The organism is Chitinophaga sp. ARDCPP14 (genome assembly GCF_051362515.1).
Classification (GTDB): domain Bacteria; phylum Bacteroidota; class Bacteroidia; order Chitinophagales; family Chitinophagaceae; genus Chitinophaga.
In genome coordinates, this window is sequence record NZ_JBKIXB010000009.1 from 1 (window position 1) to 57,671 (window position 57,671).

General features: G+C 45.4%; 36 protein-coding genes and 2 tRNA genes (1 of these 38 running past the window's edge). 28 read left to right on the plus strand and 10 right to left on the minus strand.

Annotation, left to right across the window (positions count from 1 at the left end; translation table 11 throughout):
• Positions 1 to 34: 34 nt before the first annotated feature.
• Both ACLHR0_RS22805 and ACLHR0_RS22810 read right to left on the minus strand, forming a co-directional pair.
• Complete coding sequence (locus ACLHR0_RS22805; RefSeq protein WP_370910167.1) at positions 35 to 781, minus strand: XRE family transcriptional regulator; 747 nt, start codon at positions 779 to 781, stop codon at positions 35 to 37.
• 58 nt (positions 782 to 839) lie between these two features.
• Entirely contained in the window at positions 840 to 1,985 is a 1,146-nt protein-coding gene (locus ACLHR0_RS22810) for a redoxin domain-containing protein (protein ID WP_436489779.1), read from the minus strand.
• A gap of 94 nt (positions 1,986 to 2,079) precedes the next feature.
• Between ACLHR0_RS22810 and ACLHR0_RS22815 the strand changes: the two genes are divergently transcribed.
• From ACLHR0_RS22815 to ACLHR0_RS22900, 18 genes are all read left to right on the plus strand, one after another.
• Positions 2,080 to 2,382: a hypothetical protein gene (locus ACLHR0_RS22815; protein ID WP_370910169.1), complete on the plus strand. Its 303-nt coding sequence runs from the start codon at positions 2,080 to 2,082 to the stop codon at positions 2,380 to 2,382.
• Positions 2,383 to 2,462: 80 nt separating this feature from the next.
• Positions 2,463 to 3,227 (plus strand): LuxR C-terminal-related transcriptional regulator, encoded by a 765-nt coding sequence (locus ACLHR0_RS22820; RefSeq protein ID WP_436489782.1) that lies wholly within the window; start codon positions 2,463 to 2,465, stop codon positions 3,225 to 3,227.
• A 277-nt stretch (positions 3,228 to 3,504) separates the two neighbouring features.
• A complete protein-coding gene (locus ACLHR0_RS22825; protein ID WP_436489783.1) occupies positions 3,505 to 4,125 on the plus strand; it encodes an RNA polymerase sigma-70 factor in 621 nt (206 codons plus the stop codon).
• A 279-nt stretch (positions 4,126 to 4,404) separates the two neighbouring features.
• On the plus strand, positions 4,405 to 5,418 hold the full coding sequence (locus ACLHR0_RS22830; RefSeq protein ID WP_436489785.1) for a FecR family protein: 1,014 nt from the start codon (positions 4,405 to 4,407) through the stop codon (positions 5,416 to 5,418).
• 50 nt (positions 5,419 to 5,468) lie between these two features.
• Entirely contained in the window at positions 5,469 to 8,975 is a 3,507-nt protein-coding gene (locus ACLHR0_RS22835) for a TonB-dependent receptor (protein WP_436489787.1), read from the plus strand.
• A 19-nt stretch (positions 8,976 to 8,994) separates the two neighbouring features.
• Positions 8,995 to 10,602: a RagB/SusD family nutrient uptake outer membrane protein gene (locus ACLHR0_RS22840; protein ID WP_436489789.1), complete on the plus strand. Its 1,608-nt coding sequence runs from the start codon at positions 8,995 to 8,997 to the stop codon at positions 10,600 to 10,602.
• Between the two features lie 27 nt (positions 10,603 to 10,629).
• Positions 10,630 to 11,754 carry a SusE domain-containing protein gene (locus ACLHR0_RS22845; protein WP_436489791.1) on the plus strand — a complete coding sequence of 375 codons (1,125 nt, stop codon included), beginning with the start codon at positions 10,630 to 10,632 and terminating at the stop codon, positions 11,752 to 11,754.
• An 8-nt stretch (positions 11,755 to 11,762) separates the two neighbouring features.
• Positions 11,763 to 12,908, plus strand: a complete 1,146-nt coding sequence (locus ACLHR0_RS22850; protein ID WP_436489792.1) for a glycoside hydrolase family 76 protein — start codon at positions 11,763 to 11,765, stop codon at positions 12,906 to 12,908.
• A 14-nt stretch (positions 12,909 to 12,922) separates the two neighbouring features.
• Positions 12,923 to 13,990 carry a glycoside hydrolase family 76 protein gene (locus ACLHR0_RS22855; RefSeq protein WP_436489794.1) on the plus strand — a complete coding sequence of 356 codons (1,068 nt, stop codon included), beginning with the start codon at positions 12,923 to 12,925 and terminating at the stop codon, positions 13,988 to 13,990.
• Between the two features lie 200 nt (positions 13,991 to 14,190).
• Positions 14,191 to 14,595, plus strand: a complete 405-nt coding sequence (locus ACLHR0_RS22860) for a carbohydrate-binding protein (RefSeq protein WP_370910178.1) — start codon at positions 14,191 to 14,193, stop codon at positions 14,593 to 14,595.
• Between the two features lie 75 nt (positions 14,596 to 14,670).
• Positions 14,671 to 14,754: transfer RNA gene (locus ACLHR0_RS22865), tRNA-Leu, on the plus strand.
• Positions 14,755 to 15,349: 595 nt separating this feature from the next.
• On the plus strand, positions 15,350 to 18,907 hold the full coding sequence (locus tag ACLHR0_RS22870) for a PKD domain-containing protein (RefSeq protein WP_436489796.1): 3,558 nt from the start codon (positions 15,350 to 15,352) through the stop codon (positions 18,905 to 18,907).
• A 250-nt stretch (positions 18,908 to 19,157) separates the two neighbouring features.
• Complete coding sequence (locus tag ACLHR0_RS22875; RefSeq protein ID WP_436489797.1) at positions 19,158 to 21,695, plus strand: hypothetical protein; 2,538 nt, start codon at positions 19,158 to 19,160, stop codon at positions 21,693 to 21,695.
• Positions 21,696 to 21,701: 6 nt separating this feature from the next.
• The gene (locus tag ACLHR0_RS22880) at positions 21,702 to 22,805 is read left to right on the plus strand and encodes a hypothetical protein (protein WP_436489799.1); all 1,104 of its coding nucleotides are present in this window, start codon (positions 21,702 to 21,704) and stop codon (positions 22,803 to 22,805) included.
• Between the two features lie 2 nt (positions 22,806 to 22,807).
• Complete coding sequence (locus ACLHR0_RS22885) at positions 22,808 to 23,329, plus strand: hypothetical protein (RefSeq protein WP_436489800.1); 522 nt, start codon at positions 22,808 to 22,810, stop codon at positions 23,327 to 23,329.
• Positions 23,326 to 29,847, plus strand: a complete 6,522-nt coding sequence (locus ACLHR0_RS22890) for a hypothetical protein (RefSeq protein WP_436489802.1) — start codon at positions 23,326 to 23,328, stop codon at positions 29,845 to 29,847. The genes ACLHR0_RS22885 and ACLHR0_RS22890 overlap by 4 nt, the downstream gene beginning before the upstream one ends.
• Before the next feature lie 18 nt (positions 29,848 to 29,865).
• Positions 29,866 to 30,660, plus strand: coding sequence for a hypothetical protein (locus tag ACLHR0_RS22895; protein ID WP_436489804.1), 795 nt, complete (start codon positions 29,866 to 29,868; stop codon positions 30,658 to 30,660).
• Between the two features lie 34 nt (positions 30,661 to 30,694).
• Positions 30,695 to 39,265: an RHS repeat domain-containing protein gene (locus ACLHR0_RS22900; protein ID WP_436489806.1), complete on the plus strand. Its 8,571-nt coding sequence runs from the start codon at positions 30,695 to 30,697 to the stop codon at positions 39,263 to 39,265.
• 57 nt (positions 39,266 to 39,322) lie between these two features.
• Here the strand turns inward: ACLHR0_RS22900 and ACLHR0_RS22905 are convergent, their stop codons facing one another.
• A complete protein-coding gene (locus ACLHR0_RS22905; RefSeq protein WP_436489807.1) occupies positions 39,323 to 39,868 on the minus strand; it encodes a hypothetical protein in 546 nt (181 codons plus the stop codon).
• A 6-nt stretch (positions 39,869 to 39,874) separates the two neighbouring features.
• Positions 39,875 to 40,240 carry a helix-turn-helix domain-containing protein gene (locus ACLHR0_RS22910; RefSeq protein ID WP_436489809.1) on the minus strand — a complete coding sequence of 122 codons (366 nt, stop codon included), beginning with the start codon at positions 40,238 to 40,240 and terminating at the stop codon, positions 39,875 to 39,877.
• A 188-nt stretch (positions 40,241 to 40,428) separates the two neighbouring features.
• Between ACLHR0_RS22910 and ACLHR0_RS22915 the strand changes: the two genes are divergently transcribed.
• The 4 genes from ACLHR0_RS22915 (at position 40,429) to ACLHR0_RS22930 (ending at position 45,240) form a co-directional block, all read left to right on the plus strand.
• Positions 40,429 to 40,689, plus strand: coding sequence for a SymE family type I addiction module toxin (locus tag ACLHR0_RS22915; protein ID WP_436489811.1), 261 nt, complete (start codon positions 40,429 to 40,431; stop codon positions 40,687 to 40,689).
• The gene (locus tag ACLHR0_RS22920) at positions 40,686 to 43,355 is read left to right on the plus strand and encodes a CHC2 zinc finger domain-containing protein (RefSeq protein ID WP_436489813.1); all 2,670 of its coding nucleotides are present in this window, start codon (positions 40,686 to 40,688) and stop codon (positions 43,353 to 43,355) included. The genes ACLHR0_RS22915 and ACLHR0_RS22920 overlap by 4 nt, the downstream gene beginning before the upstream one ends.
• Before the next feature lie 167 nt (positions 43,356 to 43,522).
• Positions 43,523 to 44,380 carry a tyrosine-type recombinase/integrase gene (locus ACLHR0_RS22925; RefSeq protein WP_436489815.1) on the plus strand — a complete coding sequence of 286 codons (858 nt, stop codon included), beginning with the start codon at positions 43,523 to 43,525 and terminating at the stop codon, positions 44,378 to 44,380.
• Entirely contained in the window at positions 44,377 to 45,240 is an 864-nt protein-coding gene (locus ACLHR0_RS22930) for a tyrosine-type recombinase/integrase (RefSeq protein WP_436489817.1), read from the plus strand. The genes ACLHR0_RS22925 and ACLHR0_RS22930 overlap by 4 nt, the downstream gene beginning before the upstream one ends.
• A 251-nt stretch (positions 45,241 to 45,491) precedes the next feature.
• Here ACLHR0_RS22930 and ACLHR0_RS22935 read toward each other — a convergent pair.
• Positions 45,492 to 45,568: transfer RNA gene (locus ACLHR0_RS22935), tRNA-Arg, on the minus strand.
• A gap of 1,115 nt (positions 45,569 to 46,683) precedes the next feature.
• On the opposite strand from ACLHR0_RS22935, the gene ACLHR0_RS22940 reads away from it, so the two are divergent.
• Positions 46,684 to 47,712, plus strand: a complete 1,029-nt coding sequence (locus ACLHR0_RS22940) for an RHS repeat-associated core domain-containing protein (RefSeq protein ID WP_436489818.1) — start codon at positions 46,684 to 46,686, stop codon at positions 47,710 to 47,712.
• Between the two features lies 1 nt (position 47,713).
• Entirely contained in the window at positions 47,714 to 48,115 is a 402-nt protein-coding gene (locus ACLHR0_RS22945) for a hypothetical protein (RefSeq protein WP_436489820.1), read from the plus strand.
• A gap of 135 nt (positions 48,116 to 48,250) precedes the next feature.
• Here ACLHR0_RS22945 and ACLHR0_RS22950 read toward each other — a convergent pair whose 3' ends face one another.
• Together ACLHR0_RS22950 and ACLHR0_RS22955 are read right to left on the minus strand one after the other, a co-directional pair.
• Positions 48,251 to 49,021: a hypothetical protein gene (locus ACLHR0_RS22950; protein WP_436489821.1), complete on the minus strand. Its 771-nt coding sequence runs from the start codon at positions 49,019 to 49,021 to the stop codon at positions 48,251 to 48,253.
• A gap of 55 nt (positions 49,022 to 49,076) precedes the next feature.
• Positions 49,077 to 49,916, minus strand: coding sequence for a DUF2490 domain-containing protein (locus tag ACLHR0_RS22955; protein WP_436489823.1), 840 nt, complete (start codon positions 49,914 to 49,916; stop codon positions 49,077 to 49,079).
• 312 nt (positions 49,917 to 50,228) lie between these two features.
• On the opposite strand from ACLHR0_RS22955, the gene ACLHR0_RS22960 reads away from it, so the two are divergent.
• The 3 genes from ACLHR0_RS22960 (at position 50,229) to ACLHR0_RS22970 (ending at position 54,445) form a co-directional block, all read left to right on the plus strand.
• Positions 50,229 to 51,464, plus strand: coding sequence for an eCIS core domain-containing protein (locus ACLHR0_RS22960; protein ID WP_436489824.1), 1,236 nt, complete (start codon positions 50,229 to 50,231; stop codon positions 51,462 to 51,464).
• Positions 51,465 to 51,602: 138 nt separating this feature from the next.
• Positions 51,603 to 53,324: a hypothetical protein gene (locus ACLHR0_RS22965; RefSeq protein ID WP_436489826.1), complete on the plus strand. Its 1,722-nt coding sequence runs from the start codon at positions 51,603 to 51,605 to the stop codon at positions 53,322 to 53,324.
• Positions 53,325 to 53,428: 104 nt separating this feature from the next.
• Positions 53,429 to 54,445, plus strand: a complete 1,017-nt coding sequence (locus tag ACLHR0_RS22970; RefSeq protein WP_436489827.1) for an efflux RND transporter permease subunit — start codon at positions 53,429 to 53,431, stop codon at positions 54,443 to 54,445.
• Here the strand turns inward: ACLHR0_RS22970 and ACLHR0_RS22975 are convergent, their stop codons facing one another.
• The 3 genes from ACLHR0_RS22975 to ACLHR0_RS22985 all read right to left on the minus strand — a co-directional run bounded on the left by ACLHR0_RS22975 (position 54,446) and on the right by ACLHR0_RS22985 (position 56,737).
• On the minus strand, positions 54,446 to 55,300 hold the full coding sequence (locus ACLHR0_RS22975; protein WP_436489829.1) for a helix-turn-helix domain-containing protein: 855 nt from the start codon (positions 55,298 to 55,300) through the stop codon (positions 54,446 to 54,448).
• Between the two features lie 30 nt (positions 55,301 to 55,330).
• Positions 55,331 to 56,320 (minus strand): amidohydrolase family protein, encoded by a 990-nt coding sequence (locus ACLHR0_RS22980; protein ID WP_436489831.1) that lies wholly within the window; start codon positions 56,318 to 56,320, stop codon positions 55,331 to 55,333.
• A gap of 99 nt (positions 56,321 to 56,419) precedes the next feature.
• Positions 56,420 to 56,737, minus strand: a complete 318-nt coding sequence (locus ACLHR0_RS22985; protein ID WP_429047478.1) for a hypothetical protein — start codon at positions 56,735 to 56,737, stop codon at positions 56,420 to 56,422.
• Between the two features lie 288 nt (positions 56,738 to 57,025).
• Here ACLHR0_RS22985 and ACLHR0_RS22990 point away from each other — a divergent pair, with 288 nt between their 5' ends.
• A protein-coding gene (locus ACLHR0_RS22990) for an ABC transporter permease (RefSeq protein WP_436489834.1) crosses the window boundary here: on the plus strand, positions 57,026 to 57,671 show its 5' portion. 1,739 nt of this gene lie beyond the right edge of the window; only the first 646 of its 2,385 coding nucleotides appear in the window; its start codon is at positions 57,026 to 57,028; the stop codon falls past the right edge of the window.

The window sequence follows — 57,671 nt, forward strand, 5'->3', positions numbered from 1 at the left end:
CGGGGACGCATGAAATTGTTATCGCCGGGTTGATTTAATTCAACTCCGGAAATTGTTTGCTCACATAACCGATGAAAGTCCATATTTCCAGTACCTCTTCAAGGGCTACGGTTACGGTTTCATACTGCGGGTTCAGTGAATGCAGTGATAACGTACCGTTTTGCTTAATGTGATTGCCTACCACTTTAAATACAATTTCTTCTTCGCCTCCCTTCAGCACGAGGATGCAGGCGGTATTATCTTTTAAATGGGACCAGTCCTGCAGGTATTGCGCAATAACATGGCTGCCATCCGGAATGGGTTCCATGGAGTCGCCGCTGATGGGAAACATGCGGATGGTTTTACCCCTGGGCAAACCGGGCAGGGTAAATTTGGGCAGTGCCGAAATAAACGCCGGGTCGCTGAAGCCGCTGCGGTAGCCTGCCCGGGCGCGTGCAGGAACAAACTCCATGTTTTCCTCATTGCTGTTGTCGACCGTAATCGGCAGGATACGTATATGCCTGCCTGTTAGGTCCACCTTTTTCCCGGCTTCCAGTTCCAGGAGTTGTTCTTCCGGGAGCTGCGACAGGTCGGTTTTCACCATGAGGTCCAGGTCTATTTTAAAATAGCCGGAGATCAGCGCCAGGTCGTCCATCCGGGGATTGCGTGTTTTCCCGCTTTCCTGTGCGGTGATCTTGTTCCGGTTCAGTCCAAGTAAATCAGATAGGTGCTGTTGGGAAATCTTCTTTCGTGTCCGTAATAATTTGAGATTAGCGGCCCAGAAAAGGGGCTGTTTGTCCATGTATTATATATTTACGATAACTTATATTTATAATTGACAAGGACAAATGTAGGGCTTTTTACTCATTCTGTTTATTCAGCAAACTGTTTAATTGCTGGTAGAGTGCTTCCCCGGTGAGGTCTTTATTGAAGATCATGCCGGTAGAATCTATGAGGAAGTTCTGTGGGATGGCTTTCACGCCATATACCCTGGCAGCGTGGTTTTTATCTATTTTAGGATCGGCGAGGTTGGTCCACACCATGCTGTCTTCTTTAATGGCTTCGAGCAAATATTTCCGGTCGGCCGGCGGATCGAGTGCCACGCTGATAATGGTAAAGTTTTTATCCTTGAACTGTTTATAGACTTCCTGGATCTTGCGGTGTTCGCGTCTGCAGGGTTCGCACCAGGAGGCCCAGAAATCCAGGAATACGGTTTTGCCTTTAAAGTCGGAGAGCTTTACCATTTTCCCATTCATGTCGGGTACTTCAAAGTCGGGTGCATCTGATCCTACTGTGAGGCTCCTGGCCCGGGCAATTTCTGCTGCAAAGGCTTTTCCTTCGGTGGTATTGCGTATTTCTTCGGAGAGTTTAAGGAAGATAGGTTCTATCAGGTCGGGGTTTACATCCAGGCCGGCCAGTTCTTCCAGTGCCATGAGGCTATAGAATGAGTTGGGATTTTCGGCAATGTATTTATGTTGAAGCAGTTTTTGTGCTTCGTAGGACACGCGGTACTGCAGGGCCATTTGCTGCTGGAATCCTTTGTCGTCTTTTTTACTGGCCGGCGCCCTGTTATATTCCTTTGAAAGCTGCCGGATGGATTTCAGAACAGATTTCATGGATTTATTAAAGTTGGCAGCTTCCTCGTTGATGGGGGAAGAGATGCGCGCTTTGCTTACATGTTCCCTGATCAACACTTTGGTGGTTCCCTTTTCCAGGAAAAAGATCCTGGTGTCCGCGTCCGGTGGAAGCTGCATGAAATCGATGCCGCCACCTTTGGTATGGAGGATGAGCATGGCACGAACGGGACCTTCCACGGAACCTTCAAAACGGAATTCACCATTTTGTACCACTGCCGAGTCAACTACCAGCACATCATTCACTACTTTGTTCAGGTACACTTTTGCGGGGCCGTTCTGTTTGGTAAGTTTGCCGTTCAGGACATATTTTGCGGGTTGGGCATTTATGAATGCGGGCAAACACAGTGCTATAAGTGTTATTTTTTTCATAAGATATGCTATCAGGAGCCTAAACTATCAACAAAATTTATTCATTTGCAATACAGGACTTTTGTTAATCCTGAATAACATACAATACAGCGTTATGGCAAATCAAAGTAAGTCGCCGCACATACTGAATACCTCTACTAACCTGCTGGGCTTTTGCCTGATCGTATTAACTTCCATTAAAGTGGCTCATTTCAATCATGCCACCATTATAGATGACTGCACCGGGATAGCGGCCATCCTGCTGATGGCGAGTTGCCTGTTGTCTTTTTTATCGTTGAAAAGCAACGAAGGGAGGACCAGTGAGCGGTTGGAACAGGTAGCTGATTATACCTTCCTGGTGGCATTAATATGCATAAGTATCACAATTGTTTTTGTATCTTTTAATCTGCTGAGCTAGTTGACGTTGCCGGAATGCCCGTCGATAGCCCTTTTTAGCAGGTTTGCTTACGGTTTTCATTGTAATATCTCCCTAGTACCATGACGATTCGCATATATGAAGAAACCAGGAAGGTCTGGAATATACTGGCTGAGCGCAATGATCCGCCGGATCTGGCGCTGGAGATGGAAGTCCATAAGAAAGTGCTTAGTTTTTTCCAGGTGGGAGCATGCTACTACTTTATATTTAATGCGGTAAGGGGAGAACTCGACTTCATGCATCCGGGTGTATACGACGTGCTGGGTTATAACGCGGATGAATGTACGATTACCGAGATGATGTCACGTATTCACCCGGAAGATGTGGCCAGTTTCCTGGAGTTTGAGCAGGCGGCGGTGGATTTCTTTTCCCGGCTGCCACCCGAAAAAGTATTGAAGTATAAAGTCCGTTACGATCTGCGTGTGCGGAAAGCCAACGGCGAATATGTGCGGTTGCTGCAGCAGTCCACCTGCATACAGCACGATGAAACCGGCGCCGTATTACGCAGTTTATGCGTGCATACGGATATTACCCACCTGAAACCCACCGGTCACCCGGTATTATCTTTTGTAGGGCTGGAGGGAGAACCATCTTTTACCAATGTGGAAATCCGGAAAACGCTCACACCCAGCCGGGAAGTGTTGACCAAAAGGGAAAAAGAGATCCTTCGTTTGGTGCTGGCCAGTATGCCCAGCCGGGAGATTGCTATCCATCTAAATATCAGTAAGCTTACGGTGGACAAGCACCGTAAAAACATGCTGAAGAAAACGGGGATCAAATCGGCTGCTGAACTGGTGGTAAAGGCGGTGAAGGAGGGGTGGGTTTAATGCAGCGGATTTTGTCTTTCTGCCTGATTACGCTGATTATAATGATTTTTATTTTTTGATTAAGGAAGGATGGAGGTAAGATCCGGAGAGACAGGGCAACGTGACTGATAGATATATGTAGATATATTATCATTTAAAATGGATAATTGTTTATATTGATCTTTTTTTATAACATTGTTATGTCAACCAAAAGTTTCACGATAACAACCAGAACAACAAGGAGAACCGCTGATTCTCGTTTTTTTTGTCCACTAAGCAAAAACGTTTTAGCATACACATGAAGATGGCTGAGATTAGTGAATGGCAGGTGCAGATAGCGCGTTATGATGATGAACAGGCATTTGCCCGTTTGTTCCGTCATCTGTACGACCGTTTATTGCATTTCTGTATCCGGTATGTGCATGTAAAGGAAGCAGCGGAGGAAATAGTGTCTGATGTTTTTGTTAAACTCTGGAACCGCCGTAAGGAAATAGAGCAGGTATCTAACCTGGAAGTATATCTTTTTGTGGCCGTAAAAAATCATTCGCTCAATTACCTGGAGCAGTATTCCCACCTGCGCATTGTACCGCTTTCCGGTTCCGATACGGCCGATCTGCGTAACAGCATCGACCTGGAACGCGACCTGGAATGGAAGGAGATGCGTTTTAAAATGGACCAGATCGTGTCCTCGCTGCCGGCCCAATGCCGCCGCATTTTCCAGCTGATCAAAGAAGACGGCTTCAAATACAAGGAAGTTGCCGAAATCCTCAATATCTCTCCCCGCACGGTGGAAACGCAGCTTTTCCGCGCCATGCGCCGCCTGAACGAAGGGCTGGGCGCCATCGGCAAAACGAAGGAAATGCTGCCGCCGCTGATCATGCTGCTCGCTATGTCTGCCCTGCTCGCCTTCGGCGAGTGAAATTGTCTTGGAGCAGGATTACACTGATTATACTGATTTTCTGGATTTTTTTTCTTTGGATTTTATTAATGATTAGGGGAGATATAAGCGGATAGCTTCGCTTATATCTCACCCACTAATTCTGTTAAAATCAAAAAAATCCAAAGAAACAAAATCCAGAAAATCAGTATAATCAGTGTAATCCTGAGTAAGACAACCTCCGCGGAAAATATTTTTTCCGCGCTTGTAAGTAGTTTTCCCTCCGCCACCTGTCCTTATACCTGAACACGATTCCATTTTATGATAAACGAAGAACATTTCGTCTTACTGGTTACCCGTAAACTGGCGGGAGCTGCAACGTCTGCGGAACTGGCGGAGCTGGACGCCCTGTTGGAACAGTACCCGGTATTGAAAGAAAAATATCATCACTTCCACCACTATTTTGAAGATCCGCGGCACCTGTCGGCCGAAAACACGGAACAGGCCCTGCAGCGAACGATGTCTAAAATAAAACAACAAACGACTAACATCCATCCGATGGAGCCTAAGAGATCCGGGAGATGGAAATGGGTAGCTGCTGTTGCTGCCACCATATTGTTACCGGTCGGCGTCCTCTGGTTTTTTAACGCTACACGTAAGATACCGGATGCCGGACGGGAACAATGGGTGAAACGCAGTAACGGCAAGGCTACCCGGTCGTTTATTGAACTGGCCGACGGCAGTAAGATCTGGCTGAATGCAGAAAGCGTGATCACTTACCCGGAAAAATTCCGCGGCGACAACCGCGAGATCTTCCTGGAAGGAGAGGCCTTTTTTGATGTAGCCACCAACGCCAAACGTCCTTTTATTGTACACCTGAAAAAAGGAACTATTAAAGTACTGGGTACCTCTTTTAATATCCGGGCCTATGAAAATGAACCGGTGCAAACCGCCGTGGTAACAGGAAAAGTAGCCTTCATTCCACGCTATGAAGGAACCAAAAAGATTAGTGATACCATCCTGGTAACACCTGATGTAAAGGTAACCTATACCGCCAGCAGCGGCACCCTGATCAAAGGCAATACCATCGGGTCGGAAGATAAAGCCTGGACAGAAGGACGGCTTATTTTCAGAAATGCCACCCTGGAAGAAATCGGCGCCAGCCTGCAACGCAATTTCAACAAGCGGGTAGAGTTTGAAGCCAACGCACCAAAACAGTACCGGTTAACCGGGGCTTTCCATAATAACTCCCTGGAAGATATTATGTACTACCTCAGTAAATCGAAAGCGTTCCACTACCGCATCACCGATTCAACATTAGTTATAGGAGAATAATCACATCAAGCCAACACCAATATTTATTCATTTTTAATCACCACTACGTTATGAGAAAGGTATTATACAAGCCTTCTTTTCGTCCGCCTTTCCTGTCGCTGATAATCTGCTTATCGCTGCTGAGCGTGCTGGATCTGCATGCGCAGGTAGCCTATGCGGCAGGGTTACGCCGGCAGGTGCAACATCAGCCGGTAAAGGAACGGGAAAGACCTCCCGCTATGAATCAGCTGATCAGCCTGCAGGTTGACAATGCCAGTCTCGCACTGGTACTGGAAAAGATTGAAGCACAAACCTCCCTGGTTTTTGTGTATTCCAACGATGATATTAAAGCAGCACAAAAAATATCCCTGAACGTAAAGGATAACAAACTGGATGATGTACTGCAGATGATCCTGTTGCCGCTGGAAATCAACTATGAATTCATCGCTAATAAAATTATCCTGAAGCGTAGTAATCTTACTGCTGATAATGATCAGCAGCAGGATATTACTATTACCGGTCGCGTAGTGGATAACAAAGGAGAAACCATTCCCGGCGCCAACGTTCGCGTAAAGGGAATGAGTGTGGGTACCGTTACCAATGTGGAAGGCAACTATACGCTGAAAATCCCTGCCAGCGCCGCTAACGGCACCCTGATATTTTCTTCCGTAGGATATGTAACTTCCGAAATAGCCATCAGCGGAAGAACCAGCATCATTGCCATGCTGAATGTAGATTCCAAAGACCTGGGAGAAATCGTGGTAACGGCTTATGGCCAGCAGAAGAAAACACAGGTAACCGCCGCCATCAGCACCATTAATTCAAAAGACATCACCAGCAGGCCGGCCGTGAATATGTTCCAGGCTTTGCAGGGACAGGCGCCCAACCTCATCATGCAGCAGAACACTGCCGAACCCGGGGCACCTATGACCATGAACATCCGCGGGGTAGGTAGCCTAACCGGCAATGCTCCGCTGGTCATCATTGATGGTGTGCAGGCAGGAGGCAATGGTTTGCAGAACCTGAACCCCTACGATGTGGAAACCATTTCTGTACTGAAAGATGCGGCATCGGCCGCCATTTACGGTTCACAGGCCGCCAACGGAGTGATCTATATTACCACGAAGAAAGGTAAGAAAGACGAACATCCTTCAGTTAGCTACAACGGTATGTATGGCTGGCAAATGCCCACCACACTGCCCCGGCAGATGGAAGCATGGCAGTACATGACCCTGAAAAATGAAGCCCTCGTGAACTCCGGCAAAACGCCGCAGTACACGCCGGGTGATATACAGTCGTGGCACAACCGTGGCTCCGAACCCGCCATGCTCACCGAAATGATCCGCAAATACACGCCGCAGCAAAGTCACAATTTAAGTTTAAACGGCGGCGGTAAAACCAGCAGTTACCTGTTATCGCTGGGTTACCTCGACCAGGGCAATATGCTCCAGAATAAATATGTGCCGCAGGACTTTTACTACAAGCGTTACAACGCCCGCCTCAACATGTCGGTAGATGTGAGCAAATACGTGAAAGTAAGCGGTAATGTAGCTTATACCCGCTCCACTTATCGCACACAGGTATCTGATATCGGCTTCCTGATGCGCGATGCGATGCGTGTACCGCGTACCACTGCCGTGAAAGATACGCTGGGTAACTGGGTGGTGCCACCACTGACCAGCAACAGCGTAATGGCTTTACTGGCACAGAGCGGATACAGACTGAGAACAGTAGATAACCTGATGGGAGGAATCGATGTAGTGATTACACCGGCAGATCATTTTAAGATCAACCTGAATGCGTCCGGTAATTATAACATTGATAATACCGTTACCCGTATTAATAAATTCACGTATGCACCTTATTATACTACCGCCACACCGCCATTGTATAATGAGATGCATAATTCCGAATACAAGGATCTGACGACAAACGTATATGGTACCGTAGAGTATGAGAATACCTTTGGCAAGCATTACGTAAAAGGACAGGTGGGTGTGCGCAGTGATGCGGTGAATGAAGGTTACGGCTTCCGGGCCGACCGTTTTGGTACTACCAACCTGGACAACGACTGGGCCATCGGTGGCGGCTATATCCCTAAACCGGATGGCACCTTCGATTACAGGGATATCGGCACCTATAACGATATGAGCAATCCTAACCTGTATGCGCTGAATTCTCTTTTCGGAAGATTTAACTACGTTTATAACGATAAATACCTGGCGGAAGTGACCTGGCGTTACGACGGTTCTTCCAAGCTGGCTCCGGGCCACCGCTGGCAGTTCTTCCCGGCATTTTCACTGGGATGGAGATTGACAGACGAAGCATTTATGGAAGAAGTAAAGGATAAGATCGGCAACTTTAAGCTGCGTTATTCCTGGGGACAGGTGGGTAACTCCAACATCGGCGGATTCAATTACCTGGCCAGGGTACGACTGACAGATGACCGCAATTCTCCGTATACCACCGGTAGTTATTCGTTTAATAACACGCCTGCTATTGGCGCTACTTTCTCTACTTACAACGACCTGTTGCAGTGGGAAATTTCTACCATGAGTAACTATGGTATCGATGCGGATTTCCTGAAGGGTGCTTTAACAGCGTCTTTCGATTATTTTAATAAGACAACAGACGGGATCTATCTTTTCCAGACGGTACCGGGAACCGCAGGTACTGCCGCTCCGCTGGAAAACGTGGGTAAGGTAAATAACAAAGGCTGGGAACTGGCCGTGAATTACAGGATGACCACCGGTAAATTCCACCACAACTTTGGTTTCAACCTCGCCGATAACCTGAACAAGGTGATTAAATTCGGCCAGGAATCTGTTCGTGGTTCCGATGTAACCTTTATCATTAAAGAAGGGTTTCCTATCGCTTCTTACTATGGTTATAAATCCGATGGGTTATACCAGAACCTGGACGATATAAAGAATGCACCTAAAGTACCATTTGCCTACAACCAGCAGGTGATGCCGGGAGATGTGAGATATATTGACCGTAATAAAGATGGGGTGATCGATGAAAACGACCGCTACATCTTTGGTAATCCTTTCCCGCGTTACACTTTTGGCTTTAACTACAGCGTAAGCTGGAAGAACTTCGATATGACCATGTTCTGGCAGGGTGTGGGCAAGCGTTCCCAGTTCCTGCGAGGCGATATCGTGGAGGCATTCCATAACAATGAAGACCACGCCATGGTGCAGCACCTCGACCGCTGGACGCCTACTAATCCGGGTGCTTCCTATCCACGGCTGACCATCGGTTCTGCTGATGCCAACAACTTCGCTTATTCCGATTACTGGCTGTTTGATACCAAATACCTGCGTCTGAAAAACTTCCAGCTGGGCTACAACCTGCCTGCAGCTTTAGTGAACAGGGCGCGTATCCAGGGTGTGCGGGTATACTTTACCAGCCAGAACCTGATAACGATTATGCCTAAACGCTTCCGTGAAATAGGCGTGGACCCTGAGTTTACGCAGTTTGATGATAAGTTGTCCATGTCTAATTACAACCCTATTGCAGGACGTAATTACCCGAATGCGGCCACTTTTGCTTTTGGTCTGGATGTTAAGTTTTGATGCCTAAACAATCAATTGTATGAAGAAATTAGTTTTATCAATATTAATGGCCGGCACTTTGTTCAGTTGCCGTAAACTGGATCAGCCGATCACCCGGGAGTTCACTGAAACTGCCTACTGGCGTGATTCACAGGATGCCCTCGATGCGTTGACCGCCTGTTATGAACATCTTTCAAAAGATGATTATTTCTTTGGAGATGAAGCGCTGAGTGATAATGCGTATAACAGCGGCGGTGGCATGATGAATGTAAATGCCATTTCCAACGGCGGTTATGATGGCGCCAACGGGCGTGTATCGGATACCTGGTCGTATTACTATACTACTATTCGCAGGTGCAATACCGTTACCACCAATATAGACCGGGTACCCAATATGGACCCAGCGCTGAAAGCCCGCATCCTGGCGGAAACCCGCTTTATCCGTGCGTATGCTTATTTTCAGCTCACCGCCTGGTATGGTGATGTGCCTTTCTATACGGACCTCATCACCATTGATGCTTCCCGTACCATTGCACGCACCGATAAGAACACCGTCCAGGAATTTATATTAGCAGAACTGGCGGATATCCAGAAAGACCTGCCTACTAACACGCAACAGGTGCAGAACGACCGTGGTCGCATTACCCGCGGTGCAGCCATCGCTATGAGCGCCCGTGTACACCTGTTCCGCAGCGAATGGGCAGCTGTGGTAGCAGATTGTGAGAAGCTGATCGGCAAAACAGACAATGGCGCCTATGCCTTGTTTGGCAACTACAGCGGCCTGTTTACCGTAGCCAATGAATATAACAGCGAGGTAATCCTGGACCTGCAATATGGTGGTGGCAGAACATACGACAAGCAACGTTCCTTCATGCCGCAAACCATTGCCGCGCTGAGAAGTGTGCTGGTGCCTACCCAGGACCTGGTAAATGATTATATCATGGCTAACGGCAAAGCCATTGGTGAAGCCGGTTCCGGTTATAATGAGAACACGCCGTATATCAACAGGGACCCACGCTTTGAGGCTACCATCCTGCATCATGGCTCTAAGGTGATTGATTTCGCAAGAGCGGAGCAAACCATTCTTACGCAGCCGGGTTCTGTGCCTGCTACCAATACGGTAGACGACCAGGGCGCTTCTCCCACCGGTTATTATTTCTACAAGTATTATGACCGCGCCGCTACCAATTATGCTTCCGGGTTGAACCTGATCATGATCCGTTATGCCGATGTACTGCTGATGTATGCAGAAGCAAAAAATGAGTTGGGGCAGATGAATGCGGCCGTATGGAATCAAACGATTCAGCCTATCCGTGTGCGTGCCGGCTTTAACGATGCAGGCGCCACGCAGTTTAATGCAGCGCTTAACCAGGATCAGCAGCGTGTGGTGATCCGCCGGGAAAGAAGAGCTGAGCTGGCGTTCGAGGGACTGCGTATTTACGATGTTCGTCGCTGGAAAATTGCGGAGGTAGTGATGAACAGGCCAGTGAGAGGCATCAAAGTAACTTCCGGTGCATTCAACAAAGATCCGAACGGCTACATCATAGTGGAAAACAGGTTGTTTACAAATCCCAAACACTACCTGTGGCCGGTGCCAACCGTAGAACGCGATCAGAATAAAAATCTTTCACAAAATCAAGACTGGTAATATCCTTCCACCTAAAACTGTAATAACATGCAAAAATATCTGATCATCATACTGAGTGTTTTATTCTTTAGTTGCAAGAAAGACGATTATTCACTCAACACCAATATGCAGCCGGTGCCAAAGCTCACCGCGCCGCTGGACAATAAATACATCAAGCTGCAGCCTACTACCAGCGCTACGGTGAGCTTTGAATGGGACCAGGCCCGCGCCGAAGATGGTTCCCTGGTGCAATATGAAGTAGCCTTTGACAAAGCCGGTGGCGATTTCTCTGCCCCTGTGGCAAAGTTTTCTTCTGATGGTGGCGGTGTGCAGAACAAACTGACTTTGTCGCATAAAGACCTGAACAGCGTGGCGGGTAAAGCGGGCATTGCTTCCCTGGCCACCGGAAAACTGATATGGACGGTGCTGGCATCCAAAGGATATAATATCCAGAAGGCTGCCGAAACAAAAACCATTGAAGTAGAAAGACCTAATGGTTTTGCCGAGATCCCTACAGATGTGTACCTCACCGGTGAAGCTACCGAAGTGGGCGCTGACCTGTCGAAAGCCCTGAAGCTGAAATCCACTGCTCCGGGGGTATATGAAATTTATACATCTCTCAAAAACGGTAAATATCATTTCACCAGCAGGAACACTGGTACACCGGATACCTATTCCATTACCGGTACCGCTGTAAAAGAAGGTGGTGAAAGTGAACAAACCGCAGGTACTAAAATATATCGCCTGCGCCTGGATTTCAATAACGCCGCAGCAACCGTAACAGAAATAGGCACTATTGGTCTTTGGTTTGCGCCACTGAATAAATTTTTATTCGAGATCAATTATGCCGGTGGCGGTACCTGGAAAATTCAGAGCCAGCTGATCACTTTCAAACAGGAATCATGGGGACGTGATGAGCGTTATAAATTCCGTATCAACGTAAAAGACAGTGATGGCAATGCCGGTGAAGAGTGGATAGGAAGTTCCAATGCAGATAACAACCGTCCAACTTCCGCTACACCGCTGAGTTTCTGGGAGCTGCGTCCTATTACCAACAACGACCAGTGGAACTACTGTTACAAGTTCGCTACCGAAGCAGACAATAAGAATTGTGATGTGAACCTGTACTTCACCACGGATAAAAATTACACCCACGAAATCATCGTAAAATAATGACCGCTATGAAGCTGATACGATATTCCCTTTTAATGCTCTCCCTGGCCTTCACTGCATGTTTGAAAGAACCTGTAGATGATGGCCCGGGTCCGGGAGCCAACAAGGCGCGTTATGTTTTCGATTGGGCGCAGATCGGTGATTCCTCTTTACAGGGGCTCACCAGCAATTTCTGGAACCAGGAGAAATATTTTAACGCCAATAATGCGGGTAATGCCACCTTTAATTACTGGCCCAATGCGCATGCACTGGACGTACTAACGGATGCCTATATACGTAAAAATGACCCGGCTATCAAAGCCCGTATGGATGATTTGCTGGCGGGCATGAAAACAAAGAACGGCGGTACTTACATCAACCATTTCTATGATGATATGGAGTGGATGAACCTTGCCTGCTTACGCGCTTTTGAGGCCACCGGCGATACCCGGTACAAAGATGTAGCCGTATTGCTGTGGAACGATATCAAAGGCGGCTGGGATGATGTATGGGGCGGCGGTATCCACTGGAATAAGGATAAATCCAAGAACTACAAGAATACGCCTGCCAATGCGCCTGCGTGTATTATTGCCTGCCGGATGTATGGTCTTACCCAGAACCCGGATGATATTGCCTGGGCGAAAAAGATCTACGACTGGCAGAAAGCCACGCTGGTAGACCCGGTTACCGGTCTCGTTTGGGATGGTATTAACCAGGACGGCAGCGGTCAGGTAACCAAGAACTGGAACTTCACTTACAACCAGGGTGTGTTTATTGGAGCAGGGGTGGAGTTGTATAAACTGACCGGTCAGAATGTATATATCAATGACGCATTGAAAACGGCCAACAACGCCTTAGCCGGTGGATTTACCAATGCCAATATCCTGAAAGATGAAGGCGGCGGAGATGGTGGTTTGTTCAAAGGAGTACTGGTGCGTTACCTGATGTTGCTGATCACCGATGGCAGTATCAGCAGCACGGATGTGGCAAAGTATGCCGCTTTCCTGCAGCTGAACGCAGAAACGTTGTGGCTGAAAGGCACGACGCGCCCGCAGGTGTTATTTAACAAGGACTGGTCCACCATGGCTGCCGGCAGCGACCTCACCACCCAGTTGAGTGGCGCTATGCTCATGGAAGCGGCGGTGAAGCTGAAGAGTATGGGACTGATGAAGTAATGAAAATGATAAAGATGGGGAGAAGAATAGTGAGGCTTACCTTTTGGTGTTTGCTGTCTGCCGGCAGCGTATTTGCCCAAAGCAACAGGCAAAAGGCAGAGATGCTGCAGCAGGCAGTGAACAAATATTTGTATGAGCGCAAAACGGGGTTGTATATCCAAACCAGCGACCGTACAAAGAATCATAATCCGCATGCCGACCTGTGGGGCCTTTGCGGGCTCATACAAGCCACCAATGAAATGGAACGGATCCATCCCGGCAAAGTGTATATGGCGCCGGTGGTGGAGGCAATTAACCAGTATTATGATCCTATTCCACCTGCTCCGGGATATGCATCTTATGTAGTGAAGGAAAGGCGGGAGGATAGGTACTACGACGATAACCAGTGGATTGGCATTGCGTACCTGGATGCGTATGCGCGTACCAGGAAGAAGTGGTACCTGGGTAAAGGAACGGAGATCTACCGTTTTATGATGACGGGTTACGATACCGTTAGTGGTGGCGGTTTATACTGGAAGGAAAGAGATCTCACCACGAAAAATACCTGTTCCAACGGACCGGCTATTTTACTGGCGCTGCAATTGTATAATGCTGTTCATAAACAAGCCTACCTGGATACTGCTTTGTTGTTGTACAACTGGGTAAACAGGTATCTGCGCAGTGAGGATGGGGTGTATTGGGATGCCATAAAGCCGGCAGAAAACAACCGTATTGATTCTGCGACGTATACTTACAATGCCGGCGTTATGCTGGAGGCCAATGTAAAGCTGTACCGCATTACAAAGAATGCGCAGTATTTAAAAGAGGCCCGTCATATTGCAGAAGGCAGCTACAGGCGCTTTTTCAGAAATGGAAAGTTTCCTTCTTCGTACTGGTTTAATGCCGTATTGCTAAGGGGATACGAAGCGCTGTACAGGACAGATAACAACCCGAAGTATATCCGTGCTATGCAGGAGTATGCGGGTAAGGTATGGGAACAGGAGAGGAACAGCAGCAACAATATGGTGGGCAACCGTCCGGAAAAAGAGCTGCTGGGACAGGCGGGGATGATGGAAATTTACGCCCGGCTGGCCGGTATATAAATCAAAGAAATGAAATTAAGGGGAGGCCCGTAGCATTTATTTGTTACGGGCTTTTTCGTGGTTACCCGTGAGCCCGGGTTATTATTTTGCTATAATATTACATAATTCCTTAATTTTATAATTTTTATTATTAATTTATCCCGGGAAGCATTATTTCCTGACCATCTTAGAAAAGAGAAGAAGACAACCTATCCTATCCTATGAGGCTGATGTTATTGCTGCTTTTTGCTTTCGTGCCGGTATCTGTTTTGGGACAGACGGCGGCGCCGGCGGGTAAAAAGGGGAATCGTGCAACGGAATTCCAGATGAAGGAGGGCAGTTATCTCAGCTTTGCCCAGGTTAATTTAAGTCTTGGTGAAATAGGCTTCCGCGTGGAAGTGGCATCGGAGCACAAAAAGAGTAATGCCCGGCTGGAGTTCCGGATAGATAAACCCAAAGGTAAAATTATTGGTACCCTTGACATTCCTTATACGGGAGATAGCACCTATGCGTTGAAGTTAACGGGTAACCTTCGTCATGCCGAAGGCGTGCATGATCTGTACCTGGTAGCGAAGGGCGGGATGCCTTTCAGCATTACAGCATTTGGCTTTATTTTTAATTATTAATATAGGCGTTGCCGTTATTTTTTTGGAAAATTAAAATAGCTGCTTATCTTTGCGCTCCCTGACACGATATCAGTTGCCCAGATGGCGAAATTGGTAGACGCACTGTGTTCAGGTCGCAGCGCCTGCAAGGGTGTGCTGGTTCGAATCCAGTTCTGGGCACGAGAGTGGACAAATCGAGATTTTCCTCGGTTTGTCCATTTTTATTTTTATCAAAGTCCGCGTCCAGACCGTATATTAGCTTGACGGCTTCATTGAGTCGGGCGGTTCGATAATGTAATTAAATACTTCATGGCAAGGGCAATTAGGGTTGATCTGAACTTCGAATATAATTAATTACATGAAAGTGTTATTGTTTTTTGTACCCCTAGCCTGTACCTTAGCTTTATCAAAACAGTCACCCAAATAAGTTAATCCAACAATGATTTTTTTTACGCAATGTCATGTACCTTACCTATATAAGATAGTGGACGTTCTACATATTCGTGATTTTTTTAGTGCCTATATCTCCTGTATCTTATCCCCGGATAAATCCCTTGATACTGTATGATATTATTAAGATATCTTGTTGAATAGCAATTGCAGTTTTGTACCCTTATTCCAGGTCCTGGTATCTATGATTTATATGTTTAAGTTCTATGTTATTGGTATTTTTTGTTCGGTCAAGCTGCTGATCCAGAAATCCGACAGAGGATACTGCATGCTAAAAGAGGTACGAACGGCTACGTGATTCAAACATCCCTAAAAATACCTAATAATGAAAAAGCAATTTTTCAAGAAACTTCGAGCGTTACTAACACTCGCCTTGTTAACCATAACCTCTCTGGCCCTTGGGCAATCAGCATTCAGAGTTAAGCAAGATACTGTCATGGTTGTTGGTGCTGAGCTCCAGGTAAAAAATGCCTCCAAAAATGTACAGGGCTTTCTGTATAACCAGGGCGATGGAAATACAGTATTCAAAAAACTTTCCCTGGAAAATATAGGAGACAGTGCTATCGCTATTGCCGGACAGGATACTATCGCGGTAAGGTTTTCCGGCGGTGGAGGTGTTAGTGTGCCGGCCGTTTCGCTGGCTGCTATGTCTATTGATGCCAACAGTATGCAGCTGAAATGGTGGCAGTCAGACAGGGAGCTGTATCAGTCGCCGAAGATAGCCCTGATTGGAGACAGCCAGGGGGCGGGGAGTTATGCCAGTACACCGGCCAACTCCATTGCCGGAAAGCTGCAGGCTTATATTTATGCAGTATCTTCCAATGCACGGCTGACGAACTATTGTAAAGATGGATATAATTCCCGCAATCTGGCGCCTACAGGCAGCAATAGCTTTGTAGACTCGACGATGAACGTCACCAAGGCAATTGCTGATGGGAATAATATTATTATCCTCATTAATACCAGTAACGACTATGCATCCCAGGCCAGTGGCGGTGAGATGTCTACAGAGGAGGCGCTCTCTAATACCTTGCTGATAGATGAAGCCTGCAAAAAAGCTGGTGTACAGTTGTTGGTAATGAGCAGTATTCCTCGTACGGCTTTCGGTGCTCCACAGCGCCTTAAACTGAGACAAACTGCAGATAACCTGCGTAAAACTTTCGGAGCCAGATGCATCTATGCGTATCACCTCCTGGAAGACCCTGCTAATCCCGATGTATTACAACCTTCATTGCAGTTCGGCGATAATATCCATTTGAATGACCAGGGGTACCTGGTAATGTTTAATGCAATGAGGAATGCACTCGCCAGCTATTTTACTTCCAATACCGATGTTGTTAAGTACATTGTACAACGGAGCGCTTATATAAACGGCCTCTATAATGATTTTAAAACTATTACATCACCTTATGAAAACACACTTGCTATCAGCCCTGATAGCAGCTTTTACCGAATGCGGATCTATTTCCGGGACGGGTATTTTTCCAGCTGGAGTAATGTAGTCAAAGCTGTAGTTGATGGTAACATCCCAGGGGGGCCAGGAGGTAATGGAATAACTGTCAATGCAGGTTTAGATCAATATTTAAATGAAAATGAAAGTACTACCAACTTTTATGGAAACATAAAAATCAATAATCCTTCTCTTTCAGTTGCTTCCTATCAATGGTCAGTTATTTCTAATATAACAGGCGTTACATTTTCAAACGTAAACGGTATAAATACAGGAGTTACAGGAATTCCTATTGCTGCCAGGTCTACATATCGTTTGACTGTCACTGATAATCATGGTTCAACTTACGCTGATGATATTGATGTTTCAGTTGCCAGACCATCGGATATGTTTAGTTCAGGAGGTTATTTAGACAACAAATATGATTCTAACAACCCAAATTTGAAAACATGGGTTTACTTGCCACAAGGTTATGATTCATTAAAACCAGGTGGTTACCCTTTAATAATATTCTTGCATGGAGTTGGAGTTAATGGCGTTGAGAATAACGATGATATTAATCAATTATTACTGGAAGCTGAAGGATTACCATACTTTTTGCATAATAAGTTGTTTCCTATGCAGTGTGTTGTTGTTTGTCCTCAATTGCATGATGGACTTTGGACTTTAGCAACCGCACAAAAAGCAGTTAATTATGCCGTTAATGGATATGCAATTGATTCAAATAGGACATATGTAACTGGTTTGTCTTCTGGCGGCGCAGGCACAACTAACGTTGCTTTAGGTAATCCAAATCTGTTAGCTGGTGGTATCGCTTCCAATACAACTTTTAATGATGTAGCACTTACAGGGAATGGAGATATAGTAAAAGATATACCATTTTTGTTTGTCCATTCTTATAATGATACAAGAGTTCCGTTCACTTCTCAATATTCAACCTTAGATGATGTTAATAGCATCAATGCTGCCAATCCAAAAGGTATATACCCTCCATTAATGTTAATGGCTTGGAATAGTGAACATGATAATGGTACATGGAATAATTATGTTTATGATAAAAGAATTGCCCCATTTGATTTTGAAACTGACTTTTTACTTTTTCACAGCAAAAACTTAACAACTACCTGTAATAATTATGTTACAAAAGCAGAAGAAAAATTGAAGTTTTATGATTGGTCCAGAGCAAAATTAATTGTGGATAAATTGAATAATGGAACTGATAAAACGGGTTTTACAAACCGATTGAATACAGTTTTGGATAGTCTGACAACTGCTAAAAATCGTAAATATTATATGTTGAATCTTGGGAGCAATTCAACTTTTAACTTATATACTATCAACAATGTTACTTCAGCTGCTAACAATACAACTGTATCAAATTTGAAAGACATTAAAAATGGTACAAGTACAAAAGGATTTACAGTAGTTAGCAACCCTGAAGGAATTACAACTGATGGGCTTAATCATAATTACATGGGCATGAGTGCTGATATGTTCAAAACAGCATTCAAATACTCAAATGTTAATCCAGCGCAATGGAAGTTAACTGGACTGGATGTAAACAAATATTATGATGTAATTATATACAACTCTAATACTTCAAAAGCTTTATTTAATTCGAATAATAAAACTGGTACCAGGTCAGAATTGAACGGCAGTATCGCTCAAAGTAGATTAGAAGGTTTTAACACAATGTTTACAACTGACCATTATAATGTTAAACCGAATGCATCGGGAGAGATAGTTATGAATATGTCCGCTTTAGCTAATTTTCAATTCAATCAGAACATATCCTATTATGGTCAAACCGTTGCAATATTATTGATTGAAAAAACAACAACGGCTAATCCAAGAGCCAATTTCGGCAAATTTAATTTCGCTAGCACAACCGCTGCTTCCCATCCTGACTGGGCAACTTTAACAGGCGACCCAACAACATCAGTTCAAACAGCAATAGACCCTGTATCAGGTTGGGCAATCAATACTGTTAGTACTGATCCAACTCATTGGGCAAAGTATAGTGGTAATTATGGGAATGACAATGAAGCTCCTGCTAACATTTATACCGATATTTTTCCAGCAGTTGTTTCTAAAAGTGCGAGGTTAAATTATGCTTTGAATTTTAATCCAGCTACACAAAACTATAACTATGAAGTAATTGGTGTGCCTGGAATGGGCTTACCTGCCGGCACTTACAATGTGAAGATACTTTCAAGTACTACAGCTGATTTTGCACCATCAAAAATTTGGGTAAAAATGGGTAGCAGTAATGGGGTATGTGATAATACAATTGTAGGTAAGGATAATGTTAACAACTATCTTACTTATACAGGTTATTTAAAAGATGGAGAAACCATAAAAATTGGTTGCTATATGCCGGATGTTTGGGGTTTGTGTTTTATGAATGCAGTGATCGTTGAGAAAGTAGATTAATGTACTAATGAGGAACTTTTTGTAAAGACGTTAGCTCATAAACTGTGTCCCTGGTAGAAATGTAACATCAGATGCAAACGGGAATATCAACATTGCGGTGTATCAGTCGGCTAATTCTGCCACATACGGCTCTTTTTCATTCCTGAATGCATTGATATGAAAGAAAAATAACCCGCAGCAGGGTTGCTTCCCCGGATAGCGTCCCTGCTGCTTCCCAGATAAATAATCCCTATACCATGAAAATTTTTATATGGCAAAAGTTATAGCGGCGTGGTGTACCTGTGTGCTACTTTCCGTCACCGTTCATGCTCAAACGGTAAAAGTAAATGCCCCCGTTAAGCAACTGGAGGAATATGCCAAAAAAGCTGGGCTGCCTATGGGTAACCCTATGTTGCAGATGATACTGGCAGACTCGCTGAACAAAAGGTCAGCCATGGCACAGGCTAAAGCATATCTCCGGCAAAATCTTCCGGCTGTTCCGGATGTAGGCGCCGGCAAATATCTGCAGGAATCCGCCCGGCAGGAATTCTTTCAGTTTATCGGTAATTCAGCCGGTAAACAGCAGCTCGCGCAGTTGCAGCAAGGCATGAGTACCATCAAAGACACTGCCCGTATCCGTCAATACATCGCGGATAAGCTGCGGGGCTTCTATGCCTTACGGGATGAAACGGGCGTGAATAAGCTGTTAAATGCCGGTGCGTATAGTAACAGCCTTAAAGAAGCCAGTGCCGGTGCTTTCGCAGAAAATACGCCGGGCATGCCTATGCTGGGTACCAGCGTTACAATAGGGGATCAGCTGATGATAAAGAATATACCCGTTAACGTGGAGTATTCAAATATTTCAGGACAAAGTACCTGGAACAATCCCTTTGCGGATCAGTCGCTCGTGAAGTTTTCATTTGATAAAGACGCTTACGTAAAACGCCTCAATAGCATAGTCGAAAAGAAATATGATCTCAAAAAATACTTTCTGAAAGACATTGATGTCAAAAGCGCGGTAAAATCCTTTACCAACAGCCGGTTGGAAGCGCTCCAGCAAAAACTCACAGGGCTGGGAGAAAAGCAGTCAGCCGCCTTCGGCCAATTGCTCAACAGCGATCATATCATCCAGCTGGATTCGTTACAACTACGGAATGAGTTACTAAACAATAGAGCTTTCGGCATTACAGCAGAAGACCTTGAGCCGGTTGTTGCGGCATTGCAGGATAGTATCTTACTGGCACATCCGGTGGCCGACAGCAGCCTCAATGGACTGTTGGAACACTTCCGTACAGCCAGTGCAGCCAGAAAATATATGGCAGGCGTTTTGGCGCTGAAGAAAGAAGTAGGAGAAGGCCTGCAGGCTAAGTCCATTATCTCAGACGAACGGGTGATGGGAGGAAAAATCAACGGGCAACTGGAAGAGGAGAGCAACAAAATCAGGAACATTAAAGAACTGTTGCCATTGAGCGGTCTGCAACGCCTGTTATTAAGTGCCAAACAACTCGACATCGGTAACATTGCGGCTTCCGGAAGTAAAGGTGGGGTACAGGACTTGTTTATGTCCGGTATACAGACCAGTTTTCTGAACAACAATAAATTCCTGATGCTGGGTGCCGGAAAGCGTATCGATGGCGGAACAATAAAAGACCTTGCTTTTAATTCATCGCTTGATCCGGGGGCTTACAGCATGCAGTTCCTGCAAATGGGCGCCGGTGATATTACACAGCCACACAGCCATGCCGGGGTCGTGAACGCCAATACCAAAAGCGATTCCCGCCGCCAGTATACTACCCTGAATTTACCTAGAAATACTTTTGTAGGCGCTTTTTCCGAAGATATCAGCCTGGGTGGTTATGGCCGTATCGCCGCACAATTATCAAAGTCCAGCAACCAGTTTAAAAATTCGGCAGTAGGTAATGACCCGATGCTGGCCAGTAAGGCTGCTGCATTATCGCTGTTCAACGATTTCTGGGAAACCTTGTCAGTGGGCCTCGACTACAACGGGCAGGTAAATGAGTGGAATATGAACCAGCGCGCCTACGTCAGCTATTCTGGCCTGGGATATAATAACCCGGCGTCTCCCGGAGCAGGAAGAGGAACGATACGTTACGGATTAAAACTGAAAAGAAACTGGTATAAAAATAAACTGGTGCTGGGAGTAAGATCCGATTTCCAGGATATCAGCTCTTCGGCCTTGACTTCCAGCAAATGGAAAAACAGGCAGTTTGCTATTGATGGTCGCTGGAAACTGAATAAGAAGATCGCCTTTGATGCGCGTTTTAACCAGTCGGCCATGAAAAGCACCGGTGAAAAGGCCCCATCCTTTCAGTATATGACCCGGCAGTTATCGCTCGCTTCACAGGTGCAGGGAAAAATGGCCGCGCTTCCATACAACAGCAATATTATGCTGGGATATCAGCAGATCGATATTTTGCCACAACACAGCACCTTACTGAATATTAATATTAACCACAACCTGGTGATCAGCTCACATGTCCTTTCGTTAAACCTGTTTTACAATAAAGATATTAAGGGTGAAGCGGTATATGCCAACCTCCTTACGGTTGAAACGGGATGGACCTACCAGGTGTGGAAGAAAATAAGCTGTAGCAGCGGTATGACCTACCTGGATAATAAGGCGGTGGTGCAGCAACTCGGTTTCAGGCAAACAGCAGGCGCCAGTGTACTGCCCCGGTTAAATGTGAATATGTATGTTGACTGCCGTAAAAACCTGTTGAATACGCCACAGAACTATCTGTTCGGCAACTTCAGAAGTGAACTGGCTATTTCTTACCAATTGAATTAAGTACCTATGTTAAAGTTTTATCAGGGAGTGATTTTTTTGATGCTGTTCTGTACTGTTCAACTCCGTGCCCAGGTGTCTTTTGTTTTTATCCCAGAGCTGCATGGCCGCACATTGGATGGCCTGTTGCAGGCAAAAGTGGCCAATACCGGCAGCCAGTCGCAATTGGTGAGTCTCACCGTAAAAGTATCTGTTGCCGGCGCCGGCAACATTGTAAGTATAAAAACACCTGCCTTTCAGTTAATGCCCGGTACCAACTCCTTACCGGGTGGATTGATTGCCAGATCCGCCATCCGCTTTGCGGAAAATAAGGTGGCCACTGTTTGCCGCCAGTCCGGCTACTTTATGGAAGGGGATTACGAATACTGTTTTGAACTGAATGCCGGTGATCAGTCGCACCAGGGCGAAACCCTGGGCGACCAGTGCTTCGATTATTACCTCCAGCCGTTTTCTCCCTTGCTGCTATTGAACCCGGCAGAAGAAGACAAGATCTGTAACAAGCGACCACCCTTTTTCTGGCAACCACTATTGCCGGCTGTTCCGGGTGTACAATACCGGCTTGTACTCACAGAAGTGAAACCCGGACAGGCAAAGGTAGAAGCACTTAATTACAATATGCCTTTGATTAACCAGCTGGGCATTAATTCCCCCATGCTTTTCTATCCTTCTCTGGCAAAAGATCTTATGCAGGGAAAAACGTACGTGTGGCAGGTAAGCGCCTACAAAAATGATATGCTGCTGGTGAACTCCGAGATATGGGAGTTTACTGTGTTCTGCGAAGAGGAAACCGCGGCAGTAGTACCGGAAAGCTTTAGGGATATTACGGATCTGACAAAAGGTAATTTTTATGTGGCCCGCGGAAAAGTGCTGTTTGCGGTAGAAAATGTGTACGACAAAGCCCCGCTGAATTATAAGATCCGTTGTATCACCAGGCCCGAACTGGAAATGCGTAAACTACCGGCGATCAAACTGAATCGGGGAAATAACCATGTGGTCATACCCCTGGCAGAGAACAGGTCATTCGTGGATGGCTACTATTACCTGCTGGAGTTGAAGCTGCCTAACGGTGAAGAAAAACAATTAAGATTTCTTTATAAAAGTGAAACGGAATAGCGATGAAATACTTAATAATATCCGTGATGATAGGGTTGTTAATGTCTGCCTGTCATTCAGGAAAGAAAGAAATAAAAGCTTTTTATGCCAACAATGGCCAGGCGCTGGTTCAGGAACAGGATGCAGGAGGTATCGGGGTAAGGGCCAGTTACCTCCCGGTGCAGTGGGAACGGATGCTGGGAAGGGAAAATCCGGATGCAGCAGGGGAAATGACATTTAAGTTAAACGTTGCCCTACCAGCTTCCTCCCGGGAAGAAAGCCGGAAAATGCAGGCGGTAAGCGTGGATACCCTGTTTTGGCTGGTAGTGGGAAGTGATACGCTGGCGGCACAGTTTACGCAGCGAATTCCGAATGGAAGTACCTCTTCAGCAGAATACCTGACCACGTTCAAAAGGGCCGTGCCGGCAGGAACAGCTGTATTGTATTTCGTGATGAATGATTGGATGTATACGCATCATAAGTTGGTGTTTCCCTTCCAGGTTGCACATATCAATAGTATTGACTCATTAAGCAGCAGGTTATGATTCCAGGAAACATAATATTCAGAAAGTCCATTGCAGTTTTTTTTCTAGGCTTGCTTACCTTCCAGATATTGGTACCCTGCGCTGCATGGGCACTTACAACCGGTCCTTCTCAACCGGAAAGCAAACAGTTTGCGGAAGCAGGTACCAGTGAAACGGTCGACATGTTTACCGGTGCATTTAAATACAATATTCCTATAATGGATATTGATGGTTACCCCATCAATTTAAATTACCAGTCCGGTGTAGGAATGGATGATGAGGCCAGCTGGGTAGGACTGGGCTGGAATCTCAATGTGGGCGCCATTAACCGGAGCCTGAGAGGTATTCCGGATGATATGAACGGAGATAAGGTAATCACGGAACATTATACGGCGCCTAAAACAACAACCGGTGGGCGGGGAACAGTCAAAGCGGAGTTCTTTGGCGGGGCGAAACTGATTGGCCTGAAAGGCTCTTTGTCGCTCGGTATCTTCAGTGATACTTATACCGGGATAGGAGCCGAGTTCGGCATAAATGCCGGTATCTCTCTTACACGCGGGAGTGGTGCCTTAACGCCCGGACTGGGCGTGGGCCTGATGTCCAATACCAGTAACGGTGTGGATGTATCGCCTAATATCACGCTGGCTTTATATGATAAGTCGAATGAAAATAAGACCACAAACGTAGGGCTGTCGGCCAATCTAGGTTATAACACCCGCCAGGGGCTGAAAAGCCTCACACTGAACGGGTCTTTCGGTATTACAACGAGAGATTGGGATAATCAATCGGGTTCTTCTAGTTTCGATGTAGGTGGCATCGGATTCACTTATAACACACCACCTTTTTATCCGCATATCGGGGTACCCTATAGGTCTACCAACCGTAGCTACAGTATAGATGTAGGGCCTTCCGGCGCCGGTGCTTTTGCCGGCGTAGGACTTACCGGCTACCGGTATAAACGCGAAATACTGAACAGGATTAATACTAATCCGGCATACGGATACCTGTATGCGAACCAGGGTAAAGATGTACCCAACGCCGTAATGGATTTCATGCGGGAGAAAGATAATGCAGTAATTCCCAATATGCCCAACATTGCGATTCCTATCGCTACGGCCGATATTTTTTCCTATTCCAGCCAGCTGGGAAGCGGGCAATTCCGCCTGCATCGCGGCGGTTCAGGAACGGTGTTTGACCCTGCTGTCAATGACGCGAATAACACCACTACCCTTGGAGTAGACCTGGGTTTTGGATTATACTTTCATGGTGGGGTCACGTTTTATAAGCAGGATGTATCCAACAAAACCGGGAAGTGGAAAAACGATAACCGATTCAATGGAGTAGCTGATTATAAGAACATCGATAATACCCTCGAAGAGCATGCCTATTTTAAGCAGATGGATGAGAAGAATGTGGGGAGCAATGAATATGAGACATTGATCAAAGGCGAAGACGTAGTGCATGTATCTTTGGATGGACTCAGCAGTAAAAGTGAACTGAAAGACGGATATAATAATACTTATCCCATATCCACATCCAACCCGCTGACAAAGAAAGTAAGACAGGTAAGACGTAATGCCATTTCCTATCTCACCGCCTCAGAAACCTACAAGGGTGGCGTGATAAGAATGAAAGAAGATTACCGGGAGAACAAAGTAACTGGTTTTACACCCGCGCTACCTTCCGCAGTAACAGAGTCAAGATATGGTACTCATCTTTCTGAATTTACGATTACGGGAGACGATGGGAAAAGAATGGTATACAGCCTGCCCGTTTATAACAAGGTACAGGAGGAGTATTCATTTGCTACAGATCCGAATGCGGCGAAGGATGAGGACAGAAACCTGGTAGGATTTTCGCTGAAACCAGATGGAGGAATCCAGCATAATTACGGCATTGACAAATATTTTCATAAGGAAACGCAACCTGCGTATGCGTCGGCTTTCCTGTTGTCTGCGATATTGTCGCCCGATTATGTAGATGTAACAGGCGACGGTATTTCAGATGATGACATGGGTACTGCCATTAAGTTTAACTATACAAAAGTAAACGGTAATTACAAGTGGCGTTCTCCGATGAAGCCGAATAGGGCGCTGTATAACAAAGCATTGAATGCGGATCAGGATGATGATAAAAGTAGCATTGTTTATGGGGAGAAGGAAATATGGCTTTTAAACTCTATTGAGACAAAAAATAAGGTGATGTTTTTCCTGTTGGACAGCAGGAATGATGCGTTAGGTGTTACCGGTATCACCGGCGCTATAGACAATACCGCCAATGGCAGACAGCGTTGTTTGAAGGAAGTCCGCCTGTATTCGAAAAAAGATCTCACTACACCGATAAAAACAGCGGTATTCAACTATGAATACACGCTCTGTCAGAAAGTACCCAACCAGGCTGTTGCCGATAGTGGTAAACTTACCTTAACGGGTTTGCACTTTACCTATGGTGCTTCTACCAAAGGGAAACATTTTCCCTATACTTTCAAATATACGGGCAAGAATCCCGATTATGAGTATCTCTCTACCGACAGGTGGGGTAATTATAAAGCGGCCAAATCCGGTTTGAATAATTTAAATAATGACCGCTTCCCCTATAGTACACAGGATAAGGCGATCGCTGATCAGAATGCCAGTGCCTGGAATTTGACGTATATCAGTTTGCCAACCGGTGGAGAAATTAACGTAGACTATGAATCCGGCGACTACGCTTATGTACAGGATAAGCCGGCGATGCAGATGGTGGAACTGACGCAGTTGGTAAATAAAGACGGTAACCCGGAGCCGGACTTCTTTTTTGCCCGTGGATTTATGATCAATATTAAAGAAAGCCTGAACGGAGCCTCCGCAGAAGAGAAAAAAAATGATTTTATCAGGCGTTACCTGAATGGCGAAAGGGATTTTTACGCCAAGCTATTTGTGAACTTGACGGATAAACCCGACAATGGCACGGCTGAAAGTAGTTGCGATTATGTTCCGTGTTATGGAAAGGTGAAAGATGTGATAGAAAAATCCGGTGGAAATGTAGCGGTCATATTCGACACCATGGGCGAAGGGAATGTGACTTCGAATCCTTTCATTTTTGCCGCCTGGCAGAAAATGAGATTAGAGTATCCCAAGTATGCTTATCCTGGCTACAAGAACAGGATATCCGACGATATGCCTATACAGGCAGCATTAGGCGCCCTTGTGAACTCCATCAGTAACCTCAGTGAAATTACAGGTAACTTTTATAAAAGAGCGGAGCGGAAGAGGTTTGCACGAAGCGTGGATCTGAAAAAGAGTTTTGGACGTATTGCAAAGGTGGATGGAATAAAACTGGGCGGTGCGGCCCGGGTGAAGCGTGTCAGAATATCGGATATCTGGAACACGATCAGTGGAGAGCCTTTAACAGGGGCTACCTACGGTCAGGAATATACGTATACCACTACCTGGAATGGAAAAACGATCAGCAGTGGCGTAGCCAGCTATGAGCCGGGAGTAGGGAGCGATGAAAATCCCCTGCGTTTACCGGTACCTTATACCGAAGATATAAAAGGTGGTCTCAATAACTATTACTACCTGGAGAAACCCTTTGGAGAAACCTTGTTCCCGGCACCGGTAGTGGGTTATAGCAAAGTGGTGGTAAAAGATCTGAATGCGGAGGGTGTGGTGGAAGCCGCACCTAAAACGGGATGGGTACAACATGAGTTCTATACTTCAAAGGATTTCCCGGTACAGGTAAGCTATGATCAAAGTCCGGACGCCTATAATTATGATTCCAAAGGTTGGTTTAGTTTTATTGGTTCCAATGTAGCACATGAACTGGTGTTATCCCAGGGGTATGTGGTGAAACTGAACGACATGCATGGCAAGCCTAAAGCAGAAAGAGTATTTAACCAGTCGGGCGCAGAGATTGCCAACACCAGTTACTACTTCAATGCAAAGCCACTGGGGGTAGGCACGCAAACGCTCGTGAATAACGTGGATGTAGTGAACGAAAAAGGAGAGATTACGCAGAACCAGGTTATCGGTAGAGAGATAGAAATGATAGTAGACATGCGGGAAGAGGAAACCAGCAACACAGGCCGGACCATCCGCGCGGGTTTTGATATGATACCCGGCTTCCCGATACCGTGGGTGATCCCACACTGGCCCATGAGTCAGAACGATGAGTATCGGTTGTTCCGTTCTGCATCGGTATTAAAAACCGTGCAATATTCCGGGGTACTGGACCGGGTAGTGAAAACTATCAATGGATCTACCGTTACGACCAAAAATACTTTGTATGATGCCGTTACCGGCGATCCGGTAGTTACCACCACCAATAACGAGTTTGATGATCCTGTGTACCAGGTAAATATGCCGGCATACTGGATGAATAGCGGGATGTCCGGTGCTTATAAAAATAACAATACCCTTATCCGGAATTTCGAGACAGATGCTCAGGGGAAAATTCCATCTACGTTTACCAGATTTGTGACCACAGGCGATGAACTGATTGATCTGAATAAGCAGGATTCCATTTACTGGGTGGTGAAAACATTGACCAAGGGAGACCAGGACCTATCCTATAAGCTTATCAACAAGGACGGGAATGTGGCTAATAATTTCAAGAGCGACGTAAAGTTGGCCCGCTCCGGATACCGGAACCAACTGACGGCCCCCGGCGCTTCCGTGGTGTGTTTGAAAAACCCGGTGCAAAATGGCGCTTTCCGCTTTACAACAGATACGGACGACGAACTGGCTTCCCTGGGTGTGCTGGATGCGAGCGTAACGCTATACGATCAGTCCTGGGGCTCCCGGCTTAAAATGGAGGGCATTTATCCAGGGTATGACTATGAGCGCCCGGACAGGGGGGTGTATATCAGGAATCCTAATGGAAACGACCGCATGTGGCCCTATTATGCACAGTACAAAGATAGCCAGGATGGGAATGACGGAACGAGCTTTTACGCTCAGAATGGTGCGGAATATGGTAACAGAAAAGGATATTTCTGGGGAGGGAATGGTAACACCGGAAGATTAACGGCCATTGGGATGTATCCCAGGTATAAGAATCCAAATGGTAATGATTTGTGGTATTCTTACAACACTGATATAACACTGGAACCAGCTGCCAGCTATTCTCTGGGTCTGGGTGGAAATGATGAGGTGTATGTATATATCGATGGTGTGGAAGTGAGAAAGCTCACGGAAGAGAAGCTAAGCAATCATAGAAAATGGCATGTTTTTGAATTAGCGAACATGCTCCCCGGTAAACATAATTTCGAGGTCATGGGTCGTAATTCCAAGGGTCAGGAAGCCGGTTTTGCTGCGGAGATCTATAATAAATCGGCTTATGAATTATATAACACCGGTAATTATACAAATATTATCGCTTATTCATCAGAAGATCTGATACATTATCCCGCCGATGTAGTGGAACGTCAGGGGGAGTTAGGTACACCAATAAGTAATGAGAAGTATACCTTGCCTATAACCTTTCAGATGAATCCCTTCTTGTATGGATTCCTCGGAAACTGGCGCCCGGTAGAGCAGAAAGCTTTCCTGGTGAACAGGACCGGGCAACAGCTGTCTGTCCCTGATATCAGGAAGGGTGGGGTTTATCAGAACTTTACTCCTTACTGGTATTTCTCAGTGACCGATAATTTGTGGAAGCCCACTTACGTAAATAATGAAAAATGGGTCAGCACTGGTACTGCCACTCTTTTTGATGCTCAGGGAAATGGCCTGGAATCAAAAGATCCACTGGGGATTTTTAAAAGCGCATTGTTTAGCTTTAATAATACACTTACCGCCGCTGTGGCCTCCAATGCAATGCAGCGGGAAATATTTTACGATGGATTTGAAGATTATGCATATCGGGTGAAGGCTATTCCGGAAAATAGTAATCCGAAAGATAGCTTCAACATGTTCGTGATGATCCGCGACAAGGGACAGTATACAGACTGGCTGGATAACAAGATTGTCCACACCGGTAAATACAGCCTGAAACTAAACAGCCCACTGGTATTATACACGCGTCCGCATGAAAATGTACACCATACCGTGCCTTATCTGGATTTTTCTGACCTGGGAGAATATATGCGTACCACCAGGCCCTATGTTTACCCGATGGGATTTGCTCCGAAGCCCTATGCGAACTATATTTTTTCTGCCTGGGTAAAAGATGCACAGCCATCTGGTAATACCTCCGATCTGAAAGTAAGTGTTAATGGCGCGGATAAGCCACTTACGGTGAAGGCTTCGGTAGAAGGATGGAAACTGGTGGAGATGAATTTCTGGGCCAGTGATCCCGGGGTATCCACCACGCTCGCACTCACGGCTGGTACTGCAACAAGGATAGATGATATCCGCATTTTACCGGTGAAAGGTAACATAAAAACGTATGCATATGATCCCCTGAACCAGCGGCTCATGGCGCAACTGGACGAAAATAACCTGGCCACACTGTATGAGTATGATGATGAAGGTACCCTGATCAGGTTAAAGAAGGAAACAGACCGGGGAATCATGACGATTAAAGAAAACCGCTCTTCTTACAGGGCGAAAAATTAACCGCTTTAATATTGAAAGATGAAGAAGTATCATATAAGTGGAAAGTTTATCATTTTATTCATGGCGGCAGTAATGGTGGTTGGATTTGCTATAGGCGCCAGGCCCTTGCTGAGCAGCTGGTGGCCTTCTTTGAAAGAACAGGCGCCGGTAGCGGAAGAAGCAACCCATTTTCAACGGGAGGATGCTGCGTTGCTCGGACAGATCATTGCTATTTACAGACGTATCGATACGTTGTCTGTGATTGATATGGGAGGCAGTATCCGGATCAGTGATCCGGCGGAGCCGACAGAAAATGTGAATGCCACATTTAATTATTGCAGGAGAAATGCAGAAATGTATTATCAGCTGGGCGATAATGAAATGATCCAGCTGAAAGACGTGTGTATTTCGGCTAACCGCGGAATTGAGAAACTATTTGTTTCACCTCCCAAAGAGGTAGTGGCGGCTCCCCAGTTACCGATCGACAGTATCATTTCACTCTGGGAGAGCGACAGCTATGCTATCAATACTATACACACCGATAATTTAACAACCGTGCAACTGCTTTGTGAACACCATGTTACCTGTAAGGAATTGAAAATTACCTATGATCGTAGTACCGCGAAGTTGAACAGCATCTATATGCGTTTAACCAACCTGGAAGATCCGCTGAACAGGAAGATGGACAGAGAGATCACCACGGTTTTCAATAAATGGAATGAGGTGATTACAGATAGCCGCCGGCTTAGTTTGTCTACTTACCTGCAGAAGGAAGGAGAGGGCTGGAAACCTGCTGCTGCCTACAGTAATTTCAGATTAATATCAACGCTTTAAGTGTTAACCTATTCACCATTAATGCCCTTTACCTATGGGTTATAGAAAATTAAATATTCTCTGTTACAGTGTATGCTGTGTACTGTTGCTGTTGCTGGGAACAATTCATGTTGCCAGCGCGCAGGTAGAGTCCTACCAGAAACGGCTGCAGGGAAAGATAAAAAAAGGAGATACCCTTGTTATTAAGGATGAAAAATTCCGGAATGATGCCTTTGACTGGAAATCGATCAATAACAAGCTTGTAAATAATGTTGTTACTTTCGGATTGTACCGGGATTCTACCTACCGGATCGATAAGCCTTTCAAGTGTGAGCTTGATCTGAAAATAGAGTACTGGAGTCAGCCCGACCAGGACGACCCGATTACCATTGAGCATGCGCGGTTGAATATTGATTATGATACTGTGTGGTTGGCGCCCTACCAGGGAGAAAACATTTATTCCTTTACCAACGGCTATAAGGTAAAATTAACGGTCAATGATATCACGAGTAAAGAGCTGGGTACCGATCTGCCGGCAATTTTTTCGTTAAAGGGAGACGTGATAGTGGACCGGCAGTATACCTCCAACAAGGAAGAGGAATTGTCGATGACCGCATTTTTTAAATCCGGGGAAACGGCCACGGCTCCAAAGAAACAGGCGAAAGCAGCCATGGCGCCTATGGGCGCTACACCGAATACGCCGCCTTTAACGGGTATTATAAACGTTAACTGGAATGAGATTATACCCGGGCAGGAATATGACCTGGAGTGGACCTATATCGATGATGAATCCACCAATGGGCAGTTCATCACTGCAAACCGTTCTTCGATAACGGATGCGCAACTGGAAGCAATGTTCCGGAATAATTCCACCCGTATCACCACCGATCAGCATAACTACGATATCACGCTTTTGCATAGCAGCAAATACCTGTTGCTCCGTATCCGTTATGTGATCTATGTAAATGGTTTTCGGGAAGAACATCCCTGGGTTTACCAGGCAAAGCTGGCAAGTGGGGAAGTAGCCAGGGTACTGGATCTAAGCTGGCATCAACCTGGGTTTAACTGGCAATTCAGCGCCAGTTATGCGGAAGGGGGTAAGAAAAAAGAAGTAGTCGCTTATTTTGATGGGATTTTAAAGAACCGGCAAACGGTTACCATCAACAATACAGATAAGAATGTAGTATTGCAGGAGAATGTGTACGACGAGTATGGAAGGGTAGCGGCCAATATTTTGCCTGCTCCTATTAACGCAACTGCTTTAACGTACTATGGGAGGCAAAATCTGAACGCCCTCAACAAAGTATATTCCTACAAGGATATTTACAACAACAGCACAGGTGTCTGTGTCGTAAAGCCAGCGCCATTGGGAACGACGGGGGGCGCCGGTATGTACTATTCATCCGCCAATCCTTTTAAAGCGACGGACGCATCGATGAACTATGTTCCTGATGCCAGCGGATATCCTTTTGCCATTACTGCCTATACCAATGATAATACCGGTCGTGTGCGGGTAAAGGGTGGAGTGGGAGATGTAATGCAGCCTAACCAGGACGAAGCATTGAATCATTCCACCAGGTACTTCTATGGAAAACCTGTGCAATGGGAACTGGACCGGCTTTTCGGTTCAAGCGCGGGAAAGGCTTCCCACTTTTTGAAGAATATGACCATTGACCCCAATGGACAGATCAGCATCAGCTATCTGAATTCTTCCGGTAAGCCGGTGGCCACTGCTTTAAGTGGGGGATCGCCCGATAATGTATTGCCCCTGGCTTCAAAAGGGGTTTCAGAACTGGTGGATGTGCCTGTGCTGGAACCGGAATCGTTTGTGTTTGATCCACAGGAACTGAAACTGAAGGGCGCCGCTACCTATCTCTGCGCGGTGCCGGATCATAATGCCAGCATCAGGTACCGGATAGATAAACTGATCAAGAAGTATAAAGAGAATGCGGTAGAGATTTGCAGTAATTGTTACTATGAACTGAAGATTGATGTGTATGATGATTGTAATAACAAGGTAGATGCGAATATAACACCGGTTAAGATTGGAAGTCTTGCTCCCAACTGTGCCGACGAGGGCAGTGTAGAAAACAGCTTTGTGGTAGACCTGGGAAAGGCTGGCGAGTACAGCATCCGCTTTGAATTGTCGCTGAACCCTGATGTCATTGCTGCCTATACTGATGACTTTATCAAGCGTAACACCAATTTACAGCCAGAGTTCTATTTTATTATCAACCAGTTGAGAACAACTGATTTCACCGGCTGCGTGAGTGATTGTCATACCTGTGAAGTAGCGCTGGGTACAAAAGCGGAATTTCAACAAAGGGTCTGGCAGCGGATTGCCGACAATCAGGTGAATGCTACCTTGTACACCAATGACATAAATAACTGGAGCGGCCCTTTGTATGACACATTGAAGATGAGGTGCACCAGTGCCTTGTTGAATTGCATACCTGATCCGTGTAAGGAGTTAAGAGAAACCCTGAAGCAGGATGTAAGTCCGGGTGGGCAATATGCGCAGTTCGACAGTTATGGCCGGCCGCTGGAACTGGCGGTGAATATATTATCCATTTATTTCAGAACAGTATTTCCGGTCGAAGCTATCGGTGGTTCACGTTATGAATCAACCAGGATAGTAAACGTTGATGGGGTAAGTATATCGCCCTGTGATGCCAGCTTTACACTGGAGGACCTGGTGAAGAACTGGAGACCGGAGTGGGCAGATCTGTTTTTGCCATATCATTGGGAATATTGTGCGCTGCAAAGCTGTGAGAGCCTGTCTGCCGTGAAGCGTTGGGATGAAAAGATCACTTCCCTGTGTTTAAAAGCATCCGACCTTCCTAAATATGTGGGAAGTAATTATGACCGTACTAATCCGACCTGGTTGCTGAATGCCGATCCTTTTATGACAAACACGGCGGCGCAGCCCTATATTAATAGTTTTATTAACGATCTTAACAACTATTCCAGGAACCGGACGCCTTACAAAAGCAGCACTTTCAATAACAAGAATATCTGGCAGTATGTTGATTATCTGCTTTATTGTGCCGACAGCACAGGGAACACCAATGCTACTGCAGATGTGACTTTTGTATCCCGGTGGAATAACTGTGTGCCACAAACGCAGTGCCGGGTACCTGACAGGGAATGGCTGGCTTATGCGGAGTATTATTTCCAGTTGAAGGAGATCTATTATCAGCGTATCCGCGATGCGAGTTGCGGTGATATCTGTAAAATAGGTCGTCCGTTGCCGATGCTGGGAGAAAGTTGTGCCACCGTGTCCGACTTTTCTTTTGCAGAAGATTCATTGGGCAATTGCAGTGCTGGAACAAAGCGGGTGCGGGTTAATTTTGAAGGAAACCGTTTTGCTACGGAAACGCGGGTGGCTGTTACATATTCCACAGGGACAACCAATACATCAGAGATATTAATATTTGGTGCAGGAGATCGATATAAGACGATATGCATTCCACAATATCTTCCTTTGAGTGTGTTAAAAGTAGATTCTGTTTATTGCAGGAACAGTGGGGCTGTGTCTTTCCCTCCGAAAGGGCCCGTTACGCTGCCATGCAGGACCGATTATACGGTGGAGGTGGATCAAATAATACATAGTACATTAGGTTATAAGATAACATTTTTGTCTCCGCTATCAACTGATGTTGAGTATATATTTACTCTGAAAATTGGGACAAATCCAAACAATATAGTTACTGTTAAGATGAACCCACCTGATCCGGTTTATATTGGGTCAGTCTATATTGGTACTGATAGTCCAACGCCGGCAGAACAGCAAATTACGGTACTTTCTTATACCTGTAACGACCCCACCGGCGGCTGTTCTCCTTTATTCAGGAATAAAACCTCCCGTATGGAGAGAATTGACTATGATCAGACTTTCTCCATGAATCCGGATTCTTTAAGAAACGATGGTTTTGCACAGATAGCGAACCTGGTGGCAGATAATTGTGCCAATAATGCAGATGTATGGATGTCGCAATTAGAGGAAGGACTGAGTGGCTATACTTCTATAAAAAGAGATGCGCTTCGTCAGAAATTGATTGAAGTGTGCAAACTGGGTGGGGATACTGCTCACTTAAACGGTGCGAGTGCGGCAGTGCCTACTGCTACTGCGGAGGGTTATCGTTCCTTCAAGGATGTGATGTTGGGTGTATTGGGCACAGGTAGTATTACAATGAAGAATAATCCCTGGATTCTTTCCGGGCCATATCCATTTAATGTGAAGGCACAAACAGCAGAAGCGGTTATCGGCAACACGAACCCGGCTATCTGCGCCCGTTTGAGTGCGTTGCAGGCAACCTATAACAGCAATGCTGCGGGACGCACATTCTTAAAATACCTTACAGATACGTATGGCAGTGCGATGAATCTCAAACAGGAGGAGTTGGATCAGCTGATAAAAAGTTGTGGTAACTGCCGGTATCTGCTGGCCAGCCAGCTTACACTGCCGGTATTCCTGGAAGTAAATACAAAAGGATGTATTACACCTGCTGAGTTCACTGCCGGAATGACGGCTCTTAACCAGGAGCCATGGTCAGGTGGACTGGATAACACGAAGGATAACTATGAAACCATTGTAGCCACTTATCTGAACCATCGCTGGGGCTTTTCGCTCGGGTATTTGGATTATGATGACTACAGGCAGAAGGTAACGGCGGGTACTTCGGCGTTGCTCTGTAATGAGCCGGTGTTCAGGTCAGTAACCCCTGATCCTGCTGAATGTTTGATGGGAATGATAGATGGAGCAATTGCGGGTGGTCGTCGTCGTTATGTAGTATATATTGATTCTGTACGACAGGATTTCCGTAGACAATACGTTACCGTATGTGCCGGTACAAGGGCTACTGCCAACCTGAAAACGCAGCAGCAGCTTTATCATTTCACGCTTTATTATTATGATCAGGCGGGTAACCTGGTGAGGACCGTACCACCGGAAGGGGTGGATGTACTGAGTACAGCGAGACTGAACACCACTACCACGGAAGTTCCTGCTGACTTTACCTGTAATTACAATGGCGACAATGTCAATACAAGTCTGCCATTAACATTAACGGAGCTGACTAACACTCTGAATATTCAAACCGGCGTAGCAGTAGAAATGTGGATTAAAGGCCGGCCAACGGGAGCTACCCAGGTGTTGACACCTACCTCCAATAATAATTACTTCTTTACTACCTGCATTAGCAGTACCTATTGCTATATCTCGATTTATAAGATGAATCCGGAGACTAATGCTATCAGTATTGTAAACAGTAGTCATATAGCGGTGCCCATTACGGCTTTTAGCGGTGGCAACTGGCTACACCTGGTAGTACAGGGACCTAATTTGATGGATGGGGTACTGAGTACCTATGTAAATGGTCAATTACTGAATAATGATACGAAAGCACCACTGGCACCTTGCGCCTGGGAGATTGTGGTTGGTACAGGCGGAGTATCTATCACCAATGATCTCAGTGATCTGAAGCACTTAAGAACATATAACCGTCAGCTTACCGCCGATGAAATATGGATCAACTCCCAGGAGCCTTGTATGGCACAGATGGCGGGCCTGGACGCTAAGCGTTTCTGGGGTCGTTTTAATGTACCGGCTAACGGTGCGCCGGGAACGGTAGGTGGTCCGAATTCCAATATTGAAGTACGGCCTATGCCGGTGCAGCCTCAACACAGGCTTGCTACCGATTATGCCTATACTTCTTTAAACCAGGTATCGAAACAGAAGACACCGGATGCCGGTGTCAGCGGTTTCTGGTACGATTACCTGGGAAGACTGATTGCCTCACGAAATGCAAAACAGTGGGCCCGAAATAACAATTATAACTATTCAGTATATGATGAACTTGGCCGTATTACAGAGAATGGCGAAGTTTTTAGTAACGCCAGTATTTTTGAACCTGGTTTTATTATAAACTATGGGGATCTATTGGAGAGTCCCGTTTCAAATCCTGAGCGCATTTATACTTTCTACGACAGCCCCATGCTGCCCTCCAGCCTGGGTACACAGGATAACCTTAAAAATAGGGTCTCAGCTCAGTACCGGTACGTTGCCGCCTCTACAGGAGGAACTACGACTGATAATTTTGTTTACAGCTATGATTTGCTTGGGAATGTGAAAACGTTCTGGCATGGGAATGGGTTGTACGACTACAAACAGACAGATTACAATTATGACCTGATCAGTGGAAAAGTGAATGCAGTTCGTTATCAGCCCGGAAAAGATGATCAGTTCTATTATGCCTATACATATGATGCGGAAAACAGGTTAGTAGAGGCAAAATCCGGTATCAATAGCGTATCTGTCGACAAGTGGGAGATTAGTGGTGCGGTTACAGATGCCTACTATCGCTACTATAAACATGGCCCACTCAGCCGCATGGAGTATCTTCGTAATGCCGTACAGGGTATCGATTACGCCTATACGTTGCAAGGATGGTTGAAAGGTGTTAACGGCAACTACCTCTCGCCAGCATCCGATATGGGAAGGGATGGTGACCCTTCGGGAACGAGACTGCATTTTGCCAAAGACGTGGCCTCGTATACCCTGGATTACTTCCAGGGTGACTATACCCCTATTGGCAAGCCTCCCACTGTTACGAATCCGTTCGCATTGAAATGGGAGAGTAAGACCGCTGATATTGCAGGTCAGGATTTGTATAATGGTAACATCGCCCGTTCAGAACTCGCCCTGAAAGGCATTAACGGGGGAAATCCAATAGGCTATAGCTACCGCTACGACCAGTTGAACCGGTTACGAACCATGCGTCAGCATACACTAGCGGGAGGGGCCACCACCTGGGAAATGGGTACTACTCCTCCAACACCCTATGCAGAAGATATTACTTATGATGCCAGTGGTAACATTCTCACGTATAACCGTAATAATATGAGCGGTGCGCCGATGGACCGGCTCACTTATAACTATCCGCGGAATGGTGGTGGGCAGCTTACCCGCAACCGGTTGAGATATGTGAGGGATGGGATCACATCGCCACTTTATCCAGGTGTCGATATTGGAAATCAGGCTCCAGCTGTAGAAACAGCAAGTGAGATTGGGAATGTAGCGGGTGACGCCTACCAGTATGACGAAATTGGTAACCTGATAAAGGATGGAAACGACGTATCTGAAATAGAATGGAATATTATTGGAAAAATCAAGAGTTTTAAGAAAGGAACGCTTAAAACAGAGTATTTTTACGATCCGGCAGGTAACAGGTCCAGGAAAGTGGTGGAAACGTCTGCGCAAAACTTTACCACCACCGTCTATGAACGGGATGTAACCGGTAATGTGTTGGCTACTTACGAATACAAAACAGGGTCAGCAGATATTACATGGAAAGAGCAGTATCTTTATGGTAGCAGCCGTCTGGGTGTGTGGAAGCCTAATATGAAATTGGGCTCTACCGCAACAAAGGATGCCCTATGGACTGCATTTAATAACCGGGAATACGAGATTACGAATCACCTGGGAAATGTGCTGACCACGATTACGGATAACAAGACACCAACCGGTAGCGTGTATGATGTGACGCTTAGCAGTGCCGTGGATTATTCGCCGTTTGGAATGCAGCTGGTTGGAAGGAAGATGAATGGAGGTGGTTATAGGTATGGGTTTAACGGGAAGGAGAATGATAATGATGTGAAGGGAGAAGGGAATCAGATAGACTACGGCATGCGTGTTTACGACCCACGGATAGGGAAGTTCCTTTCTACAGATCCTCTATCGAAACAATATCCACACTATACCCCATATCAGTTCGCAGGAAATACGCCTATTCAGGCAATAGATCTGGATGGTGCAGAGGAATATCATTTTACACGAATAAAAGACAAGGATGGTAATACATCGCTTCGTTATTTGGGTAAGACTGATATTAAAGAGCGCGTTTTTGTTGGATATAGATTTGTTCATGGTTCATTTTATGATACGCCTACACCAGTTTATGAAACCCGTGTTAATCAGCGTGAGGCATTTACTATACATGACACATACAGGGAACCTGTAGATAGACATGGGGGGCTTGATCCAAATCAATCGCAGGAGTGGAGGGATTTTGATGTAAGGACAACATATAGATCATTAGAAGATCTTTCTGCAGGGAAGAATGGTTCGAAATCAGCTGCAGATATCCTTGGGATGAGATTAACCCAGTTTAGTGCAGCAATAGGTCCTGAGAATGCGGCTATGCCGGCTTTAGGAGCGGGTAATTCTCCTCAATTTATAAAAGAAATAGAATCATCAGCGATTAGATTCTCACAAACGTCAGTTAATGGAGTGGAAGAGATTGTTGCGAGTATGAAAGTTAAAGGATGGAAGGGAGCTCCTATTGATGTAGTACAGATGAGTGATGGTTTATTGACTTCTGTTGATAATACAAGAGTATTAGCAGCGCAATTATCAGGGACTAGAGTAAAAGCGGTAGTTCATGCTTATGATGAATTAATTCCTGCTTCTCAAGCGGGGAGATTTGTTCTCAAGAAGACGGGAGATGTACCTAAGACCTGGGGACAAGCTGTAGAATACAGAGTTCAGAATCAAAGTGCAACATTTAGGACTAATACTCCTAATGGTAGCCATGTACAACCTAAAGCTAAACCAAGCACCAATTAATAATAATAGGTTCTATAAGATCCTGTTCATACAATTCTTTATTGTATGAACAGGATCTTATTTATCCGGAATCATAAACCCAAATGTATCCATTAAATATTCTTCAGAAGATTTATAGTTCGAGAGTCGAATAATAATTTCTTCATCCCAATCAATTAATGCCAGTTTGTAAGTTGTGCCTAATATATTTAGTGCAGATAATATTTTTTGACAGTTTTGAGTTTGAGCAAATAGTTGGGATAGACATAGCCATATATTGGTTACAAATTCTGCCTCAAAGGAAACAAAAATACCTAGCCTCTCAAATCCAAAAGCAACAGTGTTTTCTTTAGTTTGGATGTTATTGTTGTATCCTGTAGTTACTTTACTAAAGTAATTAATGGCAATAGGAGATAGTAAATCATAGAATTGATTAAAGGAGATTTTTAAATCGCCTAATTTAATCAGATGTTCATCTCTGACAATGGCATTAGGAAAACCATATTTATTTTCATCCTTAGAGGGTAGGTTCTCTATGTCAATGATTGCCTTGAAATAATTTTGCTCTGGAACAAGCTCTATCTGTTTGTAATAATCTTCATGAAAGAATACTGTATCAGGCATTGTATGTTATTTGTTTATGTAAGTTTGTTTAGTTTTGACATCTCTGATAAAGGCAGCGATAACCCTAAGCAATGCAGCTTTATCATCCCCTGGTAAAGTCTCAATCTCTTTAAAATACCTGATTACTTCCGCATCATGCAAAGCTGCATTAGCTTTATCTCCGGTACTTCCAAATAATAAATAATCTACAGAGGTATCGAGCGCCTCAGCAATCTTCTTTACTACTTCAGCAGGAGGCTGCGCACCTTTAGTCTCGTAGCGTCCAATCTGGGCGTATGAAATATCTACTTTATCAGCTAGTTCCGTCTGCGACCAGCCTTTAGCTTTACGTAGTTCAAGTATACGTATGCCGAGATTATTTTTTTGAGACATAATTGCCTGTTTAGGTTAACAAAAATAGCTGATCTGTAGCAGTTTTGGTGTGTTTTTGATACTAATAGGGGTTAGTGTGCGAAAAATAAGTTTGTTTGTGTGCTACATAAACGTTTATTTTGCTGCATAAATGTAGCAATAAAATATTTTTCCACATACATCTATTGAGTTAACTAAAAATGCTTTTTATGTTGGTCAGTAATAACAGGCAAATTAAACTACAACCCAAACACCGGGATCAATCAGGCAATCATACAGTAGTGCCGTGGCTTAATATCAGTGGTGTGTGGCTGGAGGAGTTGGGTTTTAAAGTGGGAGATATGGTAAAGATTACCACCCGTGACAGGTTGCTGATTATAGAACCACTGGAAGGAACAGAGCAGGTAGCGCATGAATATAAATCTGCCTTACACGAAATGAAGCAGACGCTGAAAAAGCTGGCGCAATGAATATAGCGGAGATTAAGCAGCAGCTTACGTTGTCGTCTGTCTTGCAGCACTATGGCTTAAAGCCAGATAAGCATCTGCGGTTACATTGTCCGTTCCATGATGATAAAACGCCTAGCCTGCAGGTGTACTATAAAACGCATACCTGTTATTGTTTTAGTTCTAACTGTAAAACACATGGCAAGGCATTAGACGTGATCGATTTTGTTATGCATAAGGAAAGCTGCAGCAAGCATGAAGCTATCCAGAAGTGCAAACAATTAATCGGTGGCCCCGTATATCAAACTTACGTTCCCTCACCGCCCGGTATATCTATACTGGGCAATATGTTTATCTATTTTAGGAATGCGGTATATCACAGCAAGCCAGCGCAGGAGTATATACGAAGCCGCGGACTGGATGCTACTGTTTTAGAGATCGGTTATAATACGGCGCAGTTCCATCATGGTAACCGTAAAGATGCAAGCTTTATCGGGCCTTGTGTAGAAGTGGGGTTGTTGTCGCCGTGGGGAACCAATACCCGTGAAGGTGGACAGGCATATAAACCTTTTGCCAAGTATTGTATTGTGTTTGCGTTGCGTGACAGCAGTAACCAGGTGAGTGGACTTTACTTCCGCAGTACTATTAACGATGAAGAACAGAAACACTTTTATTTAAAAGATCGTCGGGGTCTTTATCCGGGTTATCCTAAACCGGACACGCAGCGTTTAATCCTTACCGAAGCTATTATAGATGCAGCCACATTATTACAGCAATCCGCTATAGCAAAGAATTATAGCGTATTGTCCTGCTACGGAACGAATGGTTTTACGAAGGAGCATCAGGAGGCTATCAAATCTTTACCAGCTTTACAGGAGATTATTTTTGCCTTTGACGGTGACGAGGCAGGTAGTAAAGCCGTAGCTAAATATGCTGCGCAGCTGCGGGAGCAGCTGCCGCATATTATTATTACTACGCTTATCCTTCCTGTTGGCGAGGATATAAACAGTATGGCGCTATCCCATGAACCGGATATTTTTGTTCACCTGCTTAGTGAGCGGAAGGAATTTTTTCTTTCATCTGAAAAAATAACACCAGAATCCGCTACGGTGGCTACAGAAAAGGGGGCATCACCTGGTGGTCTGGATACTACGAATCCTTATAAACTCTGCTATAGCACGGACCATACCTTTTATTATGTGCAGGGTGGTATCAGTAAGCAGCTGGATAGTATGAAAGTGACGTTGGTAGTAGAGCGGAAGGATAACAGCCAGAAAAGCCGTAACAAGCTGGATCTGTACGAAGATAAGCAGCTGGATAAAGTGAGCAGGGAGGTAAGCGAAAAACTGTTACTTGATAAACCCTTACTGGAAGTGGATTTATACCGGTTAACGGATCTGCTGGACGAGTACCGAGAAAAAGATCTTGTAAAACCGGGCGGGGATAATGGATCTGTTATGGGCGTGTACCCGCTTACGTTACAGGAGCGCACAGCAGCAGAAACCTTTTTAAAGGAAGGTGATCTGATAACCAGATTAAATGATCTGTTAGGGCAGGCAGGTATAGTAGGAGAGGAAACGAATCGTTTATTTTTACTGCTTATTGCCATCAGCTATAAGATGCCTGAAACCTTACACGCGCTGATACAAGGTAGTAGCGGCAGCGGAAAGACCCGACTGTTAAAACAAATATCTGATTGCATCCCGCAGGAGAAAGTAACGAAGCTCACCCGCGTGAGTGATAAAGTACTGTATAATTACCCGGAACATTATTTTGTAAACCGGTTGTTATGCCTGGAGGATATAGATGGGTTAAGCGAAGAAGCGGAGTTTGCATTTAGGGAGCTACAGAGCAACGGAGAGCTGAACAGCGCCACCAGTATCAAGCTGGATAACGGACAAATCACCAGCGGCCAGAAAACAGTAAAGGGGCCTATTGCTTCCCTTGCCTGTACTACGCGGGGAGAAATCTATGAGGACAATATGAGCCGTGTGTTCCTGCTGGCAGTGGATGAAAGCGGAGAGCAAACCAGCCGTATTATTAACTATCAGAATAGTAAAGCATCTGGTCAGATCGACAGTAAGCAGGAACAGGACACCAAACACTTTATACAAAACCTTGTACGGTGCTTACAGTCAAGACCGGTAGTTAACCCCTATGCCAGTAAGCTACAGTTACCATCGGACGCACATAAGATCCGGCGTTTAAATGATCTGTTTTTAAACTTTGTAAAAATGGTTACACTGGTACATCAGTACCAAAGAAAAAAGGATAGTAAAGGCCGTTTAATCACAGAAATATCCGATCTTGAAACGGCGGTAGATATTATGTTCGATAGTATTGTGCTGAAGGTGGACGAGCTGGATGGAAGCCTGCGACAGTTTTTTGAACAGCTGAAATGCTGGCTGCGAAAGGAATACAGAGAAAACTATAAAACGGCTACCTTTAGTCTGCGGGAAGTTCGTCAGGGGCTGCGTTGTAGTAAAATGCAGGTGTTCCGTTGTTTTAATGATCTTAGCCGCTTAGAGTATGTTCGTCAGCAGGGCGGCCATGCTAACCGTGGATTTACTTATCAGGTAATCTATTGGGATAATTACGAAGCCTTACGGGCAAGGGTGAAGCAGCACCTGCAAGCGCAAATCGATCTGCTTAAAAATGTTACACCAGCTGCCTCTATGTTACACCAGTGAAACACCAGCGAAACGCCAGAATCCTCTGCCATAGCCAAAATGTGCGCTGGCGTAACGCGTAACAAAAAAGTGTTCAAGCCCTACTTTAGAAAAACGGCATACTTATACCAGAATCGCCATACCGTTAACCCTTCCTTTTATTTTATCACAAAATAACATCATTATTTATGTACCTGATCGTAGATAGTTTTAAAAGCTATCTGTCTGTATTGGGATACAGCAGGAGTACGCAAAGTATGCTGCCTGCGTGTATCCGTGATTTTTTGGAGTACGGGCAGTATAGCAGTATAGGGCGGATCCAGCCAATGGATATTAGTATGTTTTATGAGTGGCTGCATGAACGGCCGTTAAAGCGTGGTGAAGGTGGCGCTTTAAGCGAAATGATGATCAGTCATTACGTGTATGCGCTCAAGGTGTTTTTTAGCTGGCAACTTGAAACCGGAGGTATTACCATTAACCCGGTTAGTGTGCTCAGGTTTAAGAGTCCGGAACGTAGCTACCGGGAGCCCTTAACAGTAGGGGAGATACAAACTTTGTTTGCAGCAGCTGCCACCTGCAGGGAACATGCTCTGCTTCACCTGTTTTATAGTTGCGGGCTAAGACGCAGTGAGGCGGTACGGCTAGGGTTATCAGATGTTCACTTCAGGCCGCGGTTATTGTATGTAAGATCAGGCAAGGGTGAAAGGCGTCGGGTGATCCCCTTAACGGACAGGGTTGCGGTCAGTCTGGAGCAGTATGTATTACAGGAGAGGGGCAAGGCCCGGTGTACCGGTACTGCGTTTATGCTTAATAGTAAGGGTAGGGCCATGAGCGGTAATAGTTATGTAACGCTGCTTAAATCTTTACTGCGTAAAGCTGGTATGGATAAGAATATCAGCCCGCATTATCTGCGGCATAGTATAGCCACTCATCTTTTACAAAGCGGCATGAGCATGGAGTATGTACGTGACTTTTTAGGACATAGATGCCTTGAATCCACACAGATCTATGCCCGGCCCGGCGCACATCAATTACAAGCCTTATGACATTATATGAATATCTTGAAAAGCACTATACGCCTGCTACGGCGGAAAGTTATCACCGGGAAATATCCATCTTTTTAAGTAGTTACCCAGCTGCGCAGGTGGCTGGTTATGCAGAGCTGATCAGCTACTTAAGTGTTTTACGTGAGCGTTATAATAATGCTGCTACGTTAAACCGCATCCTATGCAGTATTAAGGTGTACTATGATTATTTATGTTGTATCGGTAGCCGTAACGATCATCCTGCGCGTTCTATCCTGTTACGTGATCAGCGCAGCCGTGACGTGCAGTTACAGGATCTGTTTACGGGGGAAGAGCTGGAAAGGTTATTAGATCGAAAAGAGCGTTATCAGTCGTTATCTTACCGTAACCGGGTATTAATGGGGTTACTGGTCTATCAGGGATTAAAGCCGCAGGAAATGGCTCAAATAGGCATTACAGACATTAATCTGGAAGTGGGGAGCATCTATATAAAATCTACGCATACTACTAACAGTCGTACGTTATCGTTAAAGCCCAGCCAGATCCTGTTGTTATATACCTGGTTGCAGCAGGTGCGTCCGCAGCTGCTAAAGGGCGTTGCTAGTGATGCGCTGCTGATCGGTCACAGAGGAAGGCCGATGAGTGCGGATGATATAGTCAAGCATGTAATCAGGAGCTATAAACATGTGTATCCTGAACGGTCAGTAACGGCTCAGGCTATACGAGGCAGCGTGATAGCTAATTTACTACAGCAGGGCTATGATATTAGTGTGGTGCAGCAGTTCGCGGGTCATAAATATCCATCGAGTACAGAACGGTATAAACAAAGCCAGGTGGAAACGCTGAAAGCTGCTATAGAACAGTATCATCCTATGAAATGAAGAAAATGTTTTATTATTGTTAGCTGGTTCGAATCCGCTTGGAACCTCTGGGAGTGCCTGAAAGGTGTTGGGAGTTCGAATCTCCTCCTTCGCACCTAAGTTAGAGCTACTGACTCTTAATCAGTAGGTCCTGGGTTCGAGCCCCAGTGGGGTCATATCCTTCCTTTACAAAAATCCTTAATCAGATAAGTGTATAGAGCAACTGCGTTCTAAGCAGTAGGCCATTGGCTTCAATCCAATCCAGAAAAAGGTGGAGATGGCGGGAATCGAACCCGCGTCCAATGCTTTTTATCAAGGGTTCGAATCCCTTCTTCTCCGCAATTAAAATGTTAATCCTTCTAAATCAATACTTTTTAGAGCAAAGGGTCACAAATCCGGAAGTCAAACCGGAAGTATCCGTAAAAAATGCAACTCCACTTTAAACTGTGCCGAGGGTTCGAATCCCTGACTCTCCGCAAGTACTACCTCTTTGTTTATGATCATCAGATTATGGTACTGATGATCGTGTTCCCAGAATAGGAACCGAACCTGCACTCATTAATAATGAGCATCTGACTACGGATCAGAAGGTGATCAAGTCCACCTCAGAGGCAGATCAAGTCCACGTCAAAGGCTAGTGAAAGGCAGGTATAAAGCGTGTTAAAGGCTAGTGCCATTGCTTCGGAATAAGATGTCCCTGCTACTCACCATAAAGCCCTGTTGTGTTAAAAGGTCTCACTACGGGCTAGGTCGGCAAAAAGGCGCGCCAGTCCTGCGCTTGCCCCTTGCGCTGCGCTACAGGGGCTGCGCTCCGTCCTGTCACGCTTTTTGCGCTCCCTTCGCCCTCCGTTCGGCCAGCTCCCGGTATGGCTAAGGAGGTGTTTTAATATTGGTCGCCTTTATGCCCGCCATCCCTTCGCTGTCCATTTTGTCCGCCCCCCGCCGTCCCCCCTGGCCTTGCATTTTTGATTTTGCCGTCCGCTGGCGCTCCCGGCCAGATATAGGTCGAAGGCGCGGCCTGCTGTGGCTCCGTGCATCGCCATGCCCCTCCGCTGCGCTCCGGGGCCCGGCTCGCACTCCCGCCCCAGCGGCCAGGGGGGAATGGCGGTGTGGGGCGGCAGACCGTATGTTGGGGCGATAGGATATAGCCATCAGCGTTATACCGCTGACCGGGCACCGGGAGAATAAGACTGCGCGAACACCAGCGCCAGTACCCCGATCAGCTGTAGTACTATCTTGCTTCCGTCCTGGTAGACAGATGATGTGGTCAGCTGTAGAACATAGGCTGGACATTAGTTCTCTGGTCATCGGCAGCATATAACATCAGCTGTAGTAACACATCATCTATCTACCAGGACGGTTGCCTGCCATTTATCCGCCTGTATTTTTTTCTTTCAAATGGAAAAACAGATGAAAGAAAAAGCTATATATTTATGAGAGTTCTTTGAGTGCGCCAGGTTGCGGATGGTAGGTGAGTCCGTGGGGTCTGGGAGTGGGGAGGTATATCGTTATGGGTTTAACGGGAAGGAGAATGATAATGAAGTGAAGGGAGAGGGGAATCAGCAGGATTATGGGATGAGGGTGTATGATCCGAGGATAGGGAAGTTTTTGAGTGTGGATCCGTTGACTCCACAATATCCATGGTATACACCGTATCAATTTGCGGGGAATAATCCTGTTAAGTTTATTGACATGGATGGGTTAGAGCCAGTTAATGTAAGTGTTAGTGGTAATCAGATTGTATATAACGGAGGATTTATTGTTAATGCAGCTGATATTTATAGAATAACATATCTTAATGTAGTGTTGGGGCTTAAACTACCAAGCAATTTAAATACTTCATCTAATCCATATGATGATAGAGATCCTTATAATAGGGATACTTGGGAGAAGGCATATCAAAACGTTTCTTATTTTTTTAGTCACCATGCCCCTGCGTATTCAAGATCAGAGGCTGCGACAAGAACTATACATACAGCCATTGCTAAAGGTTTGTTGAGTGGTAGCGATTCGGAGGCCGAAAGTGCTATTGCACAAATAGACAAATCCGAAGATTATGCGTATAGGAACTCACTTGCAAAGGATGGATTGTTTTATGGAAGTTTGGTTAATGACCTTAGAACGCTTGCGGTAAAAACGATATTTAAATCGGATGATAAGTATGTTCAGATGGCAATAGATGGAATTGCGAAGGTTGACCCTAATGCTATTTATGCTGTTGAGGTTCTGATTAGAAATCCAAAAACGGGAATGGATATTACGGATTTTGATATAGTAATGAAGAAGTTCATTGTTGAGGTAACTGGAGGCAAGGGAGGAGGTAAGTTGGAACAGGTTGCTACTCAGCGATTGTTAGCTCCCAATAAAGAAATAGTAGTGTTTGGACCCAAAGTGGGAGGAACTGTTGAAAAAAATCTGAAAGAACAAAATGTTAAATTGTTTAGAAAGGTCGAGGATTTGGTGAAATATGTAACATCAGAAAAAAAAGAATAGAATGAAGTTTGCTTTTGTTATAACAGATGATTTATTTGAACTTGATGATTTTATTAAATCAAATACAGGCTCATTTGAACTTAAATTTATAAAGGATAATGAGATAGCCTATTGGAATGAGAAAGAAGAGAGAAGTTTGGTTTCTCTTGAGAAAAAAAATAAACTCTATGATTTAATGGAACCAGAAGCCAAAGCTTATCTGAATCAGCAATTTGATTCGTTCAATATATTTTTGGTCAGGTTTTTTAACTTTGAAGTTGCAAAGTATATCATTTGTAGTGCTCCGATTGAAAGAAAGCTATTGATCGATAATGATTATGGTGGTATCTTGGAACGAAATGTATTTTGTCAGATGGATACATATGCTAAGTTTATTTCAATAACCAAGATACCTTATTCTTAATTTTAATGGAGTTCCCGATAATGATAAAACCCTGCAACTGGCAGGTTTTTATCATTTATCGAAAATTGCTTCGGTTTGTCCATTTTTAGGAGCAAAGCCCGGGTTTATACATGTTCATGTTTAGTTCTGTTAATTTTAACTTCCCATCAAAATAGCAACTATTGCAGGATTCAATGTATGTAAGTATTCGGCTAACGCAGTTTTCCTGTCGGCATCAATTTTCATTAATTCAAATTTAGGAGCCTTGCCCTCAATTCCTGATGTACTCACATATTTGAGGGAATAATCTTCAAGGGACAGGTGAATCTCCATATCAGTGTCTTTTCCACTTAATATAAATTCCTTCTTTACCCATTTACCTTTAGAAAAAAAATCTGAAAAGTATGTTGGTACATTTATTCCTTTATAGATTAAAAGATTGGTCGCGATCTCTCCGTTTTTTTCCAGCTCCAGGTAAATATTGAAGTATCTCAGTAAAGGATGGACAATAACATTCAGTGAAAGTGCTTTGTCTTTTGGATGAACGAAAGTTTTATATTTAATCCTAAAATCAAACGGCCTTTCAACAATTTCGGCTTTAATCGAATTCAGTATTTCAATATTCAGCCGGCTATCCTGTCTAGCCAGATTGATGAGGGCGTCATGTATGATGTTAACCATAGTTTGTTGTATAAAATAATCATCTTTTAACGCAAAATCAGTCTCAAGATCATAACTTATTCTGACATCGATATTCTTTCTATTGCCTTCAAAAACAAAATCCTGGTCCTTTTCGCCGGTATGAATGATGTGTATATGGCTATAAAAGGTAAGTTCATTCTTTTTCAACATACCACCGTATATTAATGAAATCCCTTCTGCATATGAATTAATTACACCTTCGGTGATTGATATCAATCTTAACATCTCATTATATTAGTTGCACAAACTTACGGCTTTATCTGAGGACCTAGCCTTTCCTTCAATCCCCACCCCCGTCAACATTATCAAAAGTTTCCCGCGCTTTTGGTGTGAAGCTGTAACGGAGAGAAAAGATCGGTCCATAATAAATATCAAACTGGGTTCCATTCGTTCTTAACTGCATTTGTGCAATAACCCCTGCGAGCGCGTGGATGTTCTTTGTAATGCCGGCGCTGTAGTAAATAGATTGTCGGAGAATATCAAACTTGTTGGGGGCATAGTCTTTATCCGCAAATTTCAGCATCAGCTCCATATAGTAGGAAATGTTGGGGCTTTTCAGGAAGGCTTGCGGATTGTTCTGCCGGAGAAAGTGATTGACACCTACTCTGGCCCTGATCCTCGGTACCACCCTTGCTATACCCTGCCGGTCGTCAAAAAATTTGGTTTCAAACCGTACCTGCTGAAAGAGGCTTCCTTTGGGCAGTTTCTCAGCAAAGGAGCCCATAACGATTAACCGCCGCTCGAGGGTTTCATAGTTGCCGGCTTCCTTTATTTCATATTTCTTATTGCGCGCGTAGCCCAGCCACAACTTCATATTTTTGAACCCTGAGTAAGATATCCAGGGCCTGACAACAAAACGTTGTGCATAGGCAAATGGATTGCCTGTATCATATGAGCCTTGGGTAACTATCTGCAGGTCTACTTCTCCGTCGAGATGCCATTTTTTTATCAATGGAAAGGAAAAATCGGTTTCCCCTATGGAAGCAGGAATGAAACCGAAGGTATATGGAGGGGGAGACTGCGCAAAAGTACCACTGCTTGCGAAAAAGAATATAACAGGAATGATCAGCTTGCATGCAATCTTAGGCTTCCACCTGCACTCTTTGGTATTTGTATGCATTTCAAATTGCAATGACTCATCCCTCCTTTATTAAAGGAAAAATTTTTACCCGATGATATTGTTATGCTTAGTGAACTGAAGAAGAGAGCGAGAGGCACTGTTAACCAATTAAACGTTTACGAAGCTGGTTTGTTCAATAATCGTTCGGTTAGTTTTTGAAGCCTGGCCGGGGCGACCTGTTTCCTGATCTATGAACAAGAGCTCTTTTACCCGGGAAAAATACCCCCTCAGTCACTGCCTCTTTTTCTCCAAATTTTTAGTAACTTTCCTAAAGATGACCCCAATATCCATTAACATTTAATCTACCCCAGAATGTTCTCCAAAATACCCAATCAATCACCAGGGATTGCACGTCCACAACATACCCCATTTTTTACTACTAAAAATGATCCCCCGCAATCTGCAAAACCCAACTTTTTTCAGCCCCGTCTAAAGGTAGGACAACCAGATACTGTGCAGGAAAAAGAGGCCGACGCCGTAGCGGACGCCGTTACCCAGCCTGCCGGCATGGATCATAAAATAAATGCTGGCCACAACACATCCCTACAACGAAAATGCGAGGCATGCGAACATGAAGAAGAGCTGACCCGCAAAGAGATCGACGGCGCTGAAGTCTCCGCACCATCCGCAGACATGATAAATGAAGTGATTTCCACTGGCGGACAGCCAATGAATAACCTCATCCAGCGGGAAATGTCAGAGAGAATAGGTTACGACTTCAGCAACGTAGTGCTGCATACAGAAGATAAAGCTGCGCAGTCGGCGCAGGCTGTCAACGCCCGGGCCTATACCGTGGGCAATCATGTGGTTTTTAATGAACAGGAATACAACCCTCATTCCCGGGAAGGACAACATCTGTTGGCGCACGAGCTTACGCATGTAGCGCAGCAAAATGCAGCAGCTCCGGCCACGGTACAACGCCAGGTAGCCGGTACGCCGGGTGGGCCGGATCCCTGCTTTAATTTGCTCCAGGAAATCATTGCTTTGCTGGAAGAAGTGGCACACCGTATTATGGATGCCGAAAACGACCGCCATGGCCTCTTTGGCAGGCGCACCCCACATCCCGAGTATGGAAGCTGGGACGGTCACCGCGATCGTTTTAACTATGACCGTGGCCGTCTGCGCACCAAACTGGGTGAATGGGATATTAACGACAGGTGCCGGGGCTACCAGCTCACCAGGGAGCAAGCGCAGGATTTATCTGAAGCAAGGGAATTTGCTGAAAGAGAGTTTCCCACAAGGCCTCTCCCTGCCATGCGGCGGGATGGAGAGCCTGTAACGGCTTCACCAGACCCGGAATTACGGCAACGAGTAGAGCGGTTCCTGATCCATATCGGGATCCCGGCTTTCGCCCTTGGAGGAATGGTTGCATTAGTGGTCGCTGCTTTAGCAGACCCCGAACCTATAACCAAATTAGGACTGATCATCGGCACGGCCGCCGCCGCCGCCCTATTAATATTCCTGGGTGGAGATTCATCTTCCTCCACATCCGGAGGCACTGTTGCCAGCGAAGATCACACAACCGGAGACGACAGCGCCGCTGCATAAACTTAAAGCGGGGGTATCTGAACATGGATACACCCGCTTCTCCTATTGACAAATTATGGAAGGAATGATGTAAATTAGTAATCAGCGACAGGCTTATACCCCGATAGTTTACATTACCCCAAAGTATTCAATCCCTTTATGAAAACGTTTTATGTAGCATCCGTCATTTGCTGCTTAATGGCCTGTAATTACGGCCGCCCGTCCAAAGAGGTAAAAAGCAATGCTAATACCATTGGTTGCGCAGTTCCTGCCACCACCGACAAAGAATGGTATACATCCGGTAAGAAAGCGCCTTTATTTGACGGGTTGCAAGGCATTCATTTCACGATTTCAACATCCGTGAAAGCAGCACAAACTTATTTTAACCAGGGAATGATGCTCTCCTATGGATTTAACCATGCAGAAGCAGCCCGTTCTTTCTTTGAAGCCACCCGGCTGGATTCCACCTGTGCCATGGCCTATTGGGGCTTTGCGTACGTGCTGGGTCCCAATTACAATGCCGGTATGGAATCCGATAATTTTCAGCGCGCCTACGAAGCTGTTGTGAAAGCGCAGGCGCTTTCCCATCAGAACAGTCCAAAAGAGCAGGCGCTCATCGCCGCTTTGGCCAGCAGGTATGTTAAAGATCCACCGGCTGATCGCAGCGCCCTGGACAGTGCCTATGCGGCAGCCATGAAAAAGGTATACACGCAATTCCCCGATGATCCGGATATCGGTGCTTTATATGCAGAAGCGATGATGAACCTGCATCCCTGGGATTTGTATGAGAAAAGAACACAAGCACCCAAAGCATGGACGCCCGGGATAATAGCAGTACTCGAACACCTGATGCAATTGCATCCTACTCATCCTGGCGCGCATCATTTTTATATTCATGCACTGGAAGCCTCTTCGCAGCCGGAGAAAGCTATGCACAGTGCGAAATTGCTGGATAGTCTGGTGCCCGGCGCCGGGCATTTACTACATATGCCTTCGCATATTTACATCCGTACCGGCGATTATCATGAAGGTTCGCTGTCAAATATCCGCGCGGTAACAACCGATAGCGTTTATACGGTGGCGTGTCATGCGCAGGGAGCTTACCCTTTGGCGTACTACCCGCATAACTATCACTTCCTGGCGGCTACGGCTACGCTGGAAGGCCATTCCGCTCTGGCCTGGCAAACCGCTGTGAAATTGCAGCAACATACCTCCGAAGAGATTATGAGCATGCCGGGCTGGGGCACTTTGCAACACTACTATACCATCCCGTTTTATATTGCCGCGAAGTTATCGATGTGGGATACCATACTGGCGCTTCCAGCGCCGGACAAGCACCTGGTGTATCCCCGGGCTATCTGGCACTATGCAAAGGGAATGGCTTATTTAGGCAGGCATGAAGTAATAAAGGCCCGGAAAGAACTGGATAGCCTGCATGTACTTGCCGCTGATACCATCCTGAAAAGCCTGACGATCTGGAATATCAATACTTCGGCCGACCTGGTAGAAATTGCCGGAAAGGTGTTGGCTGCGGGCATCGCAGTGCGGCAACAAGCGTCCGGCACGGCTATTTCATTGTTAAAAGAGGCCGTGGCTATGGAAGACCACCTCAACTACAACGAGCCGCCGGACTGGTTCTTCTCCGTGCGGCATCATTTAGGTGCGGTGCTCCTCAAAGCAGGGCAATACCGGCAGGCGGAGACAGTTTACCGGGAAGACCTGGGAATATGGAGAAAGAATGGATGGGCATTGATCGGTTTATATAACGCGCTGGTTTTACAAAAGAAAAATAAGGAGGCGAAGGAAATATTGGCTGCATTCGAATCCGCCTGGCAATATGCAGATGTGAAAATTAATTCATCGTCCAGTATAACCCAGTAAGACCCCTTCATCCATTAAATAAAACGAACGGAACCCAAATATAATTTATCTTGTGCCAGCCTGATATTTAAAATTATTTTTCCTTGTTGAATAATTTCAGAAAGATGTTTGAGAACCCGTTGAAATGGTTGGTAGCAGCCACAATTATTTATACTGTATTTAGTTGCGGCGGAACAGCAGCAACCAAACACCCCGTAAAGCAATCCCCTCACCAGGCCTTACCATCTATACAGGTAAGGGCGTTTTATCCTGGCGCCGATGCCGGGAAGTTACTGGATTCAGTATCCCCGCCATTAAAAGATGCTTTCTCCCGGTATGCCGGAAACATGGATCATATAACCTATACGGCCAATAACGATGGTTCATTCATTGTTACGGTTTATTTTAAACCAGGTATTGATCTGGACTCAGCAGCACCGGGTATATCCAACGTGGTGGCAGTAGCTTCGCCACAACTGCCGTCACCCGTAGTTCAGTCAGGCGTTACCGTTACCAGGCAAAATGAGTCCATTGTTATGACGGTGGGCATGTATGCGGAGGATACCGGAAGTTACGATCAGGCATTCCTGGTAAATTATGCGGCAACCAATATTGTTCCTGGAATACGGGGAATCCCCGGGGTTAGTAATCTGATTACTTTTAACAAGAGTAAAGATTCGGTGATGCGTATCTGGTTAAATGAAGAACACATGGCCGCTGTTCATCTCACCCTAAAGGAAATATTAGCAACCATTCCGGCAGGGCAACTGGAAGCAGTAACGGAGATGCCTTATAAGAAAAGTAAATCATCTTCTGATTATATTATTAAGTGCAGTAGTAAGCACAACCAACCTGCTGAGTATGGAAATATGGTTATCCGCAAGGATGCTGATACCATCCTGAGATGGAAGGACGTGGCGGCGAAGATTGAATTTGGCCCTTATACTTATGGAAACTTTTCGCGTATCAATGGTAAGCCTGGCGTTAACATCGTGGTAATGCAGTGGGCGGATTCAAATTATAGCGGGATTCAACCAGCGGTAGAAAAGGTGATGGAAACAGCATCAGCACAATTTCCAGTGGGTATAAAACACGTGATATCATATAACCCTAAAGATTCTTTATACATTTCAGCAGAGTAACTAGCCTGGATCTTTGCGTTTTTTACGAAAAGTAAGGGCAGTCATTCCTGTTTCTTTACTGAAAAACCGGGAAAAGTAAGAGTGGTTTTCAAAACCCAGGTCATCGGCTATTTGTTTTACATTCAGGTCGCTGAAATATAGCAGTCGCTTTGCCTCTATAATAATCCTGTATTTTATCCAGAACGAAACCGGGGAACCGGTTATTTTCTTCAGGCACTCATTGAGATACGGCTCTGAAATATGGAGCATGTCGGCGTAATCCGAAGGACTTTTGTGTTGTCTTATATGTTCGCCAAGCAATTTTTTAAATTTGAGCGACAGGTAGGCTGGCCTTGAACTGCCGGTACCGGCATCCCCGGAGACACGTACAGTGTCTGCTGCCATTTCAAAAAAGGAGCGAAGTAACGAATGAAGTACCGTTAAACTGCCAGGAGATTGATCCGTCATTTTGCTATACAAGATGCTAAGGAGCTGGTTGTAGTGATGTGCATCGTTGCTTGATAAAGTAACAGGTTCCTGGAAGCCCGACCAGCTATCGAAAGCATGGCGGCAGGCGGGATCTATCAACGAAGGATCTGCAGCGATGAACCACCCGTTTGCTTTGTTGGCTTTAATCCGGTAGTGAATCTGTTCCGGCAGAATATAATAGAGTTGATTTGCACGCACGGTTTTTTCTTCAAAGTCTACCACGGCTGTACCGGCGCCTTTCAGCATGATGAAAAAGATATAGTGATCATCCCGGTGCGCGCCCGGTTGTGCGGGCGGTTTATCATCTGTTCCCTTGTGAGTGAATGGCTTCAGCAGGTAACCGCGACTGGTGCTGTCCTGTAATTTATGTACCGGAATATTCTTCATGAGTTTAAAAGTAAGTATTTTAACGCAGGTTCATGAAGCCTGTAACCGGAGTAATTTATCTGCATTTCCATGGGCAATTTTTGCTACCTGCTCTGCGGGAAGCTGGATGTTATTTAAGAACTCGATGCCCATCTGGTTCGTGCTGAAAGGATAGTCCACTGATAGCATAATGTTGTCGATACCAATCGTATCGAGTGCAATCTGAAGGGGTGGTTGTGTAAAGAAGCCACTTGTGGTGATAAAGAGTTGCTGCCGGAATGTATCGATCAATGTGCGTTGATTGCGCCCGCCATTGCCGGGGTGAAAAGACCGGTTAGATCTCGCCCACATCATGGGTAACATTTCGCCCATGTGACCGATAATTATTTTTAGTTCCGGGTAAACATCAAAAATACCTGCCACCAGCAGGCGTAGCACGTGAATAGCGGTTTCCGAATGCCATCCCCATCCCCAGCAGGCAATAGCATCAAAAGGCCCGGTATCGTGTCCTATGTTGCTGTAATAGGCATCTATCACCGGTTTGGGCGGCAGGCCCGGGTGAATGTAGATAGGCACACCCAGCTTTTCAGCTTTTGCAAGCACCGGCGCAAATTTAGGAGCGTCCAGGAATTCTCCGTTTGTAAGTCCCCTGATCATGGCGCCACGAAAGCCATAAGATTTTACGGTGCGCTCAAGTTCGTCGGCCGCCGCTGCGGGTGCGGTCATTGGGAGATGTGCAAATGCGGTGAACCTGCCGGGATAGTTGTTGATTTTCTCCGCCAGCAGATCATTGTATTTTGAAGCAAACGCCGGAGCGCTGGTGGTGTCCAGCAGGTTTACATCGGTGTTTTCAACGGATAATACCTGCATGGATATCCCGGATTCGTTCATGGAATCCAACCGTTCACCGGTAATGTCGGCCAGCTTTGGCATCATTTGCATTGCCACGGCTGATGGCCGTGTATTGCTCAGGGTACCGGCGGGAAGAAGATGGGTCATCTCCGGGAAGGATACATGTTCTTCTAAGGTTACTATTCTCATTTTGATGTATTTGAACAATGCAAAGGAAAGATAGTAACCCTGGAAAATCAATGTTCATCCAGTGGTGATGATAGCACAATTCGCGGTAAAATTTTGCGGTCAGTCATTTTTATCCGTACTGTATTCGTTATTTTCTTCATCTTCTGCGCCGTTCCGCTCCTGGTCATCGTCGAGCTCTGCGCCGGGTACATCCAGGTCTCCGGCTTCATTCAGTGGGTCCCCGTCGTCATCTGCATTATCTACCACGGCTCCGCGCATACGTAATTCCTCCGAATAAGTTGGATCTGTGGTAGATGCTTCTTCCAATAGTTCTTTCTCTTCTTCGCTTACATCTGCATCCGCATCTGCCGTTGTATCTTCCTCCGGCAAATCGTCTTCATTGAGCAGGTCTTCGTTTAAGTCATCTTTATTAATCATAACCGTTGTTTTATGGGTGAATGATAATCTGTTCCAACAAAAGGCAGACCGGATAGCAGCAGGTGGGCAATGCAGGCGGAGAGAAGATTCCGGGCGGGTAAAGTTGATGGAAATAGTAGGGAGATTTGGACAAATTGTAGACCAGCCTGATCGTTGCGGTGTCCATTTTCAGACACCGGTGTTCATATCCGGACAGATACATGAAAATAAAATATTCGTAGAATGGCTACCAGTAAGCATTTCAGGTGTGGCAGTATTATTGTTTTTTCAATGGCAAACCAGTTAGCTATGTTAAGAAATCATGCTAAAATTGCCTGGAGAAATCTGTTGAAAAATAAAACTTTTTCGCTCATCAATATTGTGGGACTATCTACTGGTATGGCGGTAGCCATGCTGATAGGTTTATGGATATACGATGAGCTTACTTTCAGTAAAAATCATGCGAATTACGACCGTATTGTATCTGTGATGCAGCATCAAACCTTTAACGGCGTGGTGGGTACGCAAACGGCTAATCCTTACCTGCTGGGAGAGGAGATCCGGGATAAATACGGCAGCGATTTTAAATACGTGGTCATGGCATCGTGGCCCAACAAACACCTGCTGGCTTACAACAACAATGTGGTTTCCCAAACCGGGAATTATTTTGAACCGGATTTCCCGGAAATGTTGACGCTGAAAATGCTGAAGGGAACCCGCGGCGGCTTGAAAGATCCTGCGTCCATCCTGCTGTCGGCTTCCACTGCGAAGGCGTTGTTCGGGAATGCAGATCCGGTAGATAAACTGGTGAAACTGGATAACCAGACGCCGGTGAAGGTAACGGGGGTGTATGAAGATCTGCCCTATAATTCGGCTTTCCGGGACCTGGCTTTTATGGCGCCGTGGGAATTGTACCTGAGCAGTCAGCCCTGGATCAGGGAGATGGAAAACCCGT

What these genes read in the sequence shown, in the direction of transcription:
- ACLHR0_RS22805 (WP_370910167.1), bottom strand. Translation starts at nt 781, where the DNA reads ATGGACAAACAGCCCCTTTTCTGGGCCGCTAATCTCAAATTATTACGG.
- ACLHR0_RS22810 (WP_436489779.1), bottom strand. Translation starts at nt 1,985, where the DNA reads ATGAAAAAAATAACACTTATAGCACTGTGTTTGCCCGCATTCATAAAT.
- ACLHR0_RS22815 (WP_370910169.1), top strand. Translation starts at nt 2,080, where the DNA reads ATGGCAAATCAAAGTAAGTCGCCGCACATACTGAATACCTCTACTAAC.
- ACLHR0_RS22820 (WP_436489782.1), top strand. Translation starts at nt 2,463, where the DNA reads ATGACGATTCGCATATATGAAGAAACCAGGAAGGTCTGGAATATACTG.
- ACLHR0_RS22825 (WP_436489783.1), top strand. Translation starts at nt 3,505, where the DNA reads ATGAAGATGGCTGAGATTAGTGAATGGCAGGTGCAGATAGCGCGTTAT.
- ACLHR0_RS22830 (WP_436489785.1), top strand. Translation starts at nt 4,405, where the DNA reads ATGATAAACGAAGAACATTTCGTCTTACTGGTTACCCGTAAACTGGCG.
- ACLHR0_RS22835 (WP_436489787.1), top strand. Translation starts at nt 5,469, where the DNA reads ATGAGAAAGGTATTATACAAGCCTTCTTTTCGTCCGCCTTTCCTGTCG.
- ACLHR0_RS22840 (WP_436489789.1), top strand. Translation starts at nt 8,995, where the DNA reads ATGAAGAAATTAGTTTTATCAATATTAATGGCCGGCACTTTGTTCAGT.
- ACLHR0_RS22845 (WP_436489791.1), top strand. Translation starts at nt 10,630, where the DNA reads ATGCAAAAATATCTGATCATCATACTGAGTGTTTTATTCTTTAGTTGC.
- ACLHR0_RS22850 (WP_436489792.1), top strand. Translation starts at nt 11,763, where the DNA reads ATGAAGCTGATACGATATTCCCTTTTAATGCTCTCCCTGGCCTTCACT.
- ACLHR0_RS22855 (WP_436489794.1), top strand. Translation starts at nt 12,923, where the DNA reads ATGGGGAGAAGAATAGTGAGGCTTACCTTTTGGTGTTTGCTGTCTGCC.
- ACLHR0_RS22860 (WP_370910178.1), top strand. Translation starts at nt 14,191, where the DNA reads ATGAGGCTGATGTTATTGCTGCTTTTTGCTTTCGTGCCGGTATCTGTT.
- ACLHR0_RS22870 (WP_436489796.1), top strand. Translation starts at nt 15,350, where the DNA reads ATGAAAAAGCAATTTTTCAAGAAACTTCGAGCGTTACTAACACTCGCC.
- ACLHR0_RS22875 (WP_436489797.1), top strand. Translation starts at nt 19,158, where the DNA reads ATGGCAAAAGTTATAGCGGCGTGGTGTACCTGTGTGCTACTTTCCGTC.
- ACLHR0_RS22880 (WP_436489799.1), top strand. Translation starts at nt 21,702, where the DNA reads ATGTTAAAGTTTTATCAGGGAGTGATTTTTTTGATGCTGTTCTGTACT.
- ACLHR0_RS22885 (WP_436489800.1), top strand. Translation starts at nt 22,808, where the DNA reads ATGAAATACTTAATAATATCCGTGATGATAGGGTTGTTAATGTCTGCC.
- ACLHR0_RS22890 (WP_436489802.1), top strand. Translation starts at nt 23,326, where the DNA reads ATGATTCCAGGAAACATAATATTCAGAAAGTCCATTGCAGTTTTTTTT.
- ACLHR0_RS22895 (WP_436489804.1), top strand. Translation starts at nt 29,866, where the DNA reads ATGAAGAAGTATCATATAAGTGGAAAGTTTATCATTTTATTCATGGCG.
- ACLHR0_RS22900 (WP_436489806.1), top strand. Translation starts at nt 30,695, where the DNA reads ATGGGTTATAGAAAATTAAATATTCTCTGTTACAGTGTATGCTGTGTA.
- ACLHR0_RS22905 (WP_436489807.1), bottom strand. Translation starts at nt 39,868, where the DNA reads ATGCCTGATACAGTATTCTTTCATGAAGATTATTACAAACAGATAGAG.
- ACLHR0_RS22910 (WP_436489809.1), bottom strand. Translation starts at nt 40,240, where the DNA reads ATGTCTCAAAAAAATAATCTCGGCATACGTATACTTGAACTACGTAAA.
- ACLHR0_RS22915 (WP_436489811.1), top strand. Translation starts at nt 40,429, where the DNA reads ATGTTGGTCAGTAATAACAGGCAAATTAAACTACAACCCAAACACCGG.
- ACLHR0_RS22920 (WP_436489813.1), top strand. Translation starts at nt 40,686, where the DNA reads ATGAATATAGCGGAGATTAAGCAGCAGCTTACGTTGTCGTCTGTCTTG.
- ACLHR0_RS22925 (WP_436489815.1), top strand. Translation starts at nt 43,523, where the DNA reads ATGTACCTGATCGTAGATAGTTTTAAAAGCTATCTGTCTGTATTGGGA.
- ACLHR0_RS22930 (WP_436489817.1), top strand. Translation starts at nt 44,377, where the DNA reads ATGACATTATATGAATATCTTGAAAAGCACTATACGCCTGCTACGGCG.
- ACLHR0_RS22940 (WP_436489818.1), top strand. Translation starts at nt 46,684, where the DNA reads ATGGTAGGTGAGTCCGTGGGGTCTGGGAGTGGGGAGGTATATCGTTAT.
- ACLHR0_RS22945 (WP_436489820.1), top strand. Translation starts at nt 47,714, where the DNA reads ATGAAGTTTGCTTTTGTTATAACAGATGATTTATTTGAACTTGATGAT.
- ACLHR0_RS22950 (WP_436489821.1), bottom strand. Translation starts at nt 49,021, where the DNA reads ATGTTAAGATTGATATCAATCACCGAAGGTGTAATTAATTCATATGCA.
- ACLHR0_RS22955 (WP_436489823.1), bottom strand. Translation starts at nt 49,916, where the DNA reads ATGCATACAAATACCAAAGAGTGCAGGTGGAAGCCTAAGATTGCATGC.
- ACLHR0_RS22960 (WP_436489824.1), top strand. Translation starts at nt 50,229, where the DNA reads ATGTTCTCCAAAATACCCAATCAATCACCAGGGATTGCACGTCCACAA.
- ACLHR0_RS22965 (WP_436489826.1), top strand. Translation starts at nt 51,603, where the DNA reads ATGAAAACGTTTTATGTAGCATCCGTCATTTGCTGCTTAATGGCCTGT.
- ACLHR0_RS22970 (WP_436489827.1), top strand. Translation starts at nt 53,429, where the DNA reads ATGTTTGAGAACCCGTTGAAATGGTTGGTAGCAGCCACAATTATTTAT.
- ACLHR0_RS22975 (WP_436489829.1), bottom strand. Translation starts at nt 55,300, where the DNA reads ATGAAGAATATTCCGGTACATAAATTACAGGACAGCACCAGTCGCGGT.
- ACLHR0_RS22980 (WP_436489831.1), bottom strand. Translation starts at nt 56,320, where the DNA reads ATGAGAATAGTAACCTTAGAAGAACATGTATCCTTCCCGGAGATGACC.
- ACLHR0_RS22985 (WP_429047478.1), bottom strand. Translation starts at nt 56,737, where the DNA reads ATGATTAATAAAGATGACTTAAACGAAGACCTGCTCAATGAAGACGAT.